Raw genomic sequence first — 57,671 nt, forward strand, 5'->3', positions numbered from 1 at the left:
TCCGTTGGGATTTAGATGATCCAATGCGACAAACATTATGGGGGCATGCTGCTCCTGACTGCTGGTTTAATGAAGCATCTGTTGTTCTGGATATTCATACTGGGCAGGAAATAGAGACAAAGGAACCAAAATTAGAAAAGAAAAAACCAACTATTATTAATTAGTTTTTAAATTGGGAGATTGGTGGAATTGCATCGCATCTAGGGGATATTAACTTTTTACATTCCACCTTTATTCATTTTTTGACTGAAGGAGTGATTCCGTGTCCAAAGTTATATTTAAATTAAAAGGTTCACACCTTATCCATGCGGGTGAAGCAAATATGGGGGGGAATATTCTCCATCTGGAAGGTGAAAGCTATGAAGTACAGAAGCTTCTATGGGATGCACCTGTATCAGGAACCATTTATGGAACTCTATTAAACTATAAAGGGGAACTGGAAAATCTTGGTGATATAGTGAAGGAAGCTCCTTATAATAATCCTCCGAAAGCTCCTATTCTTTATATAAAACCAATCAATACCATTACTAGCTTTGGTATGCCAATTCCAATTCCAGAAGGCGAGTTGCAACTGGAAATGGGAGCCGCTCTTGCCGTTGTATTTGGACGCACTGCCACTCGAGTAAGCGAAGCACAAGCATTAGAATATGTAGAAGGATATACGATTATCAATGACGTAACCATTCCACATGAAAGTGTATACCGTCCAGCGGTGAAATATAAAGCGAGAGATGGATTTTGCCCAGTAGGTCCATGGATTGTAGAGAAAAAGGGAATAAATCCGGACGCACTTACTATTAAAGTATTTATCAATAATCAGCTAAAACAAGAGAATTCAACGGTAAATTTAATAAGGTCTGTGTCTCGATTGATTTCAGAAGTTACTGAATTTATGACATTCCACAAGGGGGATATTTTGCTTGTGGGTGTCCCGGAAAATCCCCCACTAGCAAGTGCTGGAGACCACGTTCGTATTGAAATCGAAGGAATTGGCAGCTTAGAAAATACGATTGTAAAAGAAACAGAGCTGACAGCGGGGGTGAAGCTATGAAACGGGCTAGAGTAGTATACGGTGGATTAATTCATCATGCTACTGAAAAAAATGGCTTCCTCCAACTGGATAACGGGAAGATGGTGAAGGAGGAAGAGGTCATGTGGCTTCCTCCGGTTGAACCGAAGACAGTCTTTGCACTGGGGCTAAACTACGCTGATCATGCTGCAGAGCTGGACTTCAAGGCACCATCCGAACCACTTGTCTTTCTAAAAGGACCCAATACTTTTATTGGACACCGTGGCTACACTGTTAGACCTGCTGATGCCACTTATATGCATTATGAATGCGAGCTAGCCGTTATTATTGGTAAAACGGCGAAGAACATAAGCAGGGAAAATGCGTATGAGTATATCAGCGGATATACCGGTGCGAATGATTATGCCATTCGTGATTACTTGGAGAACTATTACCGTCCTAATTTAAAAGTAAAGAATCGTGATACATGTACACCGATTGGTCCTTGGGCGGTGGATGCAGAAGATATTGATGACCCTATGAACTTAGAATTAAAAACATACGTAAATGGGAAACTCGTTCAAGAAGGCAATACAAAGGATATGATCTTTAGTATCCCGGATTTAGTGGAATACTTAAGCAGTTTTATGACTCTAAATCGCGGTGACATTATTCTGACTGGAACACCGAAGGGCTCCGTAGATACAGCAATTGGAGACGAGGTTATTACAGAGATTGAAGGGATAGGCAGATTGGTAAATACCATAGTGGGATCAGATTGATGATTAGCTAAGATTATTGATAGATAAAAGTATTATGAATTAAGTGAATTTATAACATGAATCTCTGAAATTGGTTTCGGCATTTCCTTGGAATTAGCGTATGATTAGGTAAAATTAAGGGAGATTGCGACGAAATGGATGGGGATTCCACGAGACCAGCGGAAAATTCCGCCGAAACCAAGGATAATCCCGCGAAATCAGCGGATAATTCCGCCGAAACAGCGAATAATCCCGCGAGATCAGCGAATAATTCCGCCGAAACCGCGAATAATTCCGCGAGACCGGCGGAAAATTCCGCGAAACCGAGGATAATCCCGCGAAATCAGCGGAAAATTCCGCCAAAACCGAGGGTAATACCGCGAAACCGAGGATAATCAGTGAAACCAGCGGAAAACTCCGCCGAAACCGAGAGTAATTCCTCGAAATCAGCGGAAAATTCCGCCGAAACAGAGGATAATCCCACGAAACCGAGGATAATCAGCGAAACCAGTGATTAATCCCGCGAAATCAGCGAATAATTCCGCCGAAACAGCGAATAATCCCGCGAAACCAGCGGAAAATTCCGCCAAAACGGCGAATAATCCCGCGAGACCGACGGATAATTCCGCCAGAGGACAATAATCCCGCGGGATTGAACCATAGTCCCGCCAACCCAGACCAACATCCAGCAAATCACAAAATACAAGCAAAGGAGGATATCATGCCGCATTTTATACTTGAATATACCGGTAACCTGAAACCGGATGCTGATATTCCATCTCTTCTTGAAAAGATTAATAATGTATTAATTTCCTATGATTCTATTTTTCCTATTGGCGGTATCCGCTCAAGAGCCATTGAACTGCAAGATTACAGAGTAGCGGATGGTACGGAAGATGATGCATTTGTGCATGCAATGTTAAAAATCGGTGCAGGTAGAACAGAGGAAGTGAAAAGGCAAGTATGTGATGAATTATTCGAGGTAATAAAGGATCATTTTCAAGAGTTGTTTGAAACCCGCTATCTGGCCCTGTCTATGGAACTAGTTGAATTTAGTGAAGCAGGCACTTATAAACACAATAATATTCATAATCGATATAGGAGGTAACAGAACATGAATGCATTAAAGGAGGCCCATAAAATGGATGATCGTACATTTCGTGATGCAATGGGGAAGTTTGCAACAGGAGTAACGATTATCACTACATCAGTGAATAATCAAGTGCATGGCATGACAGCAAATGCTTTTATGTCTGTTTCTCTTAACCCGAAGCTTGTTCTCATCTCCATTGGAGAAAAAGCAAATATGAATCGGCTTATTCAGGAGTCTGGAAATTTTGGCATTAGTATTTTGACAAAAGATCAGCAGGATATGTCCATGTATTTCGCAGGACAGTTGAAGGAAAAGCGAATGATTGATTTTGACTGGATGCAAGACATTCCAGTGGTTCCTGATTCAATGGCCAATATTACGTGTAAAGTACATGCTTCTTACCAGGCAGGCGATCACACGTTATATATCGGTGAGGTTATCGATATTGTTGTGAAAGATGGTGAACCATTAGCATTTTTTGAAGGGAAATATAGAAATCTAGTCAATTAATAATGGTTATTTTTAATAAAGGCTATTTTCGCATAGATTGTTTAAAATCCAAAAGCCGATTTTAACGTGTTGCTTTTCGTATAAGTTCATCAAGCCTTATAACTAAATGCTTCGTGGCATCTTTTCGTAAGAACATTTGCGAAACTTAGCGAATGAACCTAATTAAGTTCCAAAAGCACAAAATTTACGAAAAGAGCCTTAATTAATATTAAACTAAATAAATGAACCGAAGGAGATTTCATAGGAATCTCTTTTTTTCATAAATGAAGGTGTTGGAATTTTCAAATTTCATAAAGGAATTCCTATTTCGAACGGCGAAATAAGAATAAAGAAGAATAAAGACATTGGGGGAAAAAATAATTGTTAACTATAAAAAAAAGTAATATTGTAGAAGATTTTCATGGCACAAAGGTTGCAGACCCATATCGGTGGCTGGAGGATCCGGATTTAGCGGAGACGAAAGAATGGGGCAACTGGATGTCTGAGCAGTGTGATGCTTACTTCGAGGAAACCACAACACGTGAAAAGGATAGAGAGAGATTAACTGAGCTCTGGAATTATCCTAAATTTTTTGTTCCGAAAAAAGTGAAAAATCGTTTGTTTTATCAAAAAAATGATGGTTTGCAAAATCAAGCTGTCTTGTATATGAAAGAAGGCGGCAAGGAATCGGTTCTTATCGATCCTAATACGCTAAGTGAAGACGGTACGGTAGCAATGACCAATTATTCCTTCAGTGAAGATGGTAGGTATATAGCTTATGCTACCTCCAAACATGGAAGCGATTGGCAGGAGCTTCATATTATAGACATTACAAGTGGAGAAAAACAACCTGATCATATCCAATATGTGAAATTTACAGGAATTGCCTGGGCACCTGACCATACTGGATTTTATTACAGCCGTTTTCCTGAGCCTGGAACGGTAAGCAAGGAAGATGAAAGCAATTTTAATAAGGTATACTTTCATAAGCTCGGTACATCTCAAGAGGAGGATCAGCTAATCCATGAGCAGCCGGAGGATAAGGAGCTGATGTTTAGTGCTTTTGTAAGTGATGATGAACAATACCTCTGCCTTCATGTTAATCTTGGAACCGCAACAGAAAATCGCTTTTATATCAAAAAGCTAGGTTCTGATCATGATTTTACACGCCTATTAGATAAACAGGATGCCGAATATTTATATATTACGAATGTAGGAGATACCTTTTATTTTAAAACAAACTTAGATGCACCGAATGGAAGAATCATTTCCATAAATATATCGAACCCCGAAAAAGCAAACTGGACGGAAGTTTTATCAGAGCAGAAGGATGTAATGGATGCTGTTAAATATGTAAAGGATCACTTTGTTATAGCAATGCTTCATGATGCACATCACCAGCTCCATGTATATAAAGTAGATGGATCCTATGTAAATGAAATATCTATTCCGGTTATTGGTTCCTTAACCAATATTACAGGCTCCAGTAAGGATGATGAAATTTATTTTGGTATGACCTCATTCTTAAGCCCAACCACCGTCTACAAATATAGACTTGTTGAAAATAAACTGGAGATTTTCTCGGAAACTCAGCTAGAAATGGATATTACTTTATATGAAACAAAGCAAATTTTTTATACTTCCAAGGATGGTACAAAGGTTCCGATGTTTCTTACTTATCATAAAGAGCTGGAGTTAAATGGTCAAAATCCAGTTATTTTATATGGATATGGCGGCTTCAATATCAGCATGACACCTTCGTTTAATCCAGCTATTTTGCGTTGGATAGAAAAAGGCGGAGTGTATGCGGTTGCGAATCTTCGCGGTGGAACAGAATATGGGGAAGAATGGCACAAAGCTGGAATGCTTGAAAATAAGCAAAATGTATTCGATGACTTCATCGCTGCAGGGGAATGGTTAATTAATAGCGGTTATACATGTAAAGAGAAGCTCTCCATCATGGGAGGTTCTAATGGTGGTTTATTAGTAGCGGCATGTATGGTGCAAAGACCTGATCTGTATGGAGCTGTTATTTGTCGAGTTCCGGTAATTGACATGCTTCGCTACCACAAATTCACCAGTGGACGATATTGGGTGCCAGAGTATGGAAATGCGGAAAATCCAGAACAATTCCCATTCCTATATGCATATTCACCGCTTCATAATATAAAAGAAGGACAAAAATATCCGCCTGTTTTGATTGCCACGGCAGAAAGCGATGATCGTGTTGTCCCTGCTCACGCCAAAAAATTTGCAGCAACTCTGCTTGAAAAAGCGGATAAAGAATCCACAATTCTTCTTCGACTTGAAGCAAAAGCAGGACATGGTCTTGGGAAGCCAACAACCAAATTAATCGATGAATGGGTCGATTTTTATGCATTTTTAGATAAAGAGCTACAATAAAATAAAAAAGCCTTGAGTTTTAACTCAAGGCTTTTTTGTATGAAAAAACTACATAGAAATCTAGTAATAAAAAGCATGTATTTGGAGAAGATTACATATGGAAACAAATGAATATGGCATTTTGAGTGAAAAGTGAGAAAGTAAATTATTCCATTAATCTTATGATGAGAGGGAAGATTTAAAATAGAGTAAAAATTATTTTAGTAAAATATTTTTTGTTGAAATATAGTTATAATATTCCATGTAAATATATGCAAAAACAAACTATATTAAGGCTTGTGGAGATTATTTTTCATTAATTGCCCTATTAAAAAAATTGTTAATCTTTCTATTTCTGGCCATATTATTGACTGTTTAATTGTTTATAAATTATGCTAATTCTATATTAAAATAATTTTTTGAGGGGAGCGGAATTATGGAAGCATCAATGAAAAAAGATCTAGATTCCAAGTCGCGCAAAAAACATCCACCCGGTCTATATTTGTTGTTTTTAACAGAAATGTGGGAGCGCTTTAGTTATTACGGTATGAGAGCTATTCTCGTTCTATACTTGACAAAATCGCTTGTTAACGGCGGTTTGGGAATGAACGAAAGCTTTGCTTTAGCACTCTATGGATTCTTTACTGGTGCGGTATATTTAACACCTTTAATTGGTGGGTGGCTATCAGACCGTTTCTTAGGTCAGCGATTAGCGATTACGCTAGGCGGTATTACGATGGCAATTGGAAACCTCGTACTGTTCGGCTTTCATACAGAAGTCGGTGTTTATATCGGTCTAATTATTCTGATTATTGGGAATGGATTTTTTAAACCAAATATCTCTACTATTGTTGGAGAACTATATGAGAAAGATGATCCACGCCGAGATCCTGCATTTACGATTTTCTATATGGGGATTAACGTTGGTGCCTTCTTCTCACCATTAATTATTGGTTTAATCACAGATAAGCTTTTTGCAGTTCATAATAATGGTGTTATTGCTTATGGATATAAATATGGATTCTTGGCTTCTGCCATTGGAATGGTAATCGGTCAACTTCTATTTAATCTTTTAGGAAATCGTTATTTAGGAGATATCGGTAAGAAGCCGGTTGGAAAACCAAATGAAACTACTGGTGGAGAAAAAGTTAAAGCTCCATTAACCAAAAAGGAAAGACAAAGAACTGCTGTTGTCATCATTCTTACAGTATTCGTTATTTTCTTCTGGGCAGGCTTTGAACAAGCTGGTGGTGCATTAACTGTTTACACGGATAAATTCGTAAATCGGGACGTGTTTGGATTCGGAATTCCAACATCATGGTTCCAATCTGTAAACCCATTATTTATCGTTGTCCTTGCACCAATTGTCTCTGCGTTTTGGATTAAACTATCCAGATCAAAACGCGGTGATATGGCCGTTCCAACTAAAATGGGACTTGGTATGATCCTTCTTGGTGTGGGCTATTTGGTTCTATTATTGGCAATCATGCAAACAGGTAGTAACGAACATCATATTGTCAATAAAGCAAACTTATTATTTATTGTTGTTACTTATTTGTTCCATACAGTCGGTGAATTGTTCCTTTCACCAGTTGGATTATCAACAGTAAGTAAAATAGCTCCAATAAAATATGCTTCATTATTAATGGGTGTATGGCTAGCAAGTTCTGGTATTGCAAATATTTTAGCAGGTCAATTAGGAAGCTTCACGGAAAGTTTAGGATACTTGCAAGTGTTCGGACTAATTGGATGTGTGACAATTGTATTTGGTATAATTTTATTAGGTTTCTCCAGAAAACTTGTAAAAATGATGGATTAAACCGGAGAGAAATTCTCCGGTTTTTTTTTGTCATAAATAGGTACTTGAATTTTCTGAATCAAATTGACAATTCAACTATAAGGTCGTATTCTATAATTAAATATGACGGGAAAATGAATAGACGGAAAAAATACGTCATATTAATGAAACGGACGAGGAGGAATTAGATGATTTTGCATGGGATTGAAACTGCAGAGAGGTCTACCATTGAAGAACAGCAGCTTCATGATTTGCAAAAAACGATTGACAGAGTATATGAACGTGTTCCGTTTTACCGTAACAAGCTTCAAGAAAAAAATATACACCCAAGTAGCATTAAAACCTTAGATGATTTGGAAAAATTGCCGTTTACAACGAAGAGCGATTTGAGGGCAAATTATCCATTCGGCCTCTTTGCAGCAGATACAAAGGATATTGTTCGCTTTCATGCCTCGTCGGGAACTAGTGGAAAACCCACCGTTGTTGGCTATACGAAGCAGGATATTAAGGATTGGGCTACCATTGTAGCGAGAGCAATCACAATTGCTGGAGGAGGTCCGGAGGATATTCTCCAAAATGCATACGGCTATGGTTTATTTACAGGCGGTCTTGGGTTGCATTTTGGCGGGGAAGAATTAGGCACAGCAGTTATTCCTATCTCAGGTGGAAACACAGAAAGGCAAATTTCCATCATAGAGGATTTTAAACCAACCATACTTTGTTCCACCCCATCCTATGCCTTGAATATTGGAGAAAGAATGCTGGAAATGGGGAAGAATCCACGAATAACCTCATTAAAATATGGAATTTTCGGTGCGGAGCCTTGGTCCGATGAGATGAGACATACATTGGAAGACCTTTTTGATATCAAAGCATGTGATATATACGGTCTAAGTGAAGTAGTTGGACCTGGGGTTGCGATCGAATGCAGCCATGGTCAAGATGGTTTACATATTGCAGAAGACCATTTTTTAGTAGAAGTAATTGACCCTGTAAGTCTAGAGCCAGTTCCTGAGGGGACTGTAGGTGAATTAGTTTTTACAAGCCTTAAAAAGGAAGCGCTTCCAGTAATTCGATATAGAACAGGCGACATTGCATCTTTAACCAAAACGAAATGCATATGCGGAAGGACCACTGTCCGAATGTCTCGGGTAAAGGGGCGCATTGACGATATGATCATTGTTCGAGGAGTCAATGTTTTTCCATCTGAAATAGAACATCATTTGATTCAAATAAAAGAACTGGCACCACATTATCAATTACATCTTCATAGAACATCCTCATTAGACGAAGTAGAACTGCATGTAGAAATAAAAGAAGATCTATATCACACAACATCTCAGAATGTTAACTCTCCCATTATACAAACCTTAAAAGCAGAAATTCAGGAAAAAATGAAATCTTATTGTTATGTCACGATGAAGGTTGTTTTACTGCCTCCAAAAAGCATTCAGCGTTCAGAAGGTAAGGCGGTTAGAATAATAGATCATCGTAAACAGGAAGTAAATAAATAAAATAACAACATTGTAATCGAAAATAGATCGTGAAAAGAAGAAAGGGGATAGACATGAGTACAGTCGATTTTTCCAAATTGACAGAGGCTGAAAAGCTGGAGCAGTTTATGGAGCGAATTGAAAACGGGGAGAAAATTGAGGCAGATGACTGGATGCCGGATGAATACCGAATGGTGCTAGTTAAACTTATTTCCATGCATGGTATTAGTGAGATTATGGGAGCGCTTCCGGAAAAGGAATGGGTTCCAAAAGCTCCATCCTTAAGGAAAAAACTCGGGATAATGGCAAAGGTACAGGATGAGATGGGACATGGACAGCTGTTGCTTAGAGTAGTGGAGGACCTTATTGAACCATTGGGAAAAAACAGAGAGGACATTATGGAGGATCTTTTGAATGGTGATTTAAAATTCCACAACGTCTTTCACATGGAGGCTCCAACTTGGGCGGATGCCGGTATTATTGCCTGGCTTGTCGATGGAGCGGCGATCATGACACAAACAAATATGCTTCAAGCTTCTTATGGTCCATATGCTCGTGCCTTACAGCGCATTTGTGCCGAAGAGGTATTTCATGCCCAACATGGTGAATCCATCATTATGGCATTAGCAGAGGGTTCGGAACAACAAAGAGAGATGCTGCAGGAAGCGTTAGACCGCTGGTGGACATCCTTATTAATGTTCTTTGGTCCTGCAAGCTCGGAAACAACAGGTTCCTCTAAGCAAGATACAACCATTAAATACAAAATCCGAACGAAAACAAATGAACAATTACGCCAGGATTTTTTTACAAAATATGTTCCTAGAGTATTGGCGCTAGGCTTTAAATTGCCAGACGAAACGATGTATTTTGATGAGGAGCAGGGGAAATGGATCTATCAGCAGCCAGATTGGGCGGAATTTAAAAAGATTATTTCTAATAAAGGTCCTAAATCACAGTCAAGATTGCAACTTAGAAGAATGGCTTTTGAAAATAGCCGCTGGGTTCGTGAGGCATTAGGAAAGACAAGTAACGCAATTTAAGGAAAGGATGAGATTTTTTTGCAGAACGCAGATTTTTACCATGTTTTTGAAGTGTTTAGTAAAAGGAATCATAAATCTGATTTTCAGCATCAATTTAGTTTGCTTGCTCCTAACGATGAAATGGCACTTGTTATGGCACAGGAAAATTTTATGCGAAGAGAGCCGGTAGTAGATATTTGGGTTGTGAAGAGATCCGATATATCGAAATTGAAGCCAGAGGAAAAAAAGGCATTAGAACGGTTAGATAACAAGGAATATCGACTAACAAAAGGCTATGGATATTTGAAGAAGAAATGGCGCAAATATGAGCAGCAGGTATTAGATGAGAAGGAAATCATGTCATGGGGAGGGGAACAACGTGGTCCAAATCACAACACCAGAAGAAGCAATTCAAAATAATGAATATAAGACTGCCTTAATAGAGCTCTTATATCAGTTGGCAGACGATGACTTTATCCTTTCCTTTCGAGGTTCGGAATGGCTGGGATTAGCTCCGCATATAGAAGAAGACATTGCGTATGCATCGATTAACCAGGCAACCATGGGGCATGCAGTAATGTACTATGAATTGCTTGAGGCACTGGGCGAAGGGCTGGCAGATGAGCTTGCCCATGGAAGAAAGGGATCGGAAAGAAAAAATGCCATCTTGCTGGAGCTGATGAATGGTAGCGGGTCTTATCTGGAGAACCCAAGCTATGATTGGGCGTTTACAGTCGTCAGACACTATTTCTATGATGTATACAAAAAACTAAAATTGGAATCTCTTAAGCAATCATCCTATCTGCCATTAGCGCAGGCAGCTACAAAAATTAAGATGGAGCAATTTTATCATATACTGCATTGGAGAGTATGGTTTAACCAGCTCGTTCAAAGCGGTGGAGAAGCAAAAACAAGAATGCAAGCAGCAATTCAAAAGGTATGGGATGAATTTGCCGGAGTACTTTCCTATGGGACACATAGCCTGGACTTTTCAAAATATAATTTAATAGAAGAAGAGCAGCTTTTTAAGGAAAAATGGGAAGCGGAAATGAAACAAATCTTTGAGCAAAATGACTTGGTATATCCGGGATTTCCGAATGCGAAAAAAGGGGATGGTCGTTCGGGCGAACATACGAAAGATTTGGACCAGGCATTAGCCGTTCTTAGTGAGGTTTATAATCTCGACCCGCAAGCAGCGTGGTAGGAAAGGTGAGGGAGTAGTGGATGTGCTAGAAACATTACAAAAGAAAGTTTTATCAGCATTGGAGAGTGTTACAGATCCTGAAATACCCTCAGTAAGTGTGATAGATCTTGGGATGATTGAGGATGTATTCGTAGCGCCTGAGGGAACGGTGAAAATCAAGGCATTACCGACCTTTGTAGGCTGTCCGGCGCTAGAAATAATAAAGAAAAACATAATGGAAGCCATTGAGAAGGTGGAAAACATTACGAATGTAGAAGTAGAATTTGTCCTTGATCCTCCTTGGACCTCAGATAGAATTTCTGAGAATGGCAAAGTAAATTTAAAGAAATTTGGTATAGCTCCGCCTCCGGTATTTTTGGAGGAGGCAGCGATGTGGGATGTGGAATGCCCATATTGCGGATCTCATTATACAACGATGGAAAACATATTTGGCCCAACTGCCTGCAGAAGTATTTTATATTGTAAAAGCTGCAAAAATCCATTTGAGGCAATGAAGCCAATATCAAATTTAATGTAAATTTTGAAGAAAAAAATATCTGTAACAATGACTTATCAATATTGGATAAGCGCTATATATACGAAAATAGCAATCTAAAAAATTGGAGAGGATGTATGCATATGTATAAAATGATCGCACTATTTAAAAAGCCTGAGGACACGGAGAAATTTGACCATTATTATTTTGAAACTCATATTCCATTGACTGAAAAAATACCGGGACTTAGAAAAGTAGAAATTACCAAGATGACTGGTTCAAGTCCTTACTATTTGATGTGTGAAATGTATTATGACAGCAAGGAAGCGTTTAAGGAGGCATCGAAAACAGAGGAGTCAAAAGCATCAGGCAAGGATGTTATGTCTTTTGCAGGTGATCTAGTTACATTTATGTTTGGTGAAGAAGTAAATGGCTGATTACGAATTCATACAAGTGGAGGAGAAAAATCAGCTTGGCTTGATTATTCTAAATCGTCCCGAGGTATTGAATGCCTTAAATCGCAAAATGGTCCATGAAATTGTTCAGGCCATGGAGAGTTTTGAACAAAAAAATCATATTCGTGTAATTATTTTATACGGATATGGCAGGGCATTCGCGGCTGGGGCAGATATTGAAGAAATGGCTGCAGATAATCCCATTAGTCTGGAACTATTGAATCAATTTGCCGAGTGGGACCGTCTTACCTTCATTAAAAAGCCTGTAATTTGTGCCGTGCATGGGTTTGCCCTTGGAGGTGGATTTGAGCTAGCCCTCGCCTGTGATTTGTTATTTGCCGCAGAGGATTCAAAATTTGGATTTCCCGAGGTTAATTTAGCCGTTATGCCGGGAGCTGGTGGAACACAAAGACTTACGAAACTTATGGGAAAAACGAAAGCATTGGAATGGCTTTGGTCTGGAGAAATGATGACTGCTTCGGAGGCTGCCCATTTTGGTGTTGTAAATAAGGTTTTTCCAAAGGAAGTATTAATGGAGGAAACGATCAGATATGCTGAAATGCTTGCAAATAAGCCTCCACTTTCCCTTCGGCTGATCAAAGAGTCCGTCTCGAAGGCAGTAGATTATTCCGTCTATGAAGGAATGCAATTGGAAAGAAAAAATTTTTATTTGCTCTTTGCCTCCGAGGATCAAAAGGAAGGTATGAATGCGTTTATGGAAAAGAGAAAGCCAAATTTCAAGGGACAATAAAGGTGGGGTAAGGATGTTTGAGACAATACTTTACGAAGTAAGAAATCACATAGCATGGATCACCATGAATCGTCCGGATAAATTAAACGCATTTAACGGAAAGATGAAAGAAGAAATTACGAGGTCTGTCAAACTAGCAGCAGGTGATGCTGAAGTGAGGGCAATAGTGATTACTGGGGCAGGCAGAGCATTCTGTTCCGGCCAGGATCTTCAAGATGTGGACGTCGATACAGATTATGGAGACCACATCCGGAAATATTATAATCCAATGATCAGACAGTTGGCGTCAACAGAAAAGCCAATTATTGCAGCTGTAAATGGAACAGCTGCTGGTGCTGGAATGAGCCTGGCACTTGCCTGTGATTTTAGGTTAGCTTCAACGAAAGCCAGCTTCATAGAAGCCTTCATTCATGTTGGACTGGTACCGGATTCAGGAAACTTTTATTATCTGCCAAGAATGGTTGGTCACGCAAAAGCGTTGGAGCTTTCCATTTTAGGGGAGAAGATATCAGCTGAGACAGCTAAGGAATTTGGTCTTGTAACTTCGGTTATCCCAGTAGAGAATTGGGAACCAGAGGTGGAAAACTTTGCAATAAGGTTAGCTAATATGCCAACAAAAACAATTGGTTTAATTAAGCGTTATATGTATCAGAGCTGGGAATCGAATCTTTATGAAATGCTGGAAAAGGAAGCATATGCTCAAAAAATTGCAGGACAAACGATCGACCATAAAGAAGGGATAGCAGCGTTTCTGGAAAAGCGGAAGCCTCATTTTAAAGGGGAATAAGGAGGAGTATCGGTTGATTCAACAAATTGCAGTTATCGGCTCCGGTGTTATGGGAAGGGGAATAGCCTATACAGCTGCCATTAGCGGGTTTACAGTGAAGCTCTTTGATGTGATGGAAGATGCGCTATCCAATGCGCAGGCACAAATTGAAAAGATTTTTGCCAAAGGAATAGAGCGGAATAAAATAACCCACGAACAAATGGAAATGGCAAAAAGCAACCTTACCTATATGACCAGCTTTGAAGATGCAGTACAAGAGGCGGATCTAATCATTGAAGCGGTCCCGGAAAAGATAGAGATTAAGAAAGACGTCTTTGAAAGAATGGAAAATCTTGCTCCAGCACATTGTATTTTTGCATCGAATACCTCGACAATGAGTCCAACTGAACTAGGGGCTTTCACAAAAAGACCAAATAAAGTCATTGCGATGCATTTCTTTAATCCTGTTCATAAAATGCCTCTAATTGAAATTGTTAAAGGCTTGGAAACAGATGATGAGACAGCAAATATTATTAAAATGACTGCGGAACAAATGGGGAAAGAGACGGTAATTGTCCATGAATTTCCTGGCTTTGTAACAAGCAGAATAAGTGCTCTTGTAGGAAATGAAGCATTTTATATGCTCCAGGAGGGAATTGGTACTCCCGAGGATATTGATAAAGCAATTAAACTTGGTCTAAATTATCCGATGGGTCCTTTTGAACTGGCGGATTTAGTCGGCCTAGATACTAGACTTAATAATCTTCAATATTTGCATAAAACTCTTGGTGAGAAATACCGCCCGGCTCCATTGCTTATACAGTACGTGAAAGCTGGTCGCCTTGGCAGAAAGACTGGGAGAGGCGTATATGATTATGCGAGCAGGAGTGATCAGTAATGGAGAATGTAGTTATAGTAGATGCCGTTCGAACACCAATTGGAAGATATAAGGGTGCTTTTAAGAGCATCAGACCAGATGACCTTGGAGCAATTGTTATTAAAGCATTAGTAGACAGAAATCCTGAGCTTCCTGTTCATGAAATTGAAGAGATAGTGTTTGGGAATGCCAATCAAGCGGGAGAAGATAATCGAAATGTTGCAAGAATGTCTGCTTTATTAGCAGGCTTGCCAGTAGAAACGGCAGCTACGACTATTAATCGACTATGCGGCTCCGGGCTGGATGCGGTAAATTATGCTGCAAGGGCGATCGCTTTAGGGGACGGGGATATTTTTATTGCAGGTGGAACCGAAAGTATGACAAGGGCACCATTTGTGATGGGAAAAGCCGAATCTGAGTTTCCACGCGGAAATATGGAGCTTTATGATACAACAATTGGATGGCGTTTTGTGAATCCTCGTTTAAAGGAGATGTATGGAATAGAGTCCATGCCAGAAACGGCAGAAAATGTTGCGAAAAGATTTAACATTTCTCGCGAGGCACAGGATCAATTTGCCTATGAGAGCCAAATGAAAGCGAAAGCCGCTATTGCCAAGGGGTTATTTTATAAGGAAATCGTACCAGTTACAGTAACCGATAAAAAAGGCAATAAGACCGAGGTTAGTTTGGATGAACATCCTCGCCCAAGCACAACCTTAGAAGGCTTAGCAAAATTAAAGCCGCTATTTGAGGAAGGGACTGTCACAGCAGGCAATTCCTCCGGTGTAAATGATGGGGCTGCCGCTTTATTATTAATGAGCGAGACGAAAGCAAAGGAACTTGGCATTAAACCACTAGCTAAGTATCGAAATAGTGCAGTTGCTGGCCTCGATCCTGCTGTGATGGGATTAGGACCTATTTTTGCAACGAGAAAGGTGTTAAAGAGAGCTGGAGTCGACGTAAAGGACATCCAATTAATGGAGCTGAATGAAGCCTTTGCCTCGCAATCAATCGAATGTATAAAGCAGCTCGAAGTAAGTCCTGACATAGTAAATGTTAATGGAGGCGCCATTGCATTTGGCCATCCGTTAGGTGCAAGCGGTGCAAGGATTTTAACCACTTTGCTATATGAAATGAAACGAAGGAATACGGAACTTGGGCTTGCAACGATGTGCATCGGAGTTGGTCAAGGTATTGCAACGATAGTAGAAAACATGTAAAGAAATGAGGATTCTCGAAAATTGCTGTTCATTGTCGAAATGTTTCGAGTTTGATAGAATACAAGCACGAAATGATTAGGAAGTTAATTAAGTAAATTATGATTAAAAAGGTAGTGAAGGAAAACATGAACAGCAGTTTAAATACAAGATCCATGATTTTCACCCTATATGGGGATTATATACGCCACTATGGCAATGAAATATGGATTGGCAGCCTAATTAGATTACTGAAGGAATTTGGACATAATGAACAGTCTGTCAGGGCAGCTGTTTCACGAATGTACAAACAGGGCTGGCTAGATTCCAGAAAAGAGGGGAACAAAAGCTATTATTACTTAACGGAACGTGGAATTGACAGGATGGACGAGGCAGCAAAGCGAATATTTAAATTGAATCCGGAAAAGTGGGATGGGAAGTGGCGGATGCTGATTTACTCTATTCCCGAGGAAAAAAGAAATATCCGCGATGAGCTGCGCAAAGAATTAATATGGAGTGGATTTGGCTCTATTGCAAACAGCAGCTTTATTTCCCCAAATGATTTAACAAAACAGGTTTATATGTTAATGGATAAATATGATATTAAACAATATGTTCATTATTTTATTACAGAATATAACGGACCAAGGAAAAATGAAACACTTGTGAAAGAGTGTTGGGATTTAAGTGACATAAACCAACATTATAAAGATTTTATCGATTATTACAGTAGGAAGTATTTAGAAGACAAACAGAAAATTGCCGAAAATCAAATGTCACAAGCTGATTGCTTTGTAGAAAGAACGAAGCTGGTTCATGAATACAGAAAGTTTCTATTTATCGATCCCGGATTACCGGAGGAACTCCTTCCGAAAAAATGGCTCGGAAGTACGGCGGCCAGTTTATTTACGGACTATTATCGTGAACTAACGGAACCAGCATGTCAATTCTTCGAATCCGTTTTTCAAGATGGTAATGAATTAAAGCTAAAGGATAAAGAATTTGATATGTTTCACCATCCACTTATCATTGAAGAATCTTAGTACACCAACGGGGGCAGTCAAATGAATCGAGTAACAACTTTATTAGGCATTGAAAAACCAATCATTCAGGGCGGAATGGGCAATATCAGCAATGCCCTTCTTACCTCGGCCGTTTCAGAGGCAGGAGGTTTAGGGACGATTGGAGTAGGAACCATGAATGTATCAACCATTGAAGAGATTATCCTCGAAACGAAGACAAGAACGGATAAACCATTTGCTGTAAATATTCCGGTATCCGTGAATCCGGATGTTGAAAAAATCTTGGACCTGGTCATAAAACATGCTGTTCCAATTGTCTCGCTATCAGCGGGAAATCCTGCTCCCCATATTCCATTTTTACATAAAAATAATGTGAAAATTATAGTAGTGACAGCAAGTGTCAAACAAGCAAAGAAAGCACAGGAAGCGGGAGCGGATATCATTGTTGTGGAAGGAGTGGAAGCTGCGGGCATTAATTCTCCATTCGAAACGACAACTATGACACTAGTGCCTCAAGTTGTGGATGCTGTATCGATTCCTGTAGTTGCGGCAGGGGGCATCGCGGATGGAAGAGGACTATTAGCTGCTCTGGCACTTGGAGCTCAAGGGGTACAAATGGGGACAAGATTTGTTGCTACGGAGGAAGCACCGTTTTCATATGAATATAAAAGAAGAATTATCGATGCATCAGATAACAGTACCATTGTGATGGGACGTTCCTTAGGTAGAGTAAGAAGAGTGCTAGACGGCAATTATGCCAAATCTATTTTGTTGAAGGAAAAAAACGGTCTTACTCTAAGTCAATACGAGAAAATCACAACGGAAGACTATCATTGTAAAGGTGCTTTAGAAGGAAATGAGCATGAGGGATTTATGAATAGCGGCCAAATTGCAGGACTTATTCAATCGATTCCAACTGTTAAGGAGGTAATCGACTCCATAATGGTTGAATGTAAACAACAATTAAAGAATATATCCCAATTGGATTTTTCATAACATCGTGAACAGAATTTTTTAAATATTTTAAATTGAATTGACCATTTATTGCGTGAAATGTTAATATAACGTTAATTAAACGTTAGCTTTTATTTCGTAATAATACGACAACAGCATGTTAATAAAAGCTTTTTTTAATTAGGCTTTCTTCGAATAGATTGTTGCTTCTGGGAATTGGTTGCAAATCCTAATAAAGACTTAGCTTTGGGGAATTTTTTAAGAAAATAAGGTTTCAACATATCCCAAATAAGTATATTTATGAGGTTTTTGTCAACAAAAGCAACAAAGCTTAAGAAAAGAGCCTTTACTTAAACCAAAATGAAACCGTTTCCAGTGAAAGGGGGAGAAATTGCTTTTGTTCAGGAAATGATTTTCCATAACCATCAATAGAACGAATTGTTTGGTATAGGAAATCCAAATCTTATTGGTTTAAAAATGCAATTCTCATTCAAAAAACTTATTTTAAAGGGGAATTCGAATGAAGAAATGGAAAAAAACCGCTGTTGTATTATTAAGTGCTGTATTACTTACTGCTTGTGGATCTAAGACATCCACACCTTCCTCATCAGAGGGGAAAACCAATAAAGGTGAAACAAAGGAAAAAACCTATTCCATAGGAGTTACCCAAATTGTGGAACATCCATCGCTAGATGCCGCATTTGAAGGCTTCAAGAAAGCATTAGAAGATGGCGGAATTAAGGCAGAATATAATATACAAAATGCACAAGGTGACCCGAGTGCATCTACCACCATCGCAACAAATCTAGTAAACTCAAAAGTTGATCTCATCTTCGCAAACTCTACACCAAGTGCTCAAGCCGCAGCAAGTCAGACAAAGGACATTCCGATAGTATTTACATCCGTTACGGATCCGATTGGAGCGAAATTAGTATCCTCCATGGAGAATCCAGGCGGAAACATTACAGGAACAATTGACACCCATCCAGAAGCAATTCCAAACACTCTAAAATTTATGAAAGAAAAGCTCAATATTAAAAAGGTTGGTATGGTTTATAACTCCGGAGAACAAAATTCCAGGGCACAAGTAAATACCGTTAAGAAAATAGCAAGTGAAATTGGCCTGGAAATTAAAGAAGCTTCTGTAGCAACCTCTGCTGATGTAAAACAAGCAACGGAATCACTGGTAGGCAAAGTAGACGGATTGTATATTATCTCAGACAATACTGTTGTTTCTGCGTTAGAATCGGTCATTTCCGTTGCAAATAAGAATAAGCTCCCTATGATGGCAGCTGAATTTGACTCTGTAAGAAAAGGTGCTTTAGGAGCATATGGCTTTGAATATTACGATATTGGCTATGAAGCAGGGCAAATGGCAGTCAAAATATTAAAAGGCGAAAGCAAGCCTTCTGATATTCCTGTACAAGTTCCGCAAAACCTAAAGCTGGTCATTAATAAAAAGACAGCAAGCACCATTGGCGTTGAAATTAAAGATGATTGGAACGCTGAAACTACCGAATAATAGGAGATGGTTCAATGTTTGGTACGATCTTTGGATCACTAGAGCAAGGAATCATCTATGCCATTCTGGCACTTGGAGTGTATCTTTCATTCCGGGTGCTAGATTTTCCTGATTTAACAGTGGACGGAAGCTTTGTGACCGGTGCTGCAGTTACGGCAATGATGATTACCTTCGGGTATAATCCCTTCCTGGCAACTCTGCTTGCAATAGTTGCAGGATTTGCAGCGGGATGTATAACAGGTTTTCTTCACACTAAAGGAAAAATTAATCCGCTCCTTTCAGGAATTTTAATGATGATTGCCCTTTATTCTATTAATTTACGTATCATGGGTCTCACCTCTGAAACGTCAGTAGGAAGACCTAATATTCCGTTATTAGATGCAGAGACAGTTTTTACAAAATTTCATGATGTGTGGGCTACACTTGGAATTGATAGTTGGTTAAATAGCTTCCTAGGAAAGATTGGTATACAATACCTTCCTTCCACATGGGGAACGCTTATCCTTATGCTTCTAGTGACATATATTGTCAAAAAATTTGCCGACTGGTTTCTGCGTACAGAGATTGGTCTTGCACTCAGGGCAACTGGCGATAATCAAAGAATGATTAGAAGCTTCTCCGCTAATACAGATGGATATATTGTGCTTGGTCTCGGAATAGCTAATGCCCTAGTAGCCTTTGCAGGAGCATTAATTTCCCAATATTCTATGTTTGCAGATGTTGGAATGGGGATTGGAATGATTATCGTTGGCCTTGCTTCCGTAATTATTGGGGAAGCAATCTTTGGAACGAAATCGATTGTTAGAACTACTTTAGCCGTTATTTCTGGTGCCATCATTTATCGGATTATTCTTGGGCTTGCGTTTAGATTGGATATTTTAGATACGGGAGATATGAAGCTCATCACTGCAGTGATCGTCATCCTGGCCTTAATACTTCCGAAAATTATTGAATCTAATCGAGAGAAGAGAAGAAAAACGAAGCGGCATGGAGAAAGGTTGTTAGCTTTACAGGCAAATGTTAGGGGGGAGGAGGAGACACATGCTACAACTCAATCAGATTAGCAAGCTATTTAACGAATCTACCCCAGATGAAAAGATTGCCTTAGACCGAATTAATTTAAGCCTTAAAAAAGGGGATTTTGTAACCGTGATAGGTAGTAACGGTGCCGGTAAATCAACATTAATGAATATGATATCCGGTGTGTTAACTCCTGATGTCGGAACGATTCATATTGATTCTGAGGATGTAACAAGATTACCGGAATATAAGAGATCAAGATATATTGGCAGAGTCTTTCAGGATCCGATGGCTGGCACGGCTCCGTCCATGACTATTGAGGAAAATTTAGCAATGGCTTATTCCAGAAATCAGGGGCGGCGCTTGCGAAGAGGAGTCGATAAAAAAAGACGGGATTTCTTCCAAGAGTCGCTTGCTGTTTTGCATTTAAATTTAGAGGATCGCTTAAATGCAAAGGTAGGCTTACTATCCGGCGGTGAAAGGCAAGCATTATCCTTATTAATGGCAACCTTTACACACCCATCCATATTGCTTCTAGATGAACATACGGCAGCGCTCGATCCTTCAAGAGCTAAGCTGATCACGGAATTAACAAAGGAATTAGTTGAAAAAGATAATTTGACAACGATCATGGTTACGCACAATATGCAGCAGGCTCTAGATCTTGGTAATCGCTTAATTATGATGGATAAGGGCCAAATCATACTAGAAGTTGGCGAGGAAGAAAAAAGAAAGCTTACGATAGATCAGTTAATGGCCGAATTCCAAAGGATACGCGGAACTAAAATGACGAATGACAGAGCGCTGTTATCAGCGGAGTAAAAGATTAATTTTTCGTTTTGCTCATTAAATGTTGGTTGATTTGCTTAGTCAAATTTTGAGTAAAGCAATGTACTAAGCTAAAAATGTGTATCAGCCAACATTTACAAACTGTGGTAATAGCAGTCCTCAGGAAGCTTTAATGAAAAGAGGCGATGCAATGAAAAAAGGAATGGAAATTGGTCAGACTGCTTCCATTTCATTCGAGGTAACATCAGATATGTTTGCCCAATTTGAGGGAAATGTAGTTCATAAGGCATATTCAACTGTTTCCATGGTTTATCACATGGAATGGGTATCAAGAAAGATTATCCTTCCCTATCTTGAAAATCATGAGGAAGGGATTGGCGGTGCCGTACAGGTTAAGCATATCGCCCCGACTACCGTTGGGACTTGGGTACATGTAAAGGCAACTCTAATAGACATGAAAGACAATGTGATTGTAACAAAGACGGAAGCATGGACAGAAAAGGGCATAATTGGAAAAGGGGAAGTAAAGCAGGTTATTCTTCCTAAAGAACAAATACTGAAGAGATTAGAAGCTTCTATTAATAACTAAAGTGATGTGAAAAAAATTTATACTTTGCTGTATAGCCAATATTCCTTAATTAGTTTCTAACTCTCAAACTTCTAGAATCCAGAAAGGGGAAGAAAGATGGATTTATTTAACGAGATAAAAGGCCATGAACAAGTAGTATTCTGTAATGATCCCAAGACAGGGCTTAAAGCAATTATTGCAATACATAACACAACACTTGGACCGGCAACAGGCGGTTGTAGAATGTATCCTTATAAATCCTTTGAAGATGCCCTTAATGATGCACTTCGGCTTTCGAAAGGAATGACGTATAAATGTGCGGCTGCTGATTTAGATTTTGGCGGCGGTAAGACGGTTATTATTGGCGACCCCACGAAGGATAAGACACCCGAATTATTTCGATCACTTGGACAATATATTGATTCCTTGAATGGTCGTTATTATACAGGCACCGACATGGGAACAACTCCTGAGGATTTTGTTCATGCGATGAAAGAGACGAATTGTATAGTTGGATTACCGGAAGAATATGGCGGCAGCGGTGACTCATCTATTCCAACTGCACATGGTGTCATCTACGGAATTAAAGCGACTAATGAGGTATTATACGGCGCAAGTTCCATCGGAAACAAAACTTATGCTATTCAAGGACTCGGTAAAGTAGGATTCAAAGTAGCGGAGCAATTGTTGGAAGAAGGTGCCTCTTTATATGTTTCCGAAATAAATCAAAATATGATAGAAAAGTTAATTCAACGGGGGAAAGAAATGGGGAATGAATCCATTAAGGTTGTTTCCGGTAGCGATATTTACGGAGTGGACGCAGATATATTCGTTCCGTGTGCCCTCGGCGGAATTATCAATGATGAAACAATTGATCTACTAAAAGTAAAAGCCATTGTTGGTTCTGCTAATAACCAATTATTAGATGATCATCATGGAGATGTTTTATTGAATAAAGGAATTTTATATGCTCCTGATTATATTGTTAATGCTGGGGGACTTATTCAAGTTTCTGATGAATTATACGGTCCTAATAAACAACGAGTCATCAAAAAAACGAAGGCTATCTATAACTCTTTACTTGAAATATATCGGGCTGCTGAAAATGAACATATTTCTACGGTTCAATCAGCCAATCAATTCTGTGAAAAACGCCTGGAAGCTAGAAAATATCGGAACAGTTTCTTTTCTCATCATAAACGTCCAAAATGGGAAGTCAAGCATTAATAGATGGTAAGGATAATCCTGAAAAAGAAGGATGTGTGAGAAGTGAAGGAATTTCAAACAAAGCAATACTTAGATGAAAATGGCAGATTGCTAGATGAAGAAATTAGTCAACTGGTTACGGATGAGCTAGCTCGTAATTTATATGAAAAAATGCTATTGGCAAGAACGTTTGACCGTAAAGCAATAAGTCTTCAGAGACAAGGCAGACTTGGGACATATGCTCCGTTTGAAGGACAGGAGGCTGCACAAGTAGGGAGTGCCTTCGCCTTGCAGGACCAAGATTGGCTGTTTCCTACCTACAGGGATCATGCAGCGAGCATGACCTTTGGGCATTCCTTGACAACCATTTTCTTATACTGGAATGGAAGGGTAGAAGGATGTGTGCCACCTGATGGGAAAAGAATTTTCCCTCCGGCGGTGCCAATTGCAACACAGATCCTACATGCTACTGGCGCTGCTTTGGCGGAGAAATGGAAAGGTACAAATAATGCTTCGATTGTATATTTTGGAGATGGTGCCACTTCAGAAGGGGATTTTCATGAGGGATTGAACTTTGCCAGCGTATTTAAGGCACCAGCAGTGTTTTTTAATCAAAATAATCAATATGCGATTTCTGTTCCCATACACAAGCAAATGAATTCAGAAACGATTGCGCAAAAGGCAGTGGCTTACGGGATCCCAGGTATCCGTATTGATGGTAATGACATTTTTGCGGTTTACTTTGAAACAAAAAGGGCGTTAGAGCGTGCCAGAGATGGCGAAGGACCAACGTTAATAGAAGCTGTGACCTGGAGGTATGGCGCCCATACTACTGCTGATGATCCTACAAAGTATCGTAATCAAGAAGAAAGTAAAGCAAAAAGGGACATCTCAGATCCATTGCTTCGATTAGAAAGATACTTAAAAAATGAAGGTCTTTGGGATGTGGAGTGGATAGAACAATTAGCGTTGAACATAAGTGAAAAGATAGAATCGGCAATCAAAGATATGGAAGCATTTCCAAAATCAAATGTGGACGATTTATTTGATCATGTCTTTGCGGAGCCTACTTGGACCATTCAAAAGCAGAAGGATGACTATTATGAATACTTAGGTGGTGAGAGCAGGTGAGTATTGATGTAATGAAGAGCCAAAAGCTTACTTTGGTGCAGGCAGTTACGGACGGACTTCAAACAATGATGAGGGAACACAAGGAAATCATCGTAATGGGGGAAGATGTTGGTCGTAATGGGGGAGTATTCCGTGCAACCGATGGACTTATCGATGAATTTGGAGAAGAACGGGTAATAGATACGCCATTAAGTGAATCTGGAATTGTTGGTACAGCAATAGGTCTTGCCATTAACGGGTTTTTGCCTGTTGTGGAAATTCAATTTCTCGGATTTATTTATCCAGCCTTCGAACAAATTATGACTCATGCTACACGAATTCGTATGAGAACGATGGGTAAATTCCATGTTCCCCTTGTTATTCGTGCCCCTTATGGAGCAGGGGTGAAGGCACCTGAGATTCACTCAGACAGCATGGAAGCATTATTTACTCATATGCCGGGTATAAAAGTTGTTTGTCCTTCCAATCCATATGATGCAAAAGGATTACTTATATCGAGCATCGAAGATCCAGATCCGGTACTATTTTTGGAATCATTGCGTTCTTATCGTGCGTTCAAGGAAGATGTTCCATCTGGAAAATATACAGTGGAAATTGGAAAAGCGAACCGATTGATGGAAGGAGAAGATGTTTCCATTATTGCTTGGGGTGCTATGGTACCTGTTGCAATGAAAGCGGCAGAAACAGCAAAGGAAAATGGCATTGGCTGTGATGTTATTGATTTGCGTACTTTATATCCTTTAGACCATCAAATGATAGCTGAATCCGTACAAAAAACAGGCAGAGTCGTTATTGTGCATGAAGCACATGCAACAAGCGGGTTAGGAGCGGAAATAATATCTGTTATCCAAGAAACCTCCTTTTTATATTTGAGAGCGCCGATAGAAAGGGTAGCCGGATTTGATGTGCCAGTACCTTTTTATTCACTGGAAAATCATTTTCTTCCTAATGATGGAAGGACAATGAGAGCGATCAAAAAGGTTATGAATTTTTAATAGAAAGAAGGTGACGTTTTTGATTGAAGTAAAGCTGCATGATATTGGCGAAGGAATGACAGAAGGGGAAATACTAACATACTTTGTGAAGAAAGGCGATCGGGTGAAGAGTGATCAGCCTCTAGTAGAAGTACAAACAGATAAAATGACTGCAGAGCTTCCCTCTCCGACCGCCGGAATTGTAAAAGAAATATTAATTGAAGAAGGAACTAATGTAACGGTAGGTACAACATTATTACTTATTGAATCGGAGCAATCACCATCAGAAAGTAAGCTTCATCAAGAGAAGCCTTCTCCGAAAAAAAGGATTATTGCTGCTCCCCACACAAGGAGAATTGCCAGGGAGCTTGGAGTGGATATTGAACAAGTCGTTGGTAGCGGTCCAATTGGCAGGGTTACGGACGATGATCTTTATAAATTTATCAATAAGGCTAAGGAACCCATTACTATTGAGGAGAAAAAGCCAGTAGAAATCCCGGAAAAACCAGTTCTCCCATTATCGGTTGATTTAGAAGAGATTCCGTTTAAGGGAAGAAGAAAACAAATTGCTGCTAAAATGACGAAATCTCTCTATACCATTCCGCATGTGACCCATTTTGAAGAAGTCGATGTAACGAATCTGTTATCATTAAAGGATCAATTAAAGAAGGAAGGAACAATTATTTCGGTTGCCGCCTTTTTTATTAAGGCAATCTACTTGGCATTAAAGGATTATCCAATTTTCAACTCTGTATTGAATGAAGAAAAGGAAATCATTCAATTGAAAAAAGAGTATAATATTGGGGTTGCGGTTGATACAGATGAGGGACTAATTGTTCCTGTTATTCATCATGTAGAGCAAAAATCTATTAACATCATCCATCAGGAAATGAAGGATTATATTAAAAAGGCCCAGAATAATCAGCTGACAAGAGAAGATATCTCTGGTGGAACTTTTACCATTAGTAATGTAGGTCCATTAGGAGGAATCGGGGCAACTCCTATTATTAATTATCCAGAGTCTGCTCTTGTAGCATTCCATAAAACCAAAAAACGGCCAGCAGTAATAAATGATGAAATCGTCATTCGTTCCATGATGAATATTTCGATGTCATTTGATCACCGCGTAGCGGATGGAGCAACAGCAGTAGCATTTACCAATCGTCTCGTTAGTTTGCTGGAGAATCCTTCAAAAATGCTAATAGATCTGCAATAAACAAAAAACGTCTGGAACATTTAAATGTCCTAGACGTTTTTCAGCTTTTAATGCGGTACAAATCCAAGCTGCAGGATAAATAATACAGCGAAAATATATACAAGAGCATGAACATCACGCCATTTTCCTCTTACAACTTTTAACAGCGGATATGAAATAAAACCAAGTGCAATACCTGTTGCAATGCTAGATGTCAATGGCATGCTTAAGATAATTAAAAATGCAGGAAAAGCTTCATCGAACTCATTCCATTTAATATGAGCGACACTGCCTATCATAAGGCTTCCTACGATGATTAACGCCGGAGCTGTTATAGCAGATAATCCTGAAACAACACTAACAAGTGGGCTAAAAAAGGAGGAGACAATGAATAGAACAGCGACAATTAACGTTGTTAGACCTGTACGACCGCCAGCAGCAACTCCGGATGTTGATTCAATAAATGCACTTGTTGGGCTTGTTCCAAAAATAGCACCAATAGTAGTTGCAATCGAATCTGACAACAATGCTTGCCGCGCTCTTGGCAACGTTTTTCCTTTCATAAGACCTGCTTGCTCTGCTACACCGACCATCGTACCAGTTGTATCGAAAATGGTTACGAGCAAGAAGGAAAAAACAACTGCATACAGGCTATGTTGAATCACATCCCCAAATGCAGAGAAGGGATTTTCAATCATGAAATGTGGAAGTGATGGTCTAGCAACAAAGCCATTTTCAAATTTTAACCGACCAGTTATAACTGCGATAATACCAGTAACAAGCATTCCAATAAACAAAGCCCCATTAATTTTACGAGCCATCAAAATTAAGGTAATGGCTAAACCAATCAACGCTAGAATTGTTAATGGATTATGCAAATCCCCGAGCTTGACCAAATTTTCTTTATCACCAATAATAATTCCCGTTTGTTTCAAGCCAACAAATGCGATGAATAAGCCAATTCCTGCTGTAATCCCATGCTTAAGATTCTCGGGAATAGCTTCAATCAGTTTTTTACGAAAAGGAGTTAAAGACAAAATAATAAAAATAATACCTGCAACAAACACAGCTGAGAATGCTGTTGTATAAGAAATATTTCCATGACTGCCAACAACTGAATAAGCAAAATAAGCATTCAAGCCCATCCCTGGGGCAATGGCAATTGGATAGTTAGCGCATAATGCCATCCACAGTGTTCCAATTACTGTTGCAATAATAGTTGCCATAAAGACAGCATTAAACGGTACTCCCGCATCATGAAGAATGGCTGGGTTAATAACGACAATATAGACCATTGTCAAAAAGGTTGTAATCCCTGCCACAATTTCTGTTTTAGCATTTGTACCATTTTCCTTTAATTTAAATGAAAACATAAAATACCTCCAAAAACACGAACAATTAAAAAACACAATTAATATATTATTCGTTTTTTACTAGATTAGCAATAGTTATTATCATATTTTCCCCAATACATACGAAAAAAATGTCTTGTTAACGAATAGAATATCCACAAGCTGTTTTAATTTTCAAATAGATAATGGTATAATGTTAAATCTAAAAATAATAATTGTTAAAAGGGGAACAAAATGAAAGCAGTTATATTTGATTTTGATGGAACGATGGTAGATACAGAATCGCTCTGGTTTGAAGCATCTAAGAATATCTTGGAGGAAGAGTTTGGTTTTCAGCTTCCTATTGAAAAATTTGCATCCTTTATAGGAACAACCGATGAAGAATTACTCCAATATTATTTTGAAGAAGTTGGAGATACGTTTATAAAAGAAGCTTTTACAGAAAAACTAGAAGCCACCTTGAATGAAAAATCAAAGGACTTAGGTTTGAGACCAGGGTTTTTGACTTTTTTCCAACAAGTGAAGAATGCAGGTTTAAAAATTGGTATGGCAACCAGCTCTTCAAGAGCATGGGTAGAGCCTTTCTTAAGGAAATTCCAAATATTAGAAGACTTTGATGTGATTTGTACGAGGGATGATGTGGAAAAGGTAAAACCAGATCCGAAGCTTTACTTGTTGGCTTTGGAAAAACTAGCTGTAAAAGCTGAGGAAGCGATTGCTATCGAAGATTCGGTAAATGGTTCAGCGGCAGCAATAAAAGCTGGTATCAAATGTTTTGTAATTCCTAATCCAATAACCGAATATCTGACATTTGATGAACAAATTACCCAACTTACTAGCTTCGAGCAAATTAAATTATAGGAAATATGTATGTAAGAAAAAAAGGCACTTAAGACAGTGCCTCTTTTTTCTTACATAAAGATATTTAATATATAGTATACAATTGCAGAAAGAATTGCTGTTATAGGCAATGTAATGATCCAAGTAAAAACGATTCTTTGGGCAGTATCCCATTTAACACCCCTCACACGGTGTGCTGTACCGACTCCAAGAATAGAGGAGGAAATAACATGTGTACTGCTGACAGGAAGGTGTATAAATGTAGCACCAAATATAATGAGCGCAGAACTTAAATCTGCTGCAACACCGTTGATTGGCTTAATCTTCATGATTTTCCCACCAACCGTTTTAATGATTTTGTAACCACCTATGGAGGTACCTAATCCCATAGCTGTAGCACAGGAAACCTGAACCCAAAAAGGGATATCGTTTGTCTTAATCATATTGCTTGAGATCAATGCCAATGTAATAATACCCATTGATTTCTGGGCATCATTCGTACCGTGGCTGTATGATTGTATTGCTGCAGTAAGTATTTGAACTAACCGAAATCTTTTATTGGTTTTAGCCAAATTAAAGTTTCTAAAAGCAACCTTGAAAATGCTATAAATAATAAAACCGATAATAAATGCCAGAACTGGAGAGATAAGTAAGGCTTCAAGAATTTTGATGAATCCTTTGTAATTAATAGATAGGAAACCAGCAGCTGCAATCGCTGCTCCAGCTAAGGCGCCAATAATCGCATGCGAGGAACTGCTTGGAATTCCAAAGTACCAAGTTATGAGATTCCATGCTATTGCTGCTATTAAAGCTGCCAGGATAACGACCGATCCGTTATGCATAGTATACGGATTCACAATATCCTTTGAAATCGTTTGGGCAACTCCGGTAAATGTTAATGCACCAAGAAAATTCATAATTGCTGCAAGCAATATGGCTTGTCTCGGTTTTAATGCTTTTGTTGATACAGATGTTGCAATGGCATTTGCAGTATCATGGAATCCATTAATAAAGTCAAAAGCCAGTGCAAAGATGACTGTAAGCAACGTAATAATCAAAACACTGTCCATTGTGTACGCTCCTTACGCGTTTTTCATTATAATGGTTTCTAAGATGTTTGCGACACTTTGACAATCATCTGCAATTTCTTCCAGATTTTCATATACTTCTTTATATTTGATTAATCGAATTGGATCCTTTTCCTTTTGAAATAATTCTTTGATGGATTCACGCAGAATATCATCACATAAGGACTCGTATTCTTTTATCTTGATAGCATGTGATCGCATATTTGGAAGCTTTTTATTGAACAAAAATTCAATTGCCTTTTCAATTTCCTTCGCACAATTGCGAATTGCTTCCACGAAACGGTACATATATTCATCGGCATGCAGGATTACATATACCTCAAATATATAAGCGCAATGCTCAAGTCCGTCTAAAACATCATCAAGACTATTCGTAAGGGTCAATAAATCCTCTCTTTCAATCGGTGTAATAAATGCATCATTTAGCTCCATTATCATTTCATGCACATATGTATCACCTTTTGTTTCATATTCCTTCATTTTTTGTGCGAATTCTTTTAAATCACTCTCATCATTTAGCTTGTAATCAGCAAAATAATTAGCACTTTCATGCAAATTAGCAGCAATATTCTCTAATAATACTGCAAATTTATCTTTTTTATTTTTTAATACCATCATTTTTCCTCCCGAAAGCTTGGATACCAAACGTATTTATTTTAGCTGATTTTTCAATAAGATAAAAGAAATAACACCTAAATACTAAAACTTTTAATTATATTTAGTTTTACACAAGAGGGAAAAAATACTCCAATAAATTTTTCAAGCAAGATAGTTGACGCTAAAAAGTATAAAGTTTAAAATTGTCTCGAATTCAAGATATTTTAATTCCTTTTTATGGATTAGATTACTTGAAATCATCAAGAATAAAAAAATTTTATTGTAGGCATAAAACCTTCTACATAACAAAATATTAATATTGTTGTTAGCCTACTTTAAAAAAATTAAAAGAGGAGTTTTTAGAATGACAAACGTAAATTTGGCGATTATTTATTATAGTTCAACAGGAACGAACTATCAGCTTGCAAAATGGGCGGAAGAAGCGGCGAAGGAAGCAGGTGCTGAGGTTAAGCTTTTAAAGGTGGAAGAACTAGCTCCTGCTGCAGCAATTGAATCAAACCCTGCTTGGAAAAAGCATTATGATGAAACACAAAATGTTCCAGTTGCAACTGCAGCGGATGTTGAGTGGGCGGATGCTATTATTTTTAGTGCCCCAACTCGTTTTGGAAATGTCCCTTCTCAAATGAAGCAATTCTTTGATACTTTAGGTGGATTATGGGCACAAGGAAAAACAGTTAATAAGGTTGTAAGTGCAATGGCATCAGCTGGAAATGCTCATGGTGGACAAGAACAAACTATTCATGCTATCTATACTTCAATGATGCACTGGGGTGCGATCATTGCGTCACCTGGTTATACAGATCCATCTATTTATGCCGCAGGTGGAAATCCATATGGTACAAGCGTTACACAAGGACAAGACGGAAAAATGGTCGAAGATGTCCAAGGAGCTGTAAAGCATCAAGCAAAACGTACCGTTCAGGTTGCTGAATGGGTAAAAGCAGGCCAACAATAATAGAAGATTAGGATGAAAACTCGCATCTATTGAGATGCGGGTTTTTCTTTTTTTTGAGGTCTTTTTGAAATTTATTATTTTGTTGAATTATTGCTTGAAGTGCCTGAATTAATCTCCGAAGTGCCTGAATTATCCTTCGATGTGACAGAACTATTCTCCGAAGTTACAGAACATTCCTTCGAAATGACCGAAATACCTTTAAAATTGTGCTTCGTGTAATTTTCACATCACAAGTACATTAAATTCTATTGCCCAAAAGCTTAGGCATAAAATGATGATTTACCTCGTAAACATAATATTGAAGAAAACTGTTTTTTATTTGGTCAAGCTATTTTGAATGGGGGGAAGGTGTTTGGTTGGAGCATTACACGGAATAAGAGTTTTAGATTTGACAAGAGTACTGGCTGGACCGCTTTGTACGATGATATTAGGAGATTTGGGCGCTGAAGTGATAAAATTAGAGGCACCGGGCGGCAGTGATGATACAAGAGACTGGGGCCCACCTTTTCAAAATGGAATAAGCGCTTATTATTTATGTGCCAATAGAAATAAAAAAAGTCTAACTATTAACCTGAAATCCCCAAAGGGTTTGGAAATAATCAAAAAGCTTGTTATGACTAGTGATGTTGTAATTCATAATTTTAAGACCGGAACAATGGAGCGGTTAGGATTGGGGTACGATAGATTATCACAATGGAATCCCCAGCTTGTCTATTGTTCTATTACGGGATTTGGGGAAACAGGACCATACAAGCATTTAGCTGGATATGATTATATTATTCAAGCCATGTGCGGATTAATGAGCATTACAGGATCACAAGATTCGGGACCGCAAAAAGTTGGAATTGCTATAACAGATATTTTAACCGGGTTATATGCATGCAATGGTATTCAAGCAGCACTAATAGAAAGACAGAAATCCAATGTTGGGCAAAAAATTGATATGGCTTTATTTGACTCAGGCATTAGTGCACTCGTGAATATTGCCAGCAATTATTTGATGACGGAAAAGCTACCAAGATTGCTGGGAAATCTTCATGCGAATATCGTACCCTACCAAACCTTCGACACAAAGAATGGAAAAATGGTTATAGCAGTAGGAAATGATCGTCAGTTTGAAAAGCTATGTAAAGTTCTAGAGTTGAATAGTTTAGCAACGGATCAAAGATTTAAAACAAATGCTGAAAGAATAGAAAATCAAGGGGAATTAATCCCTCTCTTGCAAAATAAATTGAACGGTAAGCCAACAGAGTATTGGATGGAAGAGTGTAATAAGAATGGTATCCCTTGTGGACCTATCAATGACCTGAAGATGGTATTTGAAGATCCTCAAGTTAAAGAGAGGGAAATGTTATGCAGAGTAAAGCATCCAACTGCAGGTGAAGTAAAATTAGTCGGAAGCCCTCTCAAACTATCGAAAACACCCGTTCAGGTTAACTTACATCCGCCAGCACCAGGAGAGCATACAGAGGATTTACTGGTTGCACTAGGATATTCTGCTGATGAAATTGCGGCATTAATAGAACAAAAAATTGTTTAGGAGAGTGATAGAGATGAATTTTGATTTTACAGAAGAGCAGGAGCTGCTTAGAAAAACGGTAAGGAGTTTTGTAGATAAAGAAATTATTCCTTTCATCGGGGAATGGGATTCGCATGGACATTTTGAACCAAAAATTATGCAGCGACTGGCCGATCTTGGATTAATGGGAGTTTGTATTCCACAAAAATATGGCGGAAGCGGTATGGATTATAATGCCTTAGCGATCGTTTGTGAAGAACTGGAAAGAGGGGATACCGCCTATCGAACGGCTGTATCCGTACATACTGGTTTGAACAGTATGACACTTCTACAGTGGGGGACGGAGGAGCAAAAATGGAAGTATCTTGTTCCGCAGGCTAAAGGAGAAAAAGTTGGAGCGTTCGGATTGACAGAGCCGGGAGCTGGTTCAGATGTAGCGGCAATTAATACTACAGCCATAAAGGACGGAAATTACTATGTATTAAATGGACAAAAAACATGGATTTCTTTATGTGATGTAGCCGACCATTTTATAGTTTTTGCTTATACAGATAAAAGCAAGAAACATCATGGAATCTCGGCATTTATTGTGGAAAGAACGATGGCCGGCTTTTCCTCCAAAGCGATAAAAGGAAAATATGGAATTAGAGCGGGGAATACCGGGGAGATTTTTTTCGATGAAATTCGAGTGCCGAAGGAAAACCTTCTTGGCGAAGAAGACGAAGGCTTTAAAATTGCTATGTCTGCATTGGATAATGGAAGATTTACCGTTGCTGCGGGGGCATGTGGTCTCATTATGGCTTCCTTGGAGGCATCTCTTAAATACTGTCATGAACGAAAAACATTTGGCAAGGAAATTGGAAGACATCAGCTCGTTCAGCAAATGATTGCAAATATGGAAGCAGGGCTTCACATAAGCAGATTATTAGTATATCGGGCTGGGGAACTAAAGAATCAAGGGAAGCGAAATACAAGGGAAACCTCCTTGGCAAAGTGGCAGGCCTGCGATTATGCTAACAAAGCAGCGGATGATGCAGTACAAATTCATGGAGCATATGGTTATTCGGATGAGTATCCTGTTGCGAGATACTTAAGAAATTCGAAAGCTCCAGTAATTTACGAAGGAACGAGAGAAATTCATACGTTAATGCAAGCGGAATACGCACTTGGCTACCGTAATGATAAACCTCTTAATAAAACGCTGCCGTCTTGGCCATTTGCTCATGATACGGTTGAATCTAAATAAAGGTGGTTGGAGCGAATATGCTATTAGATGGTCAGTATATACAAAGCATATATATCGATGGACAATGGTGCGATTCACATAATGGGCTGCGAGAAGATGTTATAAATCCTGCACAATTAATGAAAATTAAATCATTCTCCTATGGGAATGGTACAGATGCAAATATGGCCGTGCAAGCGGCTAAAGAGGCATTATCAAAATGGGCAGGTCTAACGGCAAGGGAACGTTCTAATTATTTGTATGCTGCTTATTTATTAATGATGGAAAAACAGGAGAAATTGGCAAGAATCTTAACAAGTGAACAAGGAAAGCCACTCGCAGAAGCAAGAGGGGAAATTGCCTCTGCTGCAAGCTATTTACAATGGTATGCAGAGGAAGGTAATCGTGTATACGGTGAAATTATTCCTTCCTCTAATAAAGGGAAGAGACTATTAGTGATTCCACAGCCGATTGGTGTTGTCGCTGCTATTACTCCATGGAATTTCCCTAGCTCGATGATAACAAGAAAACTGGGTCCTGCACTTGCTGCTGGCTGTACAGTTGTTTTGAAGCCAGCAGAGCAAACTCCATTATCTGCCATTGAATTGGTGAAAATATTTGAAGAAGTGGGGATTCCGAAAGGTGTATTGAATCTTGTAACCGGTGACCCGGTTTCCATCGGAAAAGCCTTCATGGACAGCCCGGATGTGCGTCTAATTACTTTCACAGGTTCAACCGAGGTTGGAAAAATTTTAATGAAAGGCAGCGCTGATACTGTTAAAAAGCTCTCGTTGGAATTAGGGGGTCATGCACCGATAGTGATTTTTGAGGATTCGGATTTAGAGCAAGCCGTTAACATGACCATTATGAGCAAATTTAGAAATTGCGGTCAAACATGTATTTGTGCTAATCGCGTCTATGTACAGAAATCTATCCAAAAAAAGTATTTGGAGAAATTAATGGAACACATAGAATCGTTAAAAATTGGCGATGGTTTAGAAGATCAGGTGAATATAGGACCTTTAATTGACGAAGATGCTTTATTAAAGGTCAAAAATCAATATGAGGATGCTATTTCGAAAGGCGCAGTTACTGCATTAGGCGGAAGAGTACACAAGGAAGCACTAAATGGATTTTTTTACGAACCAACAGTATTAACAAATGTATCAAATGATATGAAAGTGATGAGTGAAGAAACATTTGGACCTCTCCTACCGGTAAAAACCTTTGAAACAGAAGAGGAGGTCATTCAGCTTGCAAATCATGACAGATACGGTCTTGCTGCTTATATATTTACAGAAAATATCAATCGCGCTATTAGAGTAATGGAAAAGCTAGAGTATGGAATTGTCGGTATTAATGACGTGTTTCCTGCAGTAGCAGAAGCTCCTTTTGGAGGAATGAAGCAATCGGGCCAAGGAAAAGAAGGCGGACGGGAAGGAATTATGGAATACGTTGAAATGAAATATGTATCGATGGGGGTTAAATAATTTGAGCGTGAGCTGAGAAATAAAAAAGAAAACGGCAAACTGCCGTTTTCTCAAACGATTCAAATTCAAAAAATCGGTGGATTATCTATAAATGGTGCAATACAATCGATTTTTTTATCCGTTAGCGGATGGATGAATGTTAATTTTCGCGCATGGAGAGCGGGTCTTTTAAAAATTGCTTTTCCCCCGTAAAGGACATCTCCTGCTAATGGATGACCTATATGACTGAGATGAACTCTAATTTGATGAGTTCTGCCAGTATCGAGTGAACATTCAATGAGCGAAAGTTTTTTTGTGGGAATAGTTTTTAATAATTTGATATGTGTAATAGCATTTTGTCCTGTTTTCGATACTCTTCTTCTCGTTGGATGATGGCGGTCACGTCCGATAGGTAGGTTAATGATATCCGTACTTTTTGGGATCAAACCTTGAACGAGTGCATTATATGTCCTTTTTATCAATCTTTCATTTAACATTCTATCAAGCATAGCATGGCTGAGGGCATGCTTGGCGAATAAAATCGCTCCAGTCGTATCTTTATCAAGACGGTGTATATGGCGGACACGGCGGTGTTCGCCTTTTTGCAGAAGATGATAGGCAACAGCATTAGCCAACGTATGGGCTTGCCCCGCTTCATTCGGATGCGTCTCCATTCCAGCTGGTTTATTAGCAACGAGCAAATGCTCATCCTCATACAATACCCCTATATCATATTCTTCTGGAATGACCCCAAAATCCTCCTCTTGAAATAAGGCAATTTGTAAAACGTCGCCTATTTGGAGAGATCGTTCCCAATCTGCCGGGCTGTCATTTACCTTTACATGTTTTTCCATGCGAAATTGATGGGTCAATTTTTTGGGTGCTTTCCATACATCCCTGAAAAGCTGACCTACAGAGAGCTGATTCCATTTTTCCGAGATGGTTAATTCAAACCAATTATTATCATTATCCTTTTTCATATGAAAGTCCTTTCACATGGTCATAATTACCACGGTCTAACTGCTTTTATCTATGTTATTCTTAACATAATTAGATGAGAGAATGTTTTATAAGGGTGGGTCACAATTGAAGGTAGTTTTTGCATCAACACAACAACAGATAGAGAAAATAAAAGAACTAGCTGACTATATGTATTCATTTATTTTTCCGTTCTATTATGCTGATGATGATATTGATAATTTTAAAAAAATTAAAGTACTGCAAACCTCAAAGCACCACTTTGAATATTTTAGTACGTTAAAAGAAGCATATCAAGTCATTGCTAGCTTGCAAACCATTATTTCCATTTTAGAATATAAGTTAAATCATCCTATGGACACGAAATACGAAGAAATTTTCAACCATAACGTAGCTGTCCTAGAGGAATATGATATTTTCTTTCCATTTTATTATTCCCAGTTTATTGTGGACGTAAATGGAAAGGTTACTCTAAGTATATATAAAAAAGCTGCAAATGAGTTATTAATTTAATCATAAATAAAGGTAAGCAAACATCCGCTATTTGTGCGGGTGTTTTTTTCATAGTTTGGAATTATATTTTAAATAATTGTCTACGTTCAGCTCTGGCACTGACGTTTTTTGAGATTTCTCGACATTTTCTTTCATTGAATAAAAAAAATGAATTCATTACTATTATAGTAAGGCTGTTTTCGTATAGTGTTATAATCCTAATAAATTCTTAGTTCGGACTATTTTTAAAAAAAGTTATTGGGTCGTACTAAGATTTTCCTCTAATATATGCAACATCGTTTAAGAAAAGAGCCTTTAATAACTAGATAGATTATGGAAACACCCATACAAGGGGGAACATTTATGTGGAAAAATACATACCTGCAATGGAAGCAGTATGAAGGTTTGGATCGAGAGCTGCGCACGCAGTTAGCTGAAATGGAAAAAAATACAGCAGATCTGGAGGATGCCTTTTACAAAAATTTGGAGTTTGGCACCGGTGGAATGCGCGGGGAATTAGGTCCAGGCACGAATAGAATGAATATTTATACAATCAGAAAGGCATCTGTTGGTCTTGCTCGTTACATAGAAGAGTTCGGTACAGAAGCAAAGCAGCGTGGAGTTGTCATTGCTTACGATTCCCGACACAAATCTCCGGAGTTTGCCATGGAGGCAGCTAAAACCTTGGCATCATATGGAATCCATGCATATGTATTTGAGGAGCTCCGGCCAACACCAGAATTGAGCTTCGCTGTTCGTTACCTGCATTCTTTCTCCGGAATAGTCATTACAGCAAGCCATAACCCGCCTGAATATAATGGTTATAAAGTATATGGTGAAGATGGTGCTCAGCTGCCGCCACATGAGGCGAATAAGGTTATTTCCAAAGTGAATCAGGTGGGTAATGAACTGGAAATTCAAGTCGACCATGAAGATGGATTAAAATCTGCTGGTTTGATTACTATGATAGGTGAAAAAGTGGATCAAGCATACTTAAAGCAATTGTTCACAATTAGCGAACATCCTGAGCTTGCTAAGGAATCAGACATTCGCATTGTGTTTACTCCATTGCACGGGACTGCCGAAAAGCCGCTAAAAAATGCTCTTGAAGCATTTGGGTATCGAAATGTTTTTATGGTGAAGGAGCAACAGAAACCTGATCCACAATTTTCAACGGTATCCTCACCGAATCCCGAAGAAAAAGCAGCATTTGAAATGGCGATCCAATATGGAGAAAAGTATGACGCTGATATTTTAATTGCCACCGACCCAGATGCGGACCGCTTAGGGATTGCTGTTAAGAATGAAAAAGGGGAATATGTTTTACTTACAGGAAATCAAACAGGTGCTGTTCTTTTGTATTATTTATTATCACAAAAGGCAGAAAAAGGGGCTATTCCTAAAAACGGAAAAGTGTTTAAGACGATTGTAACGTCTGAAATTGGCAGGAAAATTGCAGAATCATTCCAAATTCCTACGGAAGATGTTCTTACCGGCTTCAAATTTATTGGAGAAAAAATAAAGCAATATGAAGAATCGGGAGAGTACCAATTTATATTTGGTTACGAGGAATCATTTGGCTATTTAATTGGGGATTTTGTCAGAGATAAAGATGCCATACAAGCTGCCTTATTAGCATGTGAGGCATGCGCCTACTATCAGAAACAAGGAATGACATTGTATGATGCATTGCTCGAAATATATGAGCAATTTGGTTATTATCAGGAGGATCTTAAATCATTGACCTTAAAAGGGAAGGAAGGCGCAGAAAAAATCGAGCAATTATTAGAGCACTTTAGACTAGATCCCCCTGAAGAAATCAACCATTTGCAGCTTGCTGTTATCGAGGACTATAAAACAAGTAAAAGATGGGATAGGAAGCAGGATAAAACAGAAGAAATTGAATTGCCAAAATCCGATGTTTTAAAATATTATCTCGAGGATGGTTCCTGGATTTGTTTGCGTCCATCCGGAACAGAACCAAAGGTGAAGTTTTACTTTAGTGTAAATACAAAAAGCTTCGATGAAAGCAATATGAAGCTACAACAGTTAACAATGGCCTTTATGAAGTTAGTGGATTCTGCCCTGTAAAGCAAAAACGGCTTTTCTTTTGACAGAAAAGCCGTTTTTTATTTAAGTCATATAGATATAAGCATGATGGTCGTCAAGTTCTGTCTGTTTTCCCACATCATTGGCATGGTCAATGTACCGAAGGAGGGAATACAAATTTCGTTCTATAACAGAATAATCATGTGAAAAGTGATAAGCATGTAATAAACGTTCTATTCGTTTTGAAAGCATATCATCTTTTGTTCTGACCATCAAAATTAGCAGATTATCCCACTGTGAACGATGAGTATAGTAAAGAGCACGGTCGTAATCTACAATGTTCACTTTAATTTCCCTCCCTCACTGCTGCATTTAACGGAATTTATATTCTGTCAAATGAAAGCTTCCCATTTAGGAGTTGTTTATAGTGTATGCAATGAAGCGAATTTGTGTCGCAGTAAAAGTTGGGGGAATTGGATTGGAAAATGCGAAAACAAGTAAGGATTTTCCATCGAGGAATATGATAAAATAATTAATGGTAGTTTTCGTTATAGATTGTTGTTTTTCTTAGCTTAGGGCTGCTTTTCTTATGTACCAATAGTAAGCTGTTGCTCTGAACTCGCATAAAGTTTATGAAATGAGCCTACAAACTGGAAAGGTGTTTTCATCCAATGTGATTTAATTCCTCTATATAACGACAATTGAATAAAAATGTAGGAGGAATTAATTTGCGTTCAAAAGCCTTTCGTTATCTATGGGTCGGACAGTCCTTTGCAAATGCTGGTGATGTTCTATATATTGTGGCATTAATTGCTGCCATTTATCAAACAACTGGATCAGCATTTCAGATGACATTAGTCCCTTTTGTTATTACCTTTTCTAAATTTATCAGCAGTGTAATTGCTCCGATATTACTGGATCGATACACATTAAAACATTTATTGGCAACCTCACAGGCATTAAAAACTGTTTTAATGCTTTGTTTATTTTTAGTCGTATTAAAAAGCATTCCATTCATTTGGATAGTCTTTTTATTAGCTGCTTTCATTGCTTTTTTAGACGGATGGGCGCTTCCTGCCTCCAATGCCCTTGTTCCATCCATTGTTAAAAGAGAAGAATTGATGAAAACAAACGGATTTTTATCAACCTTAGAGCAATCGATACAATTCACCGGATGGGCAGCAGGAGGTATTGTCACTGCAATCATTCAGCCGGCGGGCACATTAGGAATGACAACGCTTTTCTATATGATTAGCACATTTTTTATGTATAGTATCCCTTTTTATAATGAAAAATATAAAGGGAAATCAAGTCCGCAAAGTATTACGAAATATATCGAGCAGCTCTCAGCAGGTTGGAAGGAATTGTGGAGCAATAAAATACTTCGGCAAATTCAGCTGATAAGCTGGGTGGAAACAATAGCGAGCGTTGTCTGGATAGCTGCCATCATGTACTTGTTTGTTCAAAAGCAGTTGCATGTTGGAGAAGAATGGTGGGGTTTTATCAATAGTGCTTTTATCGCAGGGCTAATTATTGCAAGCGTACTTTTGCTGAAATTTCATGGTTTTTACCGCATTTATCAAGCGAAAATATTGATCATATGCAGTATATGTACTGCTTGTGCAACATTTGCATTTGGAATAAATGATATTCCCGTACTTGCACTCGCATTATCTTTTGTTTTCGGTCTCTTTGACCAGCAAAAGGCAGTGATATTACAGACGTTAATCCAAACAAAAACGGATGTGGAACGATTACCAAAGGTATATTCTGCTCAAGGAGCCATTACTACATTTACATTTGGAATTGTATCGCTGCTCTCAGGTACTGTTGTCGAGGTAGTTGGTGTCCGAAATATTTATATTATCGCCTCTATTCTACTGTTCATAAGTGTTTTTCCGGTATATTTATTAAGGAAAAATATATAAAAAGGTTGTTATCGTATATTACTTTTCGTTTATTGTTCTCCATGAATTCGGGCATCTTTTCTTAAGATAATTATTTATTCTTCACTAATATAAGGATGGATAAATGTTTTTTACCAATAGCACATGGGTTATAGAAAAGAGCCTAAAAAAAGCGAACTGATTGGCTAAAACCACTCAGTTCGCTATTTTTTTGTTAAGAATGCGGAAAAATATATAATTCCGGATGCAAAAAATAATCCCATATTTAACATCATCCAGCTTAAGGAAATATCAATGTCGAGTGTAGCCTTTTTGGAAACAATCAAATAAATAATCTCCGAAATTACCGCAATCAGAAAGGCAACTCCAAAAGGCAGAAATTTCTTTGCATGATTTTCCTTAAATAATTTAATGGAATAACGTGAACCAATTACGGTCCCGACAATAAGTATGATTAAAACAACTATATAAAGCCACCACATCTATTTTCAACCTCCTACCTAATACTAGCATACATTATACCAATGGATAATGATAAATTAGGAAAGTTAATAATTGTACTACATGATTTCCGCTGTTTTTTCATACATTGTTGTAAGAGCATAATCCTTATAACGATGTTGGTGAAAGGGGAGACGTGGATGAATCCGGAAGAAAAGAAAGCTTTAGAAAAAGCAATATCGGAAATAACAGAGATAGCAAGTGGTTTTGGCCTGGATTTTTATCCGATGCGCTATGAAATATGTCCAGCAGATATTATCTACACATTTGGTGCTTATGGAATGCCAACACGCTTTTCCCATTGGAGTTTTGGAAAGCAGTTTTTTAAAATGAAGCTACATTATGATTTAGGTCTCAGCAAAATATACGAGCTTGTTATTAATTCCAATCCTTGTTATGCTTTTTTGCTTGACTCCAATTCATTAATTCAAAATAAGCTTATTGTCGCTCATGTTCTGGCGCATTGTGACTTTTTTAAAAATAATATACGTTTTCGAAATACAAAGCGGGATATGGTTGAAAGTATGGCGGCCACTGCTGAACGAATTCGCGCATATGAGATAAGATACGGCAAAGGAGAGGTAGAAACTTTTATTGATGCCGTTTTGTCCATTGAAGAGCATATTGATCCCTCCTTAATGAGACCAACCTTATCTTGGAGTACCGAGGAGGATGAATGGGAGGAGGAAGAGCGTCCAGCTTCAACACCTTATGATGATTTATGGTCCATTGATGACCGAAATAAAAATACAATAAAGAAAAAGAAGAAAAAGAATTTCCCGCCGCAGCCTGAAAAGGACATTATGCTATTTATTGAACAATATAGCCGCGAGCTGACGGATTGGCAACGGGATATTATGACGATGATTCGTGAGGAAATGCTCTATTTCTGGCCGCAGCTGGAAACTAAAATCATGAATGAAGGCTGGGCTTCGTATCGCATAGGTGTTAAAATAACCAGATTTAAGACAAATTATTTATAAAGAATATTTTGACCCATATTTTTGAGAAAGATTTTACGAAAACATGAATAAATAATAGTTAAAGAAAAACTTTAATAACGAGGGGGATAAATTATGAAGTGTTTTGTCTCAGCGTGTTGTTCAAAAAAAGATTGTCAAAATAGGTCGCTTATGAATATAGTGCAAGCTATTTCAGAAGAGTCCGCTAGAATTGAGTTATCAAGATTGAAAACAAGCAAAGCACTAATACAATGTAGGTTATGTGGAGAACCTTTAACTTATTATTTGAATTTTATTGAAGAAGATATTTGCGATTTGGGTATATAAAAAAGGACCCTCAAAAGAGGAATCCTTTTTTATGCCTTACTCCAGGCACAAGTATGTAGTTTACTTCCTAGGGAACCCCCTAGACTAGTAGTAGTACTTGTTTACATTTTATTAGTATATTTAATTTCTGTCAATAGTTTTGTTTACTTTATTTTATTGATTGTAATAATTCATTATAAACATCTTTCTTAACATCTAAACGTACGGTAATAATTTTTCCTTTTTCATCTGTTTGGTCAATCGCATAAGCCATATTCATTATCAATTTTTTTCTTTGAGATTTCGTAAGAGTTGTTTGTTTCCATTTTATTTCATATGTTTCATTAGAATTGTAAAGTTGATACCTAGATATTTTATTTACTTTGTCATAAGTCATTTTTCTAAACGGTCTCCAAAAATGACCAATTTGGGCTTCAAAGTCACTAAATTCAGGTATGTCCTTAACGTTGTTTTCAATTAAATATTGAAAAAGTGATTTATCACTCAGCCAAGTCAATCGAAATCCATCCTCAATCCTAGATAATTGTGGATCATCTAAGAATGCGCTTTCCATTGATGTCCCATTAAAAAAGGCATCCTTTATTATTCTTTTACGGCTTACTGAGGTAATCTGATCTATACAAACTACGTTCTCTTTATAAAGCGGGGGAACAAGCCCAATGTTAAAGAAATATTCTCTTTCTTTTGTTTTCGGTTTCATACTTGTAGTTGGAATAACGACAACTTGATCTCGATTATATAGAGTGTTCCATACAATTGCTAAGTGTTTGTCGTCTGTTTCACTACCTACTCCAGAAAATTTAACTTGAACAATTTGCCCTTTTACTAATGGAGGAATATATTGTGTTGGTGTCTTAGAATTTCCAGATTCATCTTGATCATCTATTCGATCTTTCGTTAAAGTACAATCAATAAAAGAATTTACCCTCCTTAGTAATGTTTCTCGATTTACTATTTCTCTGTTTAAGGTTCTATGATCATCTTCAATTGATGATATTTTCTTCAGAAGAAGTTGGATTTGAGATTCCTTTAATCCATTTAATAGTTTACTGTCGTCTGCTGCGTCATTAATTAACTGAACGATTTCACTATTCTCTTCTAATATTTTTTTTATTTTCTCTTCTAAACTCATTTGCGATTAACCCCCTCCCAATATTATTAAATCATAAAAACAATTTATAGGGAATTTAAGGTTTTAAAATTCAATATAAGTTATAGTTATTTGTTTAGAATGCTAAAGAAAAATACTATCCTAAGATTATATGGATTTTAAATTTTTGGAGCTGGAAGAAACATTTTTGAAATTTTTAAAGGTTAAATCATCCTCCCAGAAGTTATTTCAAAATTTCAAGAAAATGATTCCATGCTTTGAGCTTTAAGTGCCATTCGTTATTCATTTAACTTATTCCGTTGATCAATATGAATATGAAATTTCACTATATATAGTGCGGAAGTGATTAAATAATATCAATATATTGAATTTATACTTGACCAATTCTAACCAATAGAGATATAATCTAGTAGTAAATAACTAGGAACGAACATTCGGTTTCCTGGAGAGGAGAATCTATGACAGATATTTTTTCTGCGAATAACCTTTTGGATGATTTATTGCAACGGATTGGTACAAAGCTTCAAATTAGTAAAACACAACGAGAACTTGCCGAACAAAGATATAATGCAGTTGGAACATGGTTATCAAAAGATGAAATTCTTTTTGGTAATTCAATGATTGAGATTTACCCTCAAGGATCACTAAGCATTAGCACAACGGTAAAACCTTTATCTAAACAAGAGTTCGACCTAGATTTGGTTTGCCAAATTAACCAAAGTTGGCAAGGAAAAGACCCACTGAAACTTTTAGACTCCATTGAAAAACGCCTCAAGGAAAATAAAACATACGAAGGTATGGTTGAAAGGAAAAATCGATGCATTCGATTAAATTATGCAAATGAATTCCATATGGATATTTTGCCAGCACATCCTTTGGACAAATCCTTCAATACAAAAATTAAAGTTCCCGACAGAAAAGCAAAAGAATGGAAAGATAGTAACCCTAAGGGCTATACATCCTGGTTTAATGAGCGATCATCGCAATTTAATGAAGCATTATTTGAAGTAAGAGCAGGAATTGAGCCATTACCAGATGAGGACCATATAGAAAGAAAGGCACCATTAAAACGTGCGGTTCAATTAATGAAACGATACCGTGATATTTATTTTGAGATAGATCCTGATTCAGCACCTATCAGTATTGTCTTAACAACATTAGCAGGAAAGTACTATTCAGGACAAAGTTCAGTGAATGAAACCATTTCACATGTATTGGAATCCATTTTATTCAACCTTCCAAGAGATGGGGGTCGATTAGTGGTTTTAAATCCGACAAATGAGAAAGAAGATTTAAGTGAGCGATGGGATGAAAATCCAGATTTGTATAAATCCTTCTTGAAATTTATTCGCTATTTTAAGAAGAAATGGGATTATGTAAATGAATTAAGCGGCATAAAAGAAATAGCGGAGGAACTTAAAGTAATGTTTGGAGAAAATGTAACAATCGAATCGTTTAAAGATCAAGCTGATTATGTTTCTAAAGTAAGAAAACACAATCGGCTTGCCATAACAGGAATTGGTTCCTTAGTGGCTGCAACAAAAGAAAATCATGCCACTTCTGTAAAGGCGAATACTTTTTATGGCAGCTAAAAGAATACGGTTTAAAAAAATGTATATACCTATCTCCCAACAGATCGTCGCCATGGAAAAACTATTTCCAGACTTCACGGTGGAGTGGAAAAAGAATACCTGTATTTGGACTGGTGAATTGCAACCAACAGAATTAAGCAAAAAATACACAGTTCAAATCACATATTCTTTGGACATGCCTCGCCCAGATGTAATTGTTCTATCTCCACAGGTCCAAAAAAGAGGAAATGAAAACATACCGCATGTCTATCCAGAAAATAAATTATGCTTGTTCAGACCGAAAAAGAAAGAATGGACAAAAGAAAAATTGATTGCTGAAACCATTGTACCGTGGACTTCTCTTTGGCTGTACTATTACGAAATGTGGCATGCAACTGGAGAGTGGTTAGGTGGCGGAGAGCATATTGTTGCCAAGCGTAAAAAAAATAAAATAGCTGCTAAAAAGGTGGAATCTAATGTCTAAAACAAATATTCCTGAAAAAGTGAAAATTAGACTCTGGGGAAAAGCTGCTGGGCGATGCCAGTATGAGGGATGTAATGAACCACTTTGGGTAGATACTTTAACCAAATGGGAATTTAATGCTGCATACATCGCACATATTATTGCTGATAGTCCTAATGGTCCGCGAGGTCATGAAATACTTTCTGAACAATTAGCAAAGGATATTTCAAATCTCATGCTGTTATGCGATAAACATCATAGATTAATTGATAAAGAGGATGTGGAAGGGCATCCTGTCGAGCTTTTAAGAGAAATGAAGAGAAAACATGAAGAAAAAATTGAAATGGTCACATCTATTGGAGAAGATATGAAAAGTTATGTACTATTCTATGGAGCAAATGTAGGTCAGCACTCTTCACCAATACATTGGGATAGAACGGTATCAGCGATGTTACCAACTAAATATCCTGCGGAAAAACCAGCAATCGAATTGAGTTTACGAAATAGTTCCTTTAAAGACAATCAAGAATTATATTGGACTGTTGAAAGTCAACATTTGAGGAGTCAGTTTTCAGATAAAGTTAAAAGACGATTAGAACTAGGAGATATAAATCATTTATCAGTTTTTGCATTGGCGCCACAGCCTTTACTTATTGAGATGGGTTCATTAATTTCTGATATTTGTCCGACAGATGTATATCAATTACTTCGTGAACCAGCTGGATGGAAGTGGCAAAAGGATGCAGAAAGCTTTGATTTTATAGTGGAGGAACCTAATACTATTCATCAAAATGTAGCACTAAATATTTCTTTAAGTGCATCGATAGATAATCATAGAATAATAAAAGTTCTAGGGACAGAAACATCAATCTGGAAAGTTACCATACCAACGCCGTATAATGATTTCTTAAAAAGTAGCGATCAATTAAAGATGTTTCGAATTAGAGTAAGGGAGCTATTAAATAGAATTAAATCGATTCACGGACACGAAAGTGCCATCCATGTTTTTCCTGCAATGCCAGTATCCACAGCAATTGAATTTGGACGGGTTTGGATGCCGAAAGCTGATTTACCACTTATTATTTATGATGAAAATCGAGATTTGGGTGGATTTAAATTTGCATTATCACTTGGTAAACAACATGTTCACTCTTTTTAATGTGTTATTATCTAAATTTCTTAAAGCTAAACTATATAAAAATTATAGTCATCCCGCAATTGGGTTGGCTATTTTTTATGATTACAGAGCTACTCATTTTTGTTCTTTTTTTGCATTTCCCTCATATAGTTACTCAAGTAACGTTATTAGGGGGAAATACAGTTGAGGGAATACAATGTTCACGAAGTCCTTGCCATACTTCAGAAATACTATATAACCGATTCACAGCAGATGGTAACTAGATGGATTCGAGAAGGGAAAATCCGAGCAGTAAGAACTGATAATCGAAAGGATGGCTATCGGGTCGCTGAAGATGATTTATTTGATTTTATAGAAGAGCAAAGACCAGGGCTAGAGATGGTTATGAATGGTTATTATGATCATTACATCAAAGATGTTCGATTAAATTTGTTTAAAGAGGAGAATTCTCCAGTATTATTGGACAAGGACGATGAGGACGAAGATGAAGATGAACAAGCAAGTAATGAGGAGAAAGACACAGAATTAAATGATGTAAAAAGCAAAATCACTGAACTAGAAAATAAGTTCAATATATTACAAAAGTCTTTAAACAAAGTTATCGAACAAAATAAACAAGTTCTGGCTAAAAATGATCACCACCTTGTAGATAAGGAGATGCTAAACCAACTAAATGATAAAATCGATAGGATAACAGAACAAATAAATTATAAAATTGACGGCATAACTGAACAGCTAAATGATAAAATGGAAGAATTTAAAGAACAAATAAAAAACACAAAAGTCAATTCAACAAGCAGTCAAAAAGAAGTTAACATCAATTTAACGTATGACGAGTTTAAAGACCTAAGTAAGGACATTTTATCCGAATTAGACTTCCAGGTAGAGGAAAATAAAAAAGAAGAACACCTTTCTTTGGTTTATAAGCATATTGCAGTCGATAATAAAATAAAAGAAGAGTTTCTTTCAGACGATGGTACCTTTTTTATAACACCTAAAAATAATGAATACAAACAACCAAAACGCTTCATGAAGGATGTTATTCAATATTACCTTGAAAATCTTCAACCACAAACATAAAACCCGCAATGAAAAAAGGATAGCATTCGTTGTTATCCTTTTTCACATTATTCGGTTTTCAGAGAGTGAATAATGAAGTTCTTAAGGTCGGTATTAAATGTTGTATATAATGCATGGATATTTGTTTTTTTGGAATACGCTTTAATATCCTTACCCTTATAAAAAGCAATTGCTTCCTTCTTTCTATAATAGAGCTTTAGATGCTCATTGTTACTGCCGAAAAAACTTGTTGTAGGAATAGAGCGCGAATGACAATAAAATAATGGTTTTGGAATGTTCACTCCATATGGTTCAAGAAAATTTACATTTTCATATAGCTCATTTGAAAAGTGATGAACATCCATTTTGCATATGTAATGGATGACAGGTTTCATTAACACTTCAGAATTTGAAGCCTCCTGAATGCTATTTCGGAAACTGATTATCGTATCTTCCTTTGGTTCAATCGATAGACCTGCCGCTGCCTGATGTCCTCCGTATTTTAGCAGATGCTGGGATGAATTACGGATAACATTAATAATGGAGAAGTTCGTTCCGTTTACGCTTCTAGCTGAACCCGTTCCATTTTTAGAAATCACAATAGAAGGTTTTTTATACTTCTCTGTAATCTTCGCAGCAATAATTCCGATAATACCATTATGAAAATCATCAAATACCACTATTACTTTATCCTTATGAAGTTGAAAACCGCTTATTTGCTTTTCGGCTAAAGTAAATTGCTGTGTTGTTAATGCCTTCCGTTTTTCATTTAACTGTATAAAGGATTTAATTTGGGAATCATTCACATCTTCATTAGTTAGCAAGTTAACCGCAAGATTTGGATTACCAATACGACCGCAGGAGTTGAAAATCGGTCCCAATGTAAATCCGATTGTAGAACTATCCACCTGTTTCACAAACGATTTTTCAAAGACTTTTTTAAAAACAGGGTTTGGATTCAGGTTCATTTTTTTAATTCCGAGTTTACAAATAGTTCGGTTCTCATCTGTAATGGGCATTAAATCGGCAATGGTTCCTAGTGTTGCTAATTCGATGTAGGAATAAAAGTGATCGTCAAATTCTCTATTCGCAGCAAAATAAAGGGCTTGTACCACTTTTAAGGCAACGCCTGCTCCAGAAAGAGAAGAAAAAGGGTAGGTGGTATCATGGCGTTTCGGATTAATAAAAGCATAGCAATTCGGATAAGGTCCCAATACCTCATGATGGTCCGTAACAATGACATCGATCCCTTTTTCTTTTGCTACTTTCATTGCCTCATGAGAGCTTGTCCCATTATCCACCGTAATGATAAGGGAAATACCTTCTTTCACCTGCTTCATTGCTTGTCCTGACAGACCATAGCCTTCTGACCTTAGGGGTAATCGATAAGAAACGTTGCCGTTAAAATGCTTTAGGGCTAGATACAATAATGATGTCGATGTCATGCCGTCACAGTCGTAATCACCAAATATCAGGATTTTTTCTTTTTGCCTGATGGCTTTAATGATCCGTATGATGGCTTTCTTCATATCGTTCAATAAAAATGGATCATGAAGATCTCTTGAAAGATCGGGATAAAAAAATTTTTGAACCTTTTCTTCATTATCGTATCCATGAAAAAATAAATAGTGTCCCAGCATCGGGTCAATATTATATTGTCTCGATACATACATGATGTATGGATATTTTGGGTGCTGCTCAATGGATGAATCGAATGGGAGCCAACTAGGATTCATAATTAACTCCTTCTTTATAAAACCATATATACTTTTCACCATTATAATGGGATAGGGAGTAATCCAAATCCATGGTACCGTCTGTCTCATAATACATTTGATAATAGGGTAGAAGATTTTGTAGTGTGATTTCTTTTCCCATCCAGCGTTTGTACTGGCAGGTGGGAATGGGAAAGGCATTCTGATAGGTAATGCTCCCTTTTGTGGCATGAAAGTAAAATTCAAATGGTTGGTCGTATGGCAGCTTACTCATGTTTTCCCGATAAAAAATATCACCTGATTTTTTTCTCCTAATGAATAACAGTTTTATTTTCAATACGTTATCAAAACAGCCCGTATCCATTATTTCTTTAAGGGATATTTCTTTCACTGGACTCACCTCTAAGATGGTATTTGCAAAACAATTTCAATATCTTTTTCTTCAAACAAAATGACTTTATCCACTAATGTTCGAACAAGCGACTTTGCCTCTACAACTGGAAGAGTATTAACGGCGTCGATGACCGACTGAAATTTATTGGTTAGTTTTTCTTGAAGTTCAGAAGTATTAATAGATGTCGTAGTACTTAAGTTTTCCGTTTCTTTTACAATTCTCTCCATTCTTTCCTTTTCTTCTTGTAAGTCTTTTATTTCAATTAACCCCGCTGTGTAAGCCTCCACTTTTCGTTTGTAACGATTTTTGGCGGAATGTATCTGTTGCTGGATTTCGTGTTTCTGTTCATTCTGGATTTGGTCCACAATAAGGTAAACATAGGATTGATCGACTGCATTAGAAAGCTTTAGTAATCCTTGTTTAAACCAATGTTCAACGTCAGATGCATTGTACGATTTACTTGTACACGTTCCTTTATTTTTATTAGCAGAACATCGGTACACTCGTTTTCGATTATTTTTGGATCCCGACCAACTAATACTCATCCCTGCCCCACATAGTCCGCATTTTAATATGCCTCCCAATAAATGTGGGCTTGTTTTAGCCCTTGAGTGAACAGGTTTTCGGTCCATCGTTTTTTGAACGGCATTCCATGTATTTTCATCAATAATGGATGCATGTGCGTCTTCAACTATCACCCAATCATCCACATCCTTTTCAACCTGTTTTTTTTGACTTCTGTCCACACGGTTCCATACCAGTGTTCCTTTATAGACGGGATTGGTCAGCATCAATTTAATGGCGCGGATGGACCATTCCTTTTTTTGCTTGGAAGGAATCCCTTCTTCATTTAACAGTTTTGCGATGGAGTAAAAACCGAGACCATTATGTAGATATAAGTCAAAAACCCTCTTTACGATTTTGGACTCCGTTTCATTTATCACTAGCACTTTATTGATCAAATCATATCCGTATGGACTTTGTGTGAGCCACTTGCCATGATTAGCCCCGTGCAGCATATTTTCAAATACACGTTCTCGAATTCGTTCCCGTTCAAATTCTGCGACAGCCCCCAATACCTGAAGGGTGAGACGTCCTGATGGAGTATGTGTATCAAATGATTCACTGATGGATATAAAAGACACCTTATAATCCTCAAATAAATCAATGATTTCGAGTAAATGTTTTAATCGGCGACTCATTCGATCAAGTTTTGTCACTAAAACTTTTGAAATAACACCCTTTTTGACTAATGATAAAAGTTTAATGAGCTGAGGACGGTCCATGTTTTTGGCAGAATAACCATCTTCCACGAAAACAATGGGATCCTCACTCCATCCCATGGCTCGACAATAGGACGTTAATCTCTCTTGTTGTTCGTCTAATGAAACTCCTTCTCTTGCCTGTTCATCTGTCGATACACGACAATATAATGCGATCGATCGGGTGCCCTCGTTCAAACGGTCATTCATACATTTTCCTCCAAGATTGTTTGTCTATATATATGAAAAAAGAGAGAAAAACATGAAAAATAACAGGGTTGTCCATCCCTAATCCATGCATAGAAATGAACGAGGAGGGATTGGATGGACAACTTAAAAGTAAGATTCAGGTTTGGCGACACTTCCTTTCATGAAATCTCCGATTTAACAGAACAAAAACAAGAGAAAATAAAAAACATCTTTTTGCATTGGGAGAAAAAAATGAGACTCCAATCCGCAATCCATTCCTTAAATCAGGAGTTAAGCTTAGACTCCAGCAAAGTGGTAAAAGTCTCGGTGGGAACAAAAGAGAGTCCAACCATTAATGGTTAGACTCTCCATTTTTTTTGTATCGTATTCACAATTATAAACAGTGTGTTTACCAAAATGAATAAAATGTAATATTTTGGTCATAATAACAATAGATTTACTTTTTATCATTCTTCAAAAGAATCTCCAAGCCTTTTTCAAAAGTCGAAAGGAGGTAATTCGCACCTTCAGGATTTCTTAATTCTAACTCATTTAATTTTTTCTTAGCATGACTTATTCTTGTGTCGATTTCGTCGGAGACATCAATTTCAATTGGCAAGAGGTGAAGTTCAGCTTGCAGTTTTTCCAAAAGAGACAACTGGATTGTGTCCGTTTTTCCCGTCTCTAAATTGCTGAGGTATCCAGGCGATACATCCAACTTTTCAGCGAATGCATTCAAACTGATTCCTTTGCTGGTACGTAAAGAGCGTATTCGTTGACCGATATTTTGAAGCATGCTGTTCCCCCACATCTTTATTGGTTTCTTTACTTTTATATGAAGTTGAATTTTTGTCCTATGAATGTGTTATTTGTCCTTATTTCTATATTTCAGGTTGAAATTCCTTCTAATTTTCTCTAAATGAAAAACTTAGTCCCCGATTTAAACTGACAAAAATTTTACTAAAGGAGATTTTAAAATGACCCAAAAAACGCTGAAGACTATTTCTATCAGTTACGTACATGATCCTGATGCCGCAAAGAAGTGGGGGAAACTATATTTTGATTTATTGTTAGAGCAAATGAAAAAGGACAAGAATTCAAACGCATGTGAATACAATGGAAATGGATAGGAGTGAATAGGAGGGGGGAAAACCTTGAAAACAGTGGCGTACTACCGAAATTCCATCAGTAAAGAAAAACAAAAGCTATCCATTGAAATGCAAAAAGATCATGTGAAAAAACTGGCTAGAGCTAAAAATTTACTGATTGATGAGGAGTATTCGGATGATGAGACATCTGCTAGAAAAACAAAACTAACTGAAAGAGAACAGTTGACTCGTTTATTACATGATATAGAAAAAGGAAAAGTCGAAACCCTGATTGTGTATAGTCGATGCCGACTAGCCCGAAACGTTCATCAGTATATGCAGGTTTACGCTACATTAAAAGATAAAGAAATTGAGGTGCTTTTTGCAGGGGATCATGAATTTCCTATGCTATACACAGAAGAAGGTGAATTGATCGAACGGATTATGGCAGCCTTTAACCAACATGAAGCAGATAACTTGGTGAAAAAACTTAAAGATGCAAAACGTACGAAGGCAAGAAAAGGACTGCATGCGGTAGGTCCTGTTTTGGCTATAAACCAGATCCAGATAAAGACGGTGACTGGCTAATCAAAACGGATGAGGCAAAGGTCATTTATGAGGTGTATGAATTATTTCGAAATGAAGATTTTGACAGTGTAAATCAATTTGTAGAGCAAATAAATGAAAGGGGATATAGATATAGAGACAATAAAGATTGGACTTACGGGAATGTCCGAAATCTCTTGAAAAGCCCGATTTATAGGGGAAGACGAAAATACAAAGACGATGTGGAGGAGATAGACGTTCCTGTCCCTCATTTAAGAATCGTGGAAGAACAGCATTGGGAGGAGGTACAAAACAAGTTATTAATGTTTACACGTGGATCATCTGAAGAGGAAGAGGAGGAAGAAATGTTTTTTCTTCTGAAAGGATTGATTCAATGTAACGAATGCCAACAGTTATTAAAATCAAAAAAAACAAAAAGGAAGAATAAAAAGATAGGGATTTACCAATGCGAGAAGCATACAAAAATAAAGTTTGATCGGGAATTGCTTGAAGAAATGATAGTTCAGAAGGCATATGCATTTTTTGATGAAATTTTGTCTCCTGTCTTTAAACAATTTCTAAAGGAAACTGCTGATAAACAGGCGAAAAACTTTGAAGAAATTGAAAGAAAACTAGAACGTTTGACTGCTGAACTGAAAGCAAAAATAGGAAATGAATATGATTCGATTATTAATGTAAAGGATGCATCAGAATTATCGAATGAGATTAAAGAGCTTCTTGAAGAACTGGAATACATCTCAGAGAGACAAGAACGCTTCAAAGACAAATGGTTTGACTCCGCGGAAACACTTAAAGAATTGAATGAATTTCATGAGGAATTTTCAGATTCCATTCAAATCATTCAACCTGATATGCGGAAGGATCTGATACAGGATTTACTGAAAGATATTATTCAAGGAATCTATGCCCATAGCGAATCGGAAATAACAGTGATTATGAAACATCCACATATTGAAGGAGTAGGAGGGCGAGAGGTTATTGAGCTTAAGTAATATCATTCAACCTAATATGAAAGCAGTTTTTTATGGAAGACATTCGACCGATAAACAAAATATGGATACGCAGCTCAGAAGTGCTTATGATTTTGCTGAGAAATATCAATGTGAAATTATCAAGGAATATCTGGATGAAGCTGTTTCATCAAGAAAAAAGGAACGAAGGCAACTTGAAACATTACTGAAAGATGCCCATGAGAAAAAATTTGATTTTATTATTATCTACGCCCATTCCCGACTTGCACGTATTCCTGAAGAACACGACGTTCTTCGGATAGCCATGAGCGCATTAGGTATTCATATTGTAGAAAGCAGTTCGGAAACCCTATACAATTACGGAGATATTGTTTATTCATCTATTAAAGATGCTTTAGCAAAGTATGAACTTGATAAACTAAGAAAGGTAACGAAAGATGCTATATCCACCTTATTAGGACAAGGATTGTGGACAGGAGGGAGAGCTCCATTCGGGTATAAGTATCATAAAAAATTAAGAAAAACGGGAAAAAGGGATAACACTGCTGAGATTATGGAATTCACAAAAAGTGTAGATATATCCGAGGAAGTATCCAATGCCATCCAAAATGGTCGTTTTGAGCGTATTGAAGATGAATTGATTTTGGTGGACGATATATTTTCCTTTTACAAACAAGGATATGGTTTTCGCCAAATAGCAGAAATGATGCCAAAGGCAAGTCACCGCGGAAAGGATTGGAATCATGATTTGGTCAAACAAGTCATAATCAATCCATTTTACGCGGGATATATTGCCATTCGTAAACGAAAAACCAACGCTAAAAATACCCTCAACAAACGGGATGATTGGAAAATGAACAAATGTCCTCTCATTGATCCTGTGATCACTTTTAGTGAATGGGAAGAGTGTTTCCAATTATATGAAAAAAGAAAAGAAAAGGCACTTCCACCCAATTATTTTAAGACTAGCTTTTTAGTAAATAACCTTTTATACTGTGAAGCTTGCAAACAATTTTTCAAGGGAAAAGATCAAAGATCTAAGGGATATGGTTGTCTGGTTTATGTATGTTCCTGTAAAAAAGAAAAAGGAAAAAGAAGAATTAAAGCTGACGATATTCATCTTGAGGTCATACAAAAAATGTTTCAATTACAAAAAAAAAGCAACCAGGAAATAACTGACATTATTAAAGAGAAGATCCGTGTAGAATGTGAAAATTTAGAAGAGAAAATGAAGGTAATTTCCAAAGCTTTGGAGAGGGAAGAACTAAAGCTTTTTACAATCAATGCTAAAATTCAAAAATTATTTTTGACTAATGGAGATGAAACACTGATTAAAATTTTATCCATTGGGAAAGAAGCACTGACCAACTCCATAGGAGAAAAATCAAACCAAATAACTGAATTACAAAAAACAGCACAGTTGTTACGGGATATTGATGGAGACCCTCGATATATAGATGAAAAAATTATGGATTTTAATCAGTTTATAAGCCTACCAGATATTCGATTAAGGCGTATGTACTTATACTTTATTGAAAGTATAAGTGTAGATGCATTTGGAAACTTAAAATTTACTTTTCGTATGAATTTGGAAAAATAAAAACTAGACCAATAGATTTCGGTCTAGTTTTTTCTTTGAGAATAATTATAGGATTACATAATTAAATTATTTTTGACTGAAAAAAATAAAATATTGAAATGAAATTTATTATTTCTCGGTTATTTGGTTAATTTTTTATTTGCTTCTCGGTTTTTGTATAGGGTATCGATCGATACCCTAAGCAAAAACCGAGAGGGAGAAGGCTGATATACCGCCGTTAAAGGGTTTTCTAAAATTTGTAATATGCTAAAAAATGGTATATCGGTTCTTAGGTTACTTTTGTAAATTTACCTCGGTTATTTGAACATAGTAATTTTACTTGAATAATCATACTCATGTAAATTTATCTTTAAATTGTTATAAAAGTAATATTATATTTATAAATTTACTTTAGTAATTATATGAAGGTAAAAACACTTTCCTACTTATATTTTCAAACTTCTATTTTGGTAGAATATCGGCACCAATTACTAAATTGGTGATTTTCTCAGGTAATGAATGATAACAGAAATACGGCTCGTTAACAGTTCCATAAACTGCGGTAAAATGTCACTTTCTTTTTTTACGGTGATTGACTTCCTATCGCTTTGAAGACGGTTATGATTTTCATTTCACTCTTCACTGCCATTTTTGAGATTTTCCTCAACTATCCCTTTGCCGAAAAAACTTAGTCACGTAAAGGGATTGTCCCATATGTATCAGGCTTTCCCAACTCTTTTTAGTAAAAGAATTTTATTCTTCGAATACTTGGTTGGGTAATGGGATAGTAATGATTCGTAAAAACAGATAATTATTCTAGTAATTTTACAATAATAAAAAAAAGACCTATGCGGGTACTTTTTAATGTAAAATAATAGGTGGTAAATAACTATTTAACTTATAAATTAAAATGGTTTTAGGAGGATAAAAATGACAGAACAAGTAACACAACAACAAATTAACTCCGTGCTCTGGCAAGCTGCTGATACATTTAGAGGAAAAATTGATTCAAGTACATATAAGGATTATATCCTTACGATGTTGTTTATCAAATATTTAAGCGATGCATACAAAGAACGTGTAGAAGAATATACAAAACGTTACGATGGTGATGAACAGCGTATTAAACGTGCTTTATCTAGAGAAAGGTTCGTTTTAGATGAGTATTCTACATTTGATTATTTGTATAGCAAACGAAATGATACTGAAATTGGTGAAATTATAAACAAGGCATTGGAACGTCTGGAAAATGAAAATACAGGGAAACTGCGTGGTGTATTTCGTAATATTGACTTTAATAGCGAGGCAACTCTTGGAAGAGCAAAAGAACGAAATGCTATGCTTCGTTCATTGTTAGAGGATTTTAATAAACTAACATTAAAACCGTCAGTTGTTGGAAGTGAAGATATTATTGGTGATGCATATCAATATATGATTGAACAATTTGCATCGGATGCAGGAAAAAAGGGTGGTGAATTCTATACTCCTACAATGGCATCGGAATTATTAGCCCGTCTTGTAAAACCAAAAGAAAATGACCGAATATATGATCCAACGTGTGGTTCAGGTTCTCTGCTTATTAGAGTAGCAAACCAAGTGCCTAATAAGAAAGTTGCAGTTTATGGACAAGAAAGAAACGGAGCAACTCACTCATTAGCTCTTATGAATATGTACCTACATGGTATAGATGACGCAAAGATTGAATGGGGAGATACTTTAGCTAACCCATTACATCTTGAAGATGGAAAGTTAATGAAATTCCAAGCTATTGTAGCTAATCCTCCTTTCTCCCTAGATAAGTGGGCAATGGGCTTTGCTGGAGAAGGTAATAATGATAGCAAGTTTAAAATGGAATCGAGCCTTGATCCGCATAGAAGGTTTGACTGGGGGGTACCGCCAGGTTCAAAAGGCGATTATGCATTTGTTCAACATATGCTCTATTCTTTAGCAGAAAACGGTAGTATGGCAACAATTCTTCCAAATGGTGTTTTATTCCGAGGAGCAAGTGAAGGGAAGATTCGTAAGCAGATCATTGAAATGAACTTATTAGACTGTGTTATTGGCTTACCAGCGGGACTTTTCTTTGGAACAGGAATTCCTGCATGTATCATGGTTTTTAAGAAAGGGCGAAAA

At 37.4% G+C, this 57,671-nt stretch carries 57 protein-coding genes and 1 pseudogene (2 of these 58 cut by a window edge); 46 read left to right on the forward strand and 12 right to left on the reverse strand.

Translation table 11 applies throughout. From position 1 onward, the window contains the following. The 3 genes from hpaD to KHA87_RS00630 form a co-directional block, all read left to right on the forward strand. Positions 1-164: the 3' portion of a 3,4-dihydroxyphenylacetate 2,3-dioxygenase gene (gene hpaD, locus KHA87_RS00620; protein ID WP_213094186.1), read on the forward strand. Its footprint begins 820 nt before the window's first position; 164 of the gene's 984 nt are visible here — the last part of the coding sequence; its start codon lies beyond the left edge, outside the window; it ends in the stop codon at positions 162-164. Positions 165-262: 98 nt separating this feature from the next. Next, positions 263-1,051, forward strand: coding sequence for a fumarylacetoacetate hydrolase family protein (locus KHA87_RS00625; protein WP_349305543.1), 789 nt, complete (start codon positions 263-265; stop codon positions 1,049-1,051). Beyond that, a complete protein-coding gene (locus KHA87_RS00630; RefSeq protein WP_213092199.1) occupies positions 1,048-1,791 on the forward strand; it encodes a fumarylacetoacetate hydrolase family protein in 744 nt (247 codons plus the stop codon). The genes KHA87_RS00625 and KHA87_RS00630 overlap by 4 nt, the downstream gene beginning before the upstream one ends. Positions 1,792-2,298: 507 nt before the next feature. On the opposite strand, the gene KHA87_RS00635 is transcribed toward KHA87_RS00630, so the two are convergent. Beyond that, positions 2,299-2,442, reverse strand: a complete 144-nt coding sequence (locus KHA87_RS00635; protein ID WP_213092200.1) for a hypothetical protein — start codon at positions 2,440-2,442, stop codon at positions 2,299-2,301. A gap of 49 nt (positions 2,443-2,491) precedes the next feature. Between KHA87_RS00635 and KHA87_RS00640 the strand changes: the two genes are divergently transcribed. The 24 genes from KHA87_RS00640 (at position 2,492) to KHA87_RS00755 (ending at position 26,170) form a co-directional block, all read left to right on the forward strand. Further along, positions 2,492-2,878, forward strand: coding sequence for a 5-carboxymethyl-2-hydroxymuconate Delta-isomerase (locus KHA87_RS00640; protein WP_213092201.1), 387 nt, complete (start codon positions 2,492-2,494; stop codon positions 2,876-2,878). A gap of 33 nt (positions 2,879-2,911) precedes the next feature. After that, positions 2,912-3,373 (forward strand): flavin reductase family protein, encoded by a 462-nt coding sequence (locus tag KHA87_RS00645; RefSeq protein ID WP_213094188.1) that lies wholly within the window; start codon positions 2,912-2,914, stop codon positions 3,371-3,373. A gap of 360 nt (positions 3,374-3,733) precedes the next feature. Then, the gene (locus tag KHA87_RS00650; RefSeq protein ID WP_213092202.1) at positions 3,734-5,755 is read left to right on the forward strand and encodes a prolyl oligopeptidase family serine peptidase; all 2,022 of its coding nucleotides are present in this window, start codon (positions 3,734-3,736) and stop codon (positions 5,753-5,755) included. Positions 5,756-6,170: 415 nt separating this feature from the next. Then, positions 6,171-7,553 (forward strand): peptide MFS transporter, encoded by a 1,383-nt coding sequence (locus KHA87_RS00655; protein ID WP_213092203.1) that lies wholly within the window; start codon positions 6,171-6,173, stop codon positions 7,551-7,553. A gap of 167 nt (positions 7,554-7,720) precedes the next feature. Further along, complete coding sequence (locus tag KHA87_RS00660; protein WP_213092204.1) at positions 7,721-9,046, forward strand: phenylacetate--CoA ligase family protein; 1,326 nt, start codon at positions 7,721-7,723, stop codon at positions 9,044-9,046. A gap of 53 nt (positions 9,047-9,099) precedes the next feature. Next, positions 9,100-10,065 carry a 1,2-phenylacetyl-CoA epoxidase subunit PaaA gene (paaA, locus tag KHA87_RS00665; protein ID WP_213092205.1) on the forward strand — a complete coding sequence of 322 codons (966 nt, stop codon included), beginning with the start codon at positions 9,100-9,102 and terminating at the stop codon, positions 10,063-10,065. An 18-nt stretch (positions 10,066-10,083) separates the two neighbouring features. Then, positions 10,084-10,464: a 1,2-phenylacetyl-CoA epoxidase subunit PaaB gene (gene paaB, locus KHA87_RS00670; protein WP_213092206.1), complete on the forward strand. Its 381-nt coding sequence runs from the start codon at positions 10,084-10,086 to the stop codon at positions 10,462-10,464. After that, positions 10,424-11,248, forward strand: coding sequence for a 1,2-phenylacetyl-CoA epoxidase subunit PaaC (paaC, locus tag KHA87_RS00675; RefSeq protein WP_481748330.1), 825 nt, complete (start codon positions 10,424-10,426; stop codon positions 11,246-11,248). Before paaB ends, paaC begins: the two co-directional genes overlap by 41 nt. Positions 11,249-11,264: 16 nt before the next feature. Continuing rightward, positions 11,265-11,765, forward strand: coding sequence for a 1,2-phenylacetyl-CoA epoxidase subunit PaaD (gene paaD / locus KHA87_RS00680; RefSeq protein ID WP_481748331.1), 501 nt, complete (start codon positions 11,265-11,267; stop codon positions 11,763-11,765). Between the two features lie 101 nt (positions 11,766-11,866). Then, a complete protein-coding gene (locus KHA87_RS00685; protein ID WP_213092209.1) occupies positions 11,867-12,160 on the forward strand; it encodes an EthD family reductase in 294 nt (97 codons plus the stop codon). Continuing rightward, a complete protein-coding gene (locus KHA87_RS00690) occupies positions 12,153-12,929 on the forward strand; it encodes an enoyl-CoA hydratase/isomerase family protein (RefSeq protein ID WP_213092210.1) in 777 nt (258 codons plus the stop codon). The genes KHA87_RS00685 and KHA87_RS00690 overlap by 8 nt, the downstream gene beginning before the upstream one ends. A 13-nt stretch (positions 12,930-12,942) precedes the next feature. Continuing rightward, the gene (locus tag KHA87_RS00695; protein ID WP_213092211.1) at positions 12,943-13,716 is read left to right on the forward strand and encodes an enoyl-CoA hydratase-related protein; all 774 of its coding nucleotides are present in this window, start codon (positions 12,943-12,945) and stop codon (positions 13,714-13,716) included. A gap of 13 nt (positions 13,717-13,729) precedes the next feature. Further along, the gene (locus KHA87_RS00700) at positions 13,730-14,593 is read left to right on the forward strand and encodes a 3-hydroxyacyl-CoA dehydrogenase (protein WP_213092212.1); all 864 of its coding nucleotides are present in this window, start codon (positions 13,730-13,732) and stop codon (positions 14,591-14,593) included. Continuing rightward, on the forward strand, positions 14,593-15,792 hold the full coding sequence (locus tag KHA87_RS00705) for an acetyl-CoA C-acyltransferase (RefSeq protein WP_213092213.1): 1,200 nt from the start codon (positions 14,593-14,595) through the stop codon (positions 15,790-15,792). The genes KHA87_RS00700 and KHA87_RS00705 overlap by 1 nt, the downstream gene beginning before the upstream one ends. 125 nt (positions 15,793-15,917) lie before the next feature. Then, a complete protein-coding gene (gene paaX, locus KHA87_RS00710; RefSeq protein ID WP_249310034.1) occupies positions 15,918-16,811 on the forward strand; it encodes a phenylacetic acid degradation operon negative regulatory protein PaaX in 894 nt (297 codons plus the stop codon). Positions 16,812-16,832: 21 nt separating this feature from the next. Then, positions 16,833-17,786 (forward strand): NAD(P)H-dependent flavin oxidoreductase, encoded by a 954-nt coding sequence (locus tag KHA87_RS00715; RefSeq protein ID WP_213092214.1) that lies wholly within the window; start codon positions 16,833-16,835, stop codon positions 17,784-17,786. Positions 17,787-18,264: 478 nt separating this feature from the next. Beyond that, entirely contained in the window at positions 18,265-19,266 is a 1,002-nt protein-coding gene (locus KHA87_RS00720; protein ID WP_213092215.1) for an ABC transporter substrate-binding protein, read from the forward strand. A gap of 14 nt (positions 19,267-19,280) precedes the next feature. After that, a complete protein-coding gene (locus KHA87_RS00725; protein WP_213092216.1) occupies positions 19,281-20,330 on the forward strand; it encodes an ABC transporter permease in 1,050 nt (349 codons plus the stop codon). Then, on the forward strand, positions 20,308-21,108 hold the full coding sequence (locus KHA87_RS00730; protein ID WP_213092217.1) for an ABC transporter ATP-binding protein: 801 nt from the start codon (positions 20,308-20,310) through the stop codon (positions 21,106-21,108). Before KHA87_RS00725 ends, KHA87_RS00730 begins: the two co-directional genes overlap by 23 nt. Before the next feature lie 157 nt (positions 21,109-21,265). Next, positions 21,266-21,664, forward strand: a complete 399-nt coding sequence (locus tag KHA87_RS00735) for a thioesterase family protein (RefSeq protein WP_213094190.1) — start codon at positions 21,266-21,268, stop codon at positions 21,662-21,664. 96 nt (positions 21,665-21,760) lie between these two features. After that, positions 21,761-22,870 carry a Leu/Phe/Val dehydrogenase gene (locus KHA87_RS00740; protein ID WP_213092218.1) on the forward strand — a complete coding sequence of 370 codons (1,110 nt, stop codon included), beginning with the start codon at positions 21,761-21,763 and terminating at the stop codon, positions 22,868-22,870. 42 nt (positions 22,871-22,912) lie between these two features. Continuing rightward, positions 22,913-23,980 (forward strand): pyruvate dehydrogenase (acetyl-transferring) E1 component subunit alpha, encoded by a 1,068-nt coding sequence (pdhA, locus tag KHA87_RS00745; RefSeq protein ID WP_213092219.1) that lies wholly within the window; start codon positions 22,913-22,915, stop codon positions 23,978-23,980. A gap of 11 nt (positions 23,981-23,991) precedes the next feature. Further along, a complete protein-coding gene (locus tag KHA87_RS00750) occupies positions 23,992-24,975 on the forward strand; it encodes an alpha-ketoacid dehydrogenase subunit beta (RefSeq protein WP_213094191.1) in 984 nt (327 codons plus the stop codon). A gap of 22 nt (positions 24,976-24,997) precedes the next feature. Then, the gene (locus KHA87_RS00755; RefSeq protein WP_213094192.1) at positions 24,998-26,170 is read left to right on the forward strand and encodes a dihydrolipoamide acetyltransferase family protein; all 1,173 of its coding nucleotides are present in this window, start codon (positions 24,998-25,000) and stop codon (positions 26,168-26,170) included. A gap of 47 nt (positions 26,171-26,217) precedes the next feature. On the opposite strand, the gene KHA87_RS00760 is transcribed toward KHA87_RS00755, so the two are convergent. Beyond that, positions 26,218-27,522 carry an NCS2 family permease gene (locus KHA87_RS00760; protein WP_213092220.1) on the reverse strand — a complete coding sequence of 435 codons (1,305 nt, stop codon included), beginning with the start codon at positions 27,520-27,522 and terminating at the stop codon, positions 26,218-26,220. A gap of 213 nt (positions 27,523-27,735) precedes the next feature. On the opposite strand from KHA87_RS00760, the gene KHA87_RS00765 reads away from it, so the two are divergent. After that, complete coding sequence (locus KHA87_RS00765) at positions 27,736-28,362, forward strand: HAD family hydrolase (protein ID WP_213092221.1); 627 nt, start codon at positions 27,736-27,738, stop codon at positions 28,360-28,362. 50 nt (positions 28,363-28,412) lie between these two features. Here KHA87_RS00765 and KHA87_RS00770 read toward each other — a convergent pair whose 3' ends face one another. Both KHA87_RS00770 and KHA87_RS00775 read right to left on the reverse strand, forming a co-directional pair. Then, complete coding sequence (locus KHA87_RS00770) at positions 28,413-29,411, reverse strand: inorganic phosphate transporter (protein WP_213092222.1); 999 nt, start codon at positions 29,409-29,411, stop codon at positions 28,413-28,415. A gap of 12 nt (positions 29,412-29,423) precedes the next feature. Next, the gene (locus KHA87_RS00775; RefSeq protein ID WP_213092223.1) at positions 29,424-30,044 is read right to left on the reverse strand and encodes a DUF47 domain-containing protein; all 621 of its coding nucleotides are present in this window, start codon (positions 30,042-30,044) and stop codon (positions 29,424-29,426) included. A 346-nt stretch (positions 30,045-30,390) separates the two neighbouring features. On the opposite strand from KHA87_RS00775, the gene wrbA reads away from it, so the two are divergent. The 4 genes from wrbA (at position 30,391) to KHA87_RS00795 (ending at position 35,236) form a co-directional block, all read left to right on the forward strand. After that, positions 30,391-31,002 carry an NAD(P)H:quinone oxidoreductase gene (gene wrbA / locus KHA87_RS00780; RefSeq protein ID WP_213092224.1) on the forward strand — a complete coding sequence of 204 codons (612 nt, stop codon included), beginning with the start codon at positions 30,391-30,393 and terminating at the stop codon, positions 31,000-31,002. Between the two features lie 352 nt (positions 31,003-31,354). Beyond that, positions 31,355-32,542: a CaiB/BaiF CoA transferase family protein gene (locus tag KHA87_RS00785; RefSeq protein WP_213092225.1), complete on the forward strand. Its 1,188-nt coding sequence runs from the start codon at positions 31,355-31,357 to the stop codon at positions 32,540-32,542. 13 nt (positions 32,543-32,555) lie between these two features. After that, positions 32,556-33,767 (forward strand): acyl-CoA dehydrogenase family protein, encoded by a 1,212-nt coding sequence (locus tag KHA87_RS00790; protein WP_213092226.1) that lies wholly within the window; start codon positions 32,556-32,558, stop codon positions 33,765-33,767. Positions 33,768-33,784: 17 nt separating this feature from the next. Next, positions 33,785-35,236, forward strand: a complete 1,452-nt coding sequence (locus KHA87_RS00795) for an NAD-dependent succinate-semialdehyde dehydrogenase (protein ID WP_213092227.1) — start codon at positions 33,785-33,787, stop codon at positions 35,234-35,236. A gap of 65 nt (positions 35,237-35,301) precedes the next feature. Here the strand turns inward: KHA87_RS00795 and KHA87_RS00800 are convergent, their stop codons facing one another. Then, positions 35,302-36,195 carry an RluA family pseudouridine synthase gene (locus KHA87_RS00800; RefSeq protein ID WP_213092228.1) on the reverse strand — a complete coding sequence of 298 codons (894 nt, stop codon included), beginning with the start codon at positions 36,193-36,195 and terminating at the stop codon, positions 35,302-35,304. Between the two features lie 106 nt (positions 36,196-36,301). Between KHA87_RS00800 and KHA87_RS00805 the strand changes: the two genes are divergently transcribed. Beyond that, complete coding sequence (locus tag KHA87_RS00805; protein ID WP_213092229.1) at positions 36,302-36,706, forward strand: DUF5365 family protein; 405 nt, start codon at positions 36,302-36,304, stop codon at positions 36,704-36,706. Positions 36,707-37,048: 342 nt separating this feature from the next. Next, the gene (locus KHA87_RS00810) at positions 37,049-38,776 is read left to right on the forward strand and encodes a phospho-sugar mutase (protein ID WP_213092230.1); all 1,728 of its coding nucleotides are present in this window, start codon (positions 37,049-37,051) and stop codon (positions 38,774-38,776) included. Positions 38,777-38,818: 42 nt separating this feature from the next. Here KHA87_RS00810 and KHA87_RS00815 read toward each other — a convergent pair whose 3' ends face one another. Continuing rightward, positions 38,819-39,079 (reverse strand): YhdB family protein, encoded by a 261-nt coding sequence (locus KHA87_RS00815; protein ID WP_213092231.1) that lies wholly within the window; start codon positions 39,077-39,079, stop codon positions 38,819-38,821. 383 nt (positions 39,080-39,462) lie between these two features. Between KHA87_RS00815 and KHA87_RS00820 the strand changes: the two genes are divergently transcribed. Further along, positions 39,463-40,662: an MFS transporter gene (locus KHA87_RS00820; protein ID WP_213092232.1), complete on the forward strand. Its 1,200-nt coding sequence runs from the start codon at positions 39,463-39,465 to the stop codon at positions 40,660-40,662. Positions 40,663-40,844: 182 nt separating this feature from the next. Here KHA87_RS00820 and KHA87_RS00825 read toward each other — a convergent pair whose 3' ends face one another. Beyond that, positions 40,845-41,123, reverse strand: a complete 279-nt coding sequence (locus KHA87_RS00825) for a hypothetical protein (RefSeq protein WP_213092233.1) — start codon at positions 41,121-41,123, stop codon at positions 40,845-40,847. Positions 41,124-41,282: 159 nt separating this feature from the next. Here KHA87_RS00825 and KHA87_RS00830 point away from each other — a divergent pair. Further along, positions 41,283-42,080: pseudogene (locus tag KHA87_RS00830) on the forward strand (SpoVR family protein); the annotation flags it as partial. Positions 42,081-42,579: 499 nt separating this feature from the next. Here KHA87_RS00830 and KHA87_RS00835 read toward each other — a convergent pair. After that, a complete protein-coding gene (locus KHA87_RS00835; RefSeq protein WP_213092234.1) occupies positions 42,580-43,563 on the reverse strand; it encodes a type II toxin-antitoxin system PemK/MazF family toxin in 984 nt (327 codons plus the stop codon). Positions 43,564-44,000: 437 nt separating this feature from the next. Here KHA87_RS00835 and KHA87_RS00840 point away from each other — a divergent pair, with 437 nt between their 5' ends. The 4 genes from KHA87_RS00840 to KHA87_RS00855 all read left to right on the forward strand — a co-directional run bounded on the left by KHA87_RS00840 (position 44,001) and on the right by KHA87_RS00855 (position 47,794). Beyond that, complete coding sequence (locus tag KHA87_RS00840) at positions 44,001-45,134, forward strand: nucleotidyltransferase domain-containing protein (protein ID WP_213092235.1); 1,134 nt, start codon at positions 44,001-44,003, stop codon at positions 45,132-45,134. Further along, a complete protein-coding gene (locus KHA87_RS00845) occupies positions 45,124-45,597 on the forward strand; it encodes a type II CBASS E2 protein (protein WP_213092236.1) in 474 nt (157 codons plus the stop codon). Before KHA87_RS00840 ends, KHA87_RS00845 begins: the two co-directional genes overlap by 11 nt. Next, positions 45,590-46,735, forward strand: coding sequence for an SAVED domain-containing protein (locus KHA87_RS00850; protein WP_213092237.1), 1,146 nt, complete (start codon positions 45,590-45,592; stop codon positions 46,733-46,735). The genes KHA87_RS00845 and KHA87_RS00850 overlap by 8 nt, the downstream gene beginning before the upstream one ends. 162 nt (positions 46,736-46,897) lie before the next feature. Next, positions 46,898-47,794: a MerR family transcriptional regulator gene (locus KHA87_RS00855; protein ID WP_213092238.1), complete on the forward strand. Its 897-nt coding sequence runs from the start codon at positions 46,898-46,900 to the stop codon at positions 47,792-47,794. Between the two features lie 47 nt (positions 47,795-47,841). On the opposite strand, the gene recJ is transcribed toward KHA87_RS00855, so the two are convergent. The 3 genes from recJ to KHA87_RS00870 are packed head-to-tail and all read right to left on the reverse strand — an operon-like array spanning position 47,842 to position 51,354. Beyond that, positions 47,842-49,509, reverse strand: a complete 1,668-nt coding sequence (gene recJ / locus KHA87_RS00860; protein ID WP_213092239.1) for a single-stranded-DNA-specific exonuclease RecJ — start codon at positions 49,507-49,509, stop codon at positions 47,842-47,844. After that, positions 49,499-49,879 (reverse strand): hypothetical protein, encoded by a 381-nt coding sequence (locus tag KHA87_RS00865; RefSeq protein ID WP_213092240.1) that lies wholly within the window; start codon positions 49,877-49,879, stop codon positions 49,499-49,501. Before KHA87_RS00865 ends, recJ begins: the two co-directional genes overlap by 11 nt. A gap of 11 nt (positions 49,880-49,890) precedes the next feature. Continuing rightward, complete coding sequence (locus KHA87_RS00870) at positions 49,891-51,354, reverse strand: recombinase family protein (protein WP_213092241.1); 1,464 nt, start codon at positions 51,352-51,354, stop codon at positions 49,891-49,893. 114 nt (positions 51,355-51,468) lie between these two features. Between KHA87_RS00870 and KHA87_RS00875 the strand changes: the two genes are divergently transcribed. Continuing rightward, the gene (locus tag KHA87_RS00875) at positions 51,469-51,696 is read left to right on the forward strand and encodes a hypothetical protein (protein WP_213092242.1); all 228 of its coding nucleotides are present in this window, start codon (positions 51,469-51,471) and stop codon (positions 51,694-51,696) included. A gap of 94 nt (positions 51,697-51,790) precedes the next feature. On the opposite strand, the gene KHA87_RS00880 is transcribed toward KHA87_RS00875, so the two are convergent. Beyond that, complete coding sequence (locus KHA87_RS00880) at positions 51,791-52,129, reverse strand: helix-turn-helix domain-containing protein (protein WP_213092243.1); 339 nt, start codon at positions 52,127-52,129, stop codon at positions 51,791-51,793. 181 nt (positions 52,130-52,310) lie between these two features. On the opposite strand from KHA87_RS00880, the gene KHA87_RS00885 reads away from it, so the two are divergent. From KHA87_RS00885 to KHA87_RS00905, 5 genes are all read left to right on the forward strand, one after another. After that, positions 52,311-52,463 (forward strand): hypothetical protein, encoded by a 153-nt coding sequence (locus KHA87_RS00885; RefSeq protein ID WP_213092244.1) that lies wholly within the window; start codon positions 52,311-52,313, stop codon positions 52,461-52,463. 33 nt (positions 52,464-52,496) lie between these two features. After that, entirely contained in the window at positions 52,497-53,009 is a 513-nt protein-coding gene (locus KHA87_RS00890) for a recombinase family protein (protein WP_349305572.1), read from the forward strand. Beyond that, positions 53,009-53,980, forward strand: a complete 972-nt coding sequence (locus KHA87_RS00895) for a recombinase family protein (protein WP_349305573.1) — start codon at positions 53,009-53,011, stop codon at positions 53,978-53,980. The genes KHA87_RS00890 and KHA87_RS00895 overlap by 1 nt, the downstream gene beginning before the upstream one ends. Beyond that, the gene (locus KHA87_RS00900; RefSeq protein ID WP_213092247.1) at positions 53,967-55,559 is read left to right on the forward strand and encodes a recombinase family protein; all 1,593 of its coding nucleotides are present in this window, start codon (positions 53,967-53,969) and stop codon (positions 55,557-55,559) included. The genes KHA87_RS00895 and KHA87_RS00900 overlap by 14 nt, the downstream gene beginning before the upstream one ends. A gap of 909 nt (positions 55,560-56,468) precedes the next feature. Beyond that, positions 56,469-57,671 carry the 5' portion of a type I restriction-modification system subunit M gene (locus KHA87_RS00905; RefSeq protein WP_213092248.1) on the forward strand. 327 nt of this gene lie beyond the right edge of the window, so 1,203 of the gene's 1,530 nt are visible here — the first part of the coding sequence; its start codon is at positions 56,469-56,471; the stop codon falls past the right edge of the window.

This window comes from Bacillus sp. FJAT-49736 (assembly GCF_018343615.1).
GTDB lineage: Bacteria > Bacillota > Bacilli > Bacillales > Bacillaceae_C > Margalitia.

Excerpts from the sequence above, each read along its gene's own strand:
- KHA87_RS00845 (WP_213092236.1), top strand. The coding sequence starts at position 45,124 with ATGGCAGCTAAAAGAATACGGTTTAAAAAAATGTATATACCTATCTCC.
- KHA87_RS00760 (WP_213092220.1), bottom strand. The coding sequence starts at position 27,522 with ATGTTTTCATTTAAATTAAAGGAAAATGGTACAAATGCTAAAACAGAA.
- KHA87_RS00765 (WP_213092221.1), top strand. The coding sequence starts at position 27,736 with ATGAAAGCAGTTATATTTGATTTTGATGGAACGATGGTAGATACAGAA.
- recJ (WP_213092239.1), bottom strand. The coding sequence starts at position 49,509 with ATGAATCCTAGTTGGCTCCCATTCGATTCATCCATTGAGCAGCACCCA.
- KHA87_RS00850 (WP_213092237.1), top strand. The coding sequence starts at position 45,590 with ATGTCTAAAACAAATATTCCTGAAAAAGTGAAAATTAGACTCTGGGGA.
- KHA87_RS00790 (WP_213092226.1), top strand. The coding sequence starts at position 32,556 with ATGAATTTTGATTTTACAGAAGAGCAGGAGCTGCTTAGAAAAACGGTA.
- KHA87_RS00870 (WP_213092241.1), bottom strand. The coding sequence starts at position 51,354 with ATGAATGACCGTTTGAACGAGGGCACCCGATCGATCGCATTATATTGT.
- paaX (WP_249310034.1), top strand. The coding sequence starts at position 15,918 with ATGAACAGCAGTTTAAATACAAGATCCATGATTTTCACCCTATATGGG.
- KHA87_RS00800 (WP_213092228.1), bottom strand. The coding sequence starts at position 36,195 with ATGAAAAAGGATAATGATAATAATTGGTTTGAATTAACCATCTCGGAA.
- KHA87_RS00885 (WP_213092244.1), top strand. The coding sequence starts at position 52,311 with ATGACCCAAAAAACGCTGAAGACTATTTCTATCAGTTACGTACATGAT.
- KHA87_RS00835 (WP_213092234.1), bottom strand. The coding sequence starts at position 43,563 with ATGAGTTTAGAAGAGAAAATAAAAAAAATATTAGAAGAGAATAGTGAA.
- KHA87_RS00725 (WP_213092216.1), top strand. The coding sequence starts at position 19,281 with ATGTTTGGTACGATCTTTGGATCACTAGAGCAAGGAATCATCTATGCC.
- paaA (WP_213092205.1), top strand. The coding sequence starts at position 9,100 with ATGAGTACAGTCGATTTTTCCAAATTGACAGAGGCTGAAAAGCTGGAG.
- KHA87_RS00770 (WP_213092222.1), bottom strand. The coding sequence starts at position 29,411 with ATGGACAGTGTTTTGATTATTACGTTGCTTACAGTCATCTTTGCACTG.
- KHA87_RS00640 (WP_213092201.1), top strand. The coding sequence starts at position 2,492 with ATGCCGCATTTTATACTTGAATATACCGGTAACCTGAAACCGGATGCT.
- KHA87_RS00810 (WP_213092230.1), top strand. The coding sequence starts at position 37,049 with ATGTGGAAAAATACATACCTGCAATGGAAGCAGTATGAAGGTTTGGAT.
- KHA87_RS00750 (WP_213094191.1), top strand. The coding sequence starts at position 23,992 with ATGAAGAGCCAAAAGCTTACTTTGGTGCAGGCAGTTACGGACGGACTT.
- KHA87_RS00645 (WP_213094188.1), top strand. The coding sequence starts at position 2,912 with ATGGATGATCGTACATTTCGTGATGCAATGGGGAAGTTTGCAACAGGA.
- KHA87_RS00795 (WP_213092227.1), top strand. The coding sequence starts at position 33,785 with ATGCTATTAGATGGTCAGTATATACAAAGCATATATATCGATGGACAA.
- KHA87_RS00705 (WP_213092213.1), top strand. The coding sequence starts at position 14,593 with ATGGAGAATGTAGTTATAGTAGATGCCGTTCGAACACCAATTGGAAGA.
- KHA87_RS00660 (WP_213092204.1), top strand. The coding sequence starts at position 7,721 with ATGATTTTGCATGGGATTGAAACTGCAGAGAGGTCTACCATTGAAGAA.
- KHA87_RS00775 (WP_213092223.1), bottom strand. The coding sequence starts at position 30,044 with ATGGTATTAAAAAATAAAAAAGATAAATTTGCAGTATTATTAGAGAAT.
- KHA87_RS00880 (WP_213092243.1), bottom strand. The coding sequence starts at position 52,129 with ATGCTTCAAAATATCGGTCAACGAATACGCTCTTTACGTACCAGCAAA.
- KHA87_RS00690 (WP_213092210.1), top strand. The coding sequence starts at position 12,153 with ATGGCTGATTACGAATTCATACAAGTGGAGGAGAAAAATCAGCTTGGC.
- KHA87_RS00720 (WP_213092215.1), top strand. The coding sequence starts at position 18,265 with ATGAAGAAATGGAAAAAAACCGCTGTTGTATTATTAAGTGCTGTATTA.
- KHA87_RS00825 (WP_213092233.1), bottom strand. The coding sequence starts at position 41,123 with ATGTGGTGGCTTTATATAGTTGTTTTAATCATACTTATTGTCGGGACC.
- KHA87_RS00695 (WP_213092211.1), top strand. The coding sequence starts at position 12,943 with ATGTTTGAGACAATACTTTACGAAGTAAGAAATCACATAGCATGGATC.
- KHA87_RS00715 (WP_213092214.1), top strand. The coding sequence starts at position 16,833 with ATGAATCGAGTAACAACTTTATTAGGCATTGAAAAACCAATCATTCAG.
- KHA87_RS00840 (WP_213092235.1), top strand. The coding sequence starts at position 44,001 with ATGACAGATATTTTTTCTGCGAATAACCTTTTGGATGATTTATTGCAA.
- wrbA (WP_213092224.1), top strand. The coding sequence starts at position 30,391 with ATGACAAACGTAAATTTGGCGATTATTTATTATAGTTCAACAGGAACG.
- KHA87_RS00630 (WP_213092199.1), top strand. The coding sequence starts at position 1,048 with ATGAAACGGGCTAGAGTAGTATACGGTGGATTAATTCATCATGCTACT.
- KHA87_RS00875 (WP_213092242.1), top strand. The coding sequence starts at position 51,469 with ATGGACAACTTAAAAGTAAGATTCAGGTTTGGCGACACTTCCTTTCAT.
- KHA87_RS00655 (WP_213092203.1), top strand. The coding sequence starts at position 6,171 with ATGGAAGCATCAATGAAAAAAGATCTAGATTCCAAGTCGCGCAAAAAA.
- KHA87_RS00685 (WP_213092209.1), top strand. The coding sequence starts at position 11,867 with ATGTATAAAATGATCGCACTATTTAAAAAGCCTGAGGACACGGAGAAA.
- KHA87_RS00735 (WP_213094190.1), top strand. The coding sequence starts at position 21,266 with ATGAAAAAAGGAATGGAAATTGGTCAGACTGCTTCCATTTCATTCGAG.
- KHA87_RS00740 (WP_213092218.1), top strand. The coding sequence starts at position 21,761 with ATGGATTTATTTAACGAGATAAAAGGCCATGAACAAGTAGTATTCTGT.
- KHA87_RS00730 (WP_213092217.1), top strand. The coding sequence starts at position 20,308 with ATGCTACAACTCAATCAGATTAGCAAGCTATTTAACGAATCTACCCCA.